The sequence below is a fragment of the Bacillus sp. UNC41MFS5 genome, from assembly GCF_000686805.1.
Genome location: NZ_KK366017.1, coordinates 1038086 through 1095756 on the forward strand (window position 1 = coordinate 1038086; position 57671 = coordinate 1095756).

A 57671-nucleotide genomic window follows, 5' to 3' on the forward strand; every position below is an offset into this window, starting at 1 on the left:
GCTCCCTTGGTGGTCATGGCCAACTGTAATTTAGTAGGAAAATGGGCCACAAGTGAAAACTTCTATCAGCTCCAGGAAAAAGGGTTAATTATCTGGGGCGGATTAACAGCAGCGGCTTGGCAATACATCGGTTCTCAGGGTGTGATCCAAGGAACCTATGAAATCTTTCAAAGTATTGCACGGCTTCATTTCGGAGGAGATTTAAGCGGCCGGTTTATCTTAACCGCAGGATTGGGGGGAATGGGCGGTGCCCAGCCATTAGCAGGAAAAATGGCCAATGCTGCTATTCTATGTGTAGAAGTATCTGAGGAAAGAATTGATAGAAGAGTTGCTTCCGGTTATCTGGAAAGAAAAACGAAGAATTTAAATGAAGCATTAAACTGGATTCAACAAGCGGTTGAAAATAAGGAGAGCTTGTCTGTTGGTCTTCTGGGGAATGCGGCGGATGTTTATCCGGAGCTTTTAAGAAGAGACATCATACCTGATATTGTAACGGATCAAACGTCAGCGCATGACCTTTTATATGGATACGTTCCAAGTAACTACACTTCGGAACAATTAGCTAAAGCCAGAGAAACCCGTTCTGAAAAGCTTCAAGAGGATGCAGGGATCTCCATCGTAAAAGAAGTGAAAGCCATGCTTGGCTTTAAAGAAAAAGGGGCCATCGTATTTGATAATGGCAATAATATTCGAACCCAGGCAAAACAATTTGGAGTAGAAAATGCCTTTGATATTGATATTTTTACAGAAGCCTTTCTGCGTCCGCTTTTTGCGAGAGCAATCGGCCCTTTCCGTTGGATTGCCCTTAGCGGTGATGTAGAAGATATTCGAAAGATTGATCAATATTTAATAGAAGAATTTAGTGACAACGAAATTGTAACCAATTGGATAAGGCTAGCCAATCAGTATATTCCAGTGGAAGGTCTCCCAGCGAGGATTGGATGGTTAGGTCATGAGGATCGAACCAAACTGGCCCTTGCGGTTAATCGTTTAGTGAGAGAGGGGAAATTGTCTGGGCCTATTGCGTTCTCGCGGGATCATTTGGATGCAGGTGCTATGGCCCATCCTAATATCATGACAGAACGAATGAAGGATGGAAGTGATGCCATCTCTGACTGGCCATTACTAAATGCGATGTTGAATTGCTCATCCATGGCTGATTTAGTCGCGATACACTCGGGAGGAGGCGGTTATACAGGTTTTATGACTAGTGCAGGAGTAACGATTGTGGCGGATGGTTCGAAGGAGACGGATATTCGAATTCAGACACTTCTGCAAAATGATACTGGTTTAGGAGTTTTACGTTATGCGGATGCAGGTTATGAAGAATCATTTGATGAAATATCCAAAAAGGGTATCAATCGAGTGAATACAAATGAGGAGGAGAACATTCATGCGTGAATTAACGAAAGATGATGTGCTAGCAGCTGTTAAGGGAGGATCCGTATTTGCAAGCGGCGGCGGCGGTTGGGTGGATCATGGTTTAGAAATCGGAGGCGCAGCTTTAGCTGTTGGAAAACCAAAGCTGGTTTCAGTGGATGAGCTCCCGGATGATGCGATCATTTTGACTTGTACTGCGATAGGGGCACCAGCAGGAAGAGATTGGCAAATGTTAGGGAAAGATTATATAAAAGCGGTCCAACTGATTATTGAAAAATATAAAGGGAAAATTGTCGGTGTGATGACTCCACAAAACGGGATGTCAAGTACCATTAACGGATGGCTGCCAGCTGCTGCTCTTGGCCTAGTAGTGGTAGATGCTACCGGTGATATTAGAGCACATCCTACAGGAAAAATGGGTTCTTTAGGCCTTTCTTCTAATATTGAGTACGAAACCATACAGGCTGTGGCAGGCGGCAAACCAGAGATTGGCAGCTATTTGGAACTCGTAGTCAAAGGAACGGTAGCAAGGACATCCAATATCTTGCGTACGGCCTCCGATATGGCTGGCGGATTTATTGCCGCTGCAAGACATCCCCTTCCTGCTAAATATATAAAAGAACATGCAGCCATTGGAGGCATATCGATTGCCATTGATTTAGGCAGAGCCATTATTGAGGCAGAGCCTTTTGGACCGGCACATGTATTAGAGACCATTACTGAAAAAACAGGCGGTAGGATTATTGGTAAGGGAAAGGTAAGTAAAAAAGATGTCCATTATTCCGGTGCCTTTGATATTGGTACGATTGAGGTAGAAGGTGTAGATAATACCTTCATTCTCCATGTAATGAATGAATATATGGCCGTTGAGGATCGCAACGGAAAACGATATAGTACATTTCCTGATGTCATTACAACCTTTTCCATCGAAACAGGTCAGCCTGTCAGCGTTGGCAATTTAGAAGAAGGGGCAGAAATCGCTGTATTTGCGATTGATAAATCTAAGATTCCTCTAAGTTCTAGCGTGAAAGACCCATCAGTTTATCCAGAAGTAGAGGAAGTATTAGGCATCGAACTCTTTAAATATGCCTTCAAAGAAAAGAAAGAAATCAATGTGTGATTTAACCACTGCGGTCAAGGTCAGTACGGCTCAAAAGGATCAGAGCTCAGCATTGATACTGGATGGCCATCATCTTACAATTAAAGATTTTTTTTCTGTTGTATTTGAAAAAAGAAGAGTTGAAATAAAAGAGGAAGTAACACAAAGAATTCGTGAATCTAGGCAATTAATCTATGAACTTGCAAGCAGGGATGTCCCGATTTATGGATTTAATCGGGGGGTAGGCTGGAACAAGGATAAAGTCATTGGACCAGCCTCCTTTGAACAATATAATCGTAATCTACTTCTCTCTCATTCTGCTGGTGTAAAACCAATGGCAGAAGAGGTGGAAATCCGCGCGGTTATGCTTGCGAGGCTGAACAGTTTACTGTTAGGCTGCACGGGTGTTCAACCTGAGATTGTCTTGAGATATGTAGATTTTCTCAACTTAGGTATCCATCCGGTGCTGCCATTAAAAGGGTCGGTAGGTGCTGCAGACATTTCGACTATTTCCCATATTGGTCTCGCCATGATTGGTGAAGGGGAGGTCGAAGTGAATGGAGTACGCTTGCCAGCGGCCAATGCTCTTCAAAATGAAGGGTTAGCGCCGCTTAAACTCGGACCAAAGGATGGCCTCGCCATCGTAAGTTCCAATGCGTTATCAGCCGGGACAGGCGCTATTGCATTATTGGATTTTAAGAGAGTGATAGAATTGGCCGATATGGTTTATGCGTTATCGTTAGAGGCCATTCGGGGGAATATTAGTCCGCTCGATGAGGCGGTACATCGAGTACGTCCCTTTCCAGGACAATTAGGAAGTCTAAAAAATATCAGAAAGATACTTGAAGGCAGTGATTTGTGGACCAGCTATAATAAAGAATCGCTGCAAGATCCGCTAAGTTTTCGAGATGCTTGCCAAATTCATGGTGCGGCTCGGGATGCTTACCATTATTGTAAAGAGCAGCTGGAACTACATATAAATAGTTCCGATGACAATCCATGTGTGCTCGTAGAGGAAAAGCGAATTGTTTCTTGTGCCAATTTTGATCCTCTCTCCTGGGTTCTTGGTTTTGAAATGGCTGGAAATGCTTTACATCATATTTCAAAAAGTTCCTGTTACCGGACGATTAAATTAGGAAATCCTTCTTTTACTGGTCTGTCCCGTTTTTTAACACCCAATGCCCAGGAGTCGATTGGATTCTGTACCTTGCAGAAAACAATTACGGCCTTGGATGCGGAGATTCGTCATTTATCAAATCCCGCTTCAGCCGATTACTATTCACTTGCAGGGGATATAGAGGATCATGGAACCAATGCACCATTTGTTGTTTCAAAAACAAGAGACATCTTGGATAAACTCTTTGCTATCTTAGGAATTGAAGCCATTCATGCAGCTCAAGCCATCGATCTTCGCGGTTCCATACAGTTAGGAAAGGGCACAAAAGCAGCCTATCAGGCGATACGTTCAGTGGTTCCATTTTATTCAGAGGACCGAAATTTAACGGTCGATATTGAGAAAATTTACACGCTCTTTAAAAACGGGAAATTCCTAGAAAAATTAAAACGAAATAATGGGAGTGAGGCTAATGGTACATCATGACCCCCAATGGTCATTGAGAGATGGCCATCATGAAGGATGGCAAATCAGAGCTGAAAAGAGTCCAAAATGGATTCGAGTGAAATTTGGGAGTGAATTCATTGCTGACAGTAAACGTGTCGTTACTGTGACGGAAACGGGAAAACTGCCAGTCTATTATTTTCCCTTAGCAGATATTCGGCACAAGCAGTTGATAAAATCTGATAAACGAACGGTTGACCCAAACAAGGGAGAAGCCATTTATTGGCATATAAAAGCAGGCGATAAAGTGATTGAAAACGCCGCTTGGAGTTTTCCCAATCCTCCAGAGAAAAGCTCCGTGATTAGTGATCTTATATGCTTTGTATGGAATAAGGCAGACGCATGGTACGAAGAAGAGGAAGAAGTATTTGTCCATGCAAGGGATCCGTACTCAAGATTTGATGCCATTCCAAGTACCCGGCATGTCCAAGTCATAATCGACGGTGAGATTGTTGCGGACAGCAAGCGGCCTGTTATTCTATACGAGACAGGATTGACACCTAGGTATTATTTGCCGACAGAAGATATAAAACTGGATTTATTAATTCCGACCCAAACACAAACTCAGTGCCCATATAAGGGATTTGCAAAGTATTGGTCAGTTTTCATTAATGGAAAGGAATATAAGGATGTTGTCTGGAGCTATAATGAACCACTCCCAGAGGTGCATGAAATAAAAGGATTGCTAAGCTTTTATAATGAAGCAGTGGATACATTTTTAATTGACGGAGAAGAATGGTCCTTAAACACAAAAGATCGACTGCCTTATAAAAAAGTGGTGGAAAGTTCATTGAAGTGAATGGTTAATAAATAATTATGTATCGAAAAATTGTAGAAGATATTTTCGACAGTTTCTTACATGGAATCATACTAAAACTCAACCTGTTTTTTATACTTGAAAATCTCAGTTGATTTATAGGATTAATATGTTTTATAATATAAACAATTAAGTGGAAAATTAAGTAAAAGCTGACTGGTCTTCTGGAGGCTCTTTATTTAGGATGAATGATCATCCTAAATAGGGAGCCTCTATATTTTAAATGGTATCCATGGAAATAAATCAAAAAAAGGAGGCTCTGTTTAAAGTGAATTTAGTTATAACATGGGATAAAATAGTGAAAGGGGAATTTTCATGAACGCTGGAGAGGTAAAAATGTGGATAAATGATTATTTAGATTTGTACCTGTATGCAAAAAGTATGAATGATGTTTTGTGGCAACAAGAAATCATAGAAAAACTCCAACATTCCCAATATGATATCATAAAAGAGGCAACATCCATTGATGCTAAAAATCTTTTGGAAAAATATGAACAAAATTAATTAAGAAAATTATTATTAATTAGAAGTTATGGGTTATCATTTCCACTGGCAAGTTGTTGAATATAAATTAAACTTGGAAAAAATTTAATTCATCGAACCATATTGTTGTAAAAACTGCATTTGTGAATATCTAAGCCATAAGATCGTCTTTTGACTCCCTCATACTATAAATACCCCTTATAAGCTGCGTAAGTTGTAATCTATTTGTTATAAGTTTACCCATCCAACATTTAAACTAAATTTCCGGTTTTTGATTTCGTAATTGTGTTTATGAAGTCGCTGAATTTTTAAACGAAAAGGAACGATACCGCTATAGCTGCATCGTTCCTTTTTGAGATTTATCTTTGGAAGTTCAAACGGTGAGGATCACAAAGTTCTGTTTTGTAGTAATATTTAAGAAGACTGGTATGTTAAGAAAGATGAGGAAAAGAAGAGGTTGTCCGTGGAGACCCTTAAATAATTTAATTTTTATTTATAGAAAAGATATGACCTTCCGTATGTCGGATAGGTCTATACGCATATAACCAAACATCCAATATGTCTATCTTGCTTTTCTAAAGGTTCTATATTCCTCTTCAAGTTCACTTAAAGTCAACTCAAAAAGGTGTTTGTCATTAATTTTATAAGCCCGCAAGGATATCAACTTATCTATTAATAATTTTTTTTTCATCTCCACAGCCTCCCTAAGCATATTCTTCATTCCGAAACACCTCCGAATATCCTCTAGTTAATTTTTTAAAATTTTATATGATTAGTTAGGATTATAAAATCCTCATCTTCCTTTGGTAACTAGCAAATTTTTCAATAAACAAACAGCATTGTTTAGCAATAAATTCTTTTTCATTATCCATAGAAGCCACGTGATAAGAGTTATAAAGTGGAATGTTTTCTTTGAAGTCAGATTGAATCCGAGTCATGATATAATCTGTGTTTTCTGGGGGAACGACATGGTCTTCCACTGACTGAAAGGCCAACAAAGGACACTTAACATTCGGTAGTTTTTTGCGTGTTTCATCCATTAATGACAACAACTGTTGTATGGATTTGATAGGTGCTTTCTCATATGCAATCTCATATACGACTGCTGCCTTAATATCCGGAGATCCTTCATCAATAAAGCGAGGTTCCTGCTTCACTCTATACTCCTCCATTACAGGAATAGTGGTCATCGCAGCATTGATCAACACGGCCCCTTGGATGTCGGAATATTTACTAGCAAGATTTAGTGTTAGAGTACCACCCATGGATTGGCCTATAATGAAGATATCACTGCACTGTTGGCGTAGGAAATGATATCCATCTTCAAGACTTTGAATCCAATCTTGGAAGTTGCATCTTTCCATATCTTCATAATGAGTGCCATGTCCTTTTAATCTTGGTCCGTAGACCGTATAACCTTGAGAAGCAATATACTCTCCTAAAAAACGAATACTTTGGGGTGTCCCAACAAATCCGTGGGAAATCAAGATACCGATATCATTACCCTTAAAGAAAAATGGTTCTGCTCCTCGTAAAATGGGATATCTCTCTAACATTTAAAATCTCCTTTCCCTCTGTTTATTTAATTTTAATAAAAAAGGCACCTTTCTCAATAGAGTTAGGTGCCTTTGGTGGACCAATCAGCCATACGATTCATAAAGTTTAAATTAATCATAAACCAATTATTCCGATGAGTCAAGTTGGATATTTGTGATGTTTTGCAAAAAAATTTAAAAAATCAATTGACAACTGGTGCATAAGAATATAAAGTTTAATCATGGTTTTAAAACCAAGTAAACAAGTTGGTTAAGTTGGTAAATTTGTTTTTGTTGAATATATATAAACCTAGTATCTTATAAAAATACTTATTTCTAACTTGACTAATTGAAAATGTATAGATAAAATATGGGTAAATTTTCCAATAATTAAAATTTGGTAAAGAAAATACATAATATGCTGATCGGACTACCGAAGGCTCCTTTTCTCTAATTTATGAGATCAGGGGCCTTTTTTATTCCCTTAATTCCGATTAAATAAATAGGTTTAATGTATTTAATTTTTCAATTTTTCTTATCAGTCCACTGAAAGGAAGTGATTCGTGTGTGTGTTTAAAAAATATTTCAGAATCTACCAAAATAATAGAAAAAATGGAGGAGTCATACGTGATTAAAAAAAATAAAAATCAATGGTGGTTGGCATTCATCTTACTTTTGTCCTTTTTGGTAAGTGGATGCAGTTCTTCCACCTCAGGTGAAAGCAAAGAAACTGCTTCAAATAGTAAGGAATCAAAGGTCATTAATATTGGTTATCAAAAATTCGGTACCTTAAACATCTTAAAGGCAAAAGGAACCTTGGATAAAGATTTAAAATCTCTTGGATATACGGTGAAATGGACCGAGTTTCCTGGAGGCCCTCAGTTGCTTGAGGCATTAAATGTAGGTAGTTTAGATTTTGGTCATACAGGAGAAGCGCCGCCCATTTTTGCTCAAGCCGCAGGTGCCCCGCTCGTTTATTTTGCCAATGCAACCGCAAATCCAAAAGGAGAAGCGATTTTAGTACCTAAAAATTCATCAATTAAAACGTTGAAAGACTTAAAAGGAAAGAAAATCGCATTAAATAAAGGTTCAAATGTACATTTCCTCCTAGTCAAAGCATTAGAAAAAGCCGGTATTCCATACAGTGATATTCAAACCGTCTTCTTGGCTCCTGCAGATGCGCGGGCAGCTTTTGAAAAAGGAGATGTAGATGCCTGGGTGATTTGGGATCCCTTCTTAGCAGATGCCCAGCTGGCTACGGATGCAAGGATCTTATCAGATGGAACAGGGATAGTAAACAACCGCGAATTTTTCTTAGCCACCAATCAATTTGCAAAGGACAATCCTAAAGTATTAGACGTCATATATAAAGAACTGGAAAAGACAGATAAATGGGTTGAAGAGAATCCAAAAGAAGCAGCCAAATTCCTTGCACCTCAAATTGGAATGAGTGTAGATACATTAGAATTAACACTCAATCGAAGAACATTTGGATTAGAAAAAGTAAGTGACCAAACAGCAAAGGATCAACAACAAATCGCTGATGCATTTTACAAGCTTAAATTAATTCCAGAAGATATTGAGGTACAAGAAGCACTTTTAAAAACTAATAATTAGAAAAGGGGACTTAAAAAATGAACGTATTCTGGTTTATTCCAACACATGGTGATTCAAGATATTTAGGAGTTACAACAGGAGGCAGAGCTGTTACCTTGCCTTACTTAAAACAGGTGGCACAAGCAGTTGATGAGTTAGGTTTTACTGGGGCTTTACTTCCAACAGGAAGATCTTGCGAAGATTCATGGGTGGTAGCATCAAGTTTAATATCCGTTACCTCACGAATGAAATTTCTAGTCGCCGTGAGGCCCGGTCTAAGTTCTCCATCTCAAGCCGCAAGAATGGCTGCTACGTTTGATCGCTTATCAAATGGCCGGCTATTAATCAATGTGGTAACCGGCGGGGATCCTGTAGAACTTGCGGGAGATGGTCTTCATTTAAACCATACCGAACGTTATGAATTAACGGATGAATTTCTGACAATTTGGAGGGATTTATTAGAAAAAGGAGAGTCCAATTTTTCTGGAAACTACCTAAATATAGATAATGGAAAGCTGTTATATCCACCTGTTCAACAACCTTATCCGCCTCTCTATTTCGGAGGATCTTCTGAAATTGGGCAAGAAATAGCTGTTAAGCATGTCGATTACTACTTAACATGGGGAGAACCGCCTGCGAAAGTGGCAGAAAAAATAAACGAGGTAAAAAAATTAGCGGAAAAGCAAGGAAGGACCGTTCGTTTTGGTATCCGATTGCATGTCATTGTGAGAGAAACAGAGCAGGAAGCCTGGGCGGCAGCGAATGATTTGATTAAATATGTAGATGATGATTTAATTGCTTCTTCGCAAAAGATCTTTTCACGGTTTGATTCGGTTGGACAGCAAAGAATGTCGGAATTACACAATGGAAGTAAGGACCATTTAGAAATAAGTCCGAATTTATGGGCAGGAGTTGGCCTTGTTCGAGGAGGGGCGGGGACAGCTTTAGTAGGAGATCCTGAAACGGTAGCACAAAGAATGAAGGAATATGCTGAACTTGGAATCGAAACCTTTATCCTATCAGGATACCCACACTTGGAAGAAGCGTACCGTGTATCTGAATTATTATTCCCGCATCTTCCATTAGAAAAGGCTGCTTCTCAATCGGGTTCAACGAATATCATCAGTCCATTTGGAGAAATTGTTGCAAACAACGAATTGCCGAAAGTCTTAAAGTGAAGGGGGAATGAACATGAATAAAAAACAGATTGTTCCGTGGATTGTCCCCATTTTATTACTTGCCTCCTGGCAGCTATCAAGCCAATTGGGGTTATTATCTTCACGTGTGCTGCCAAACCCTGTCGATGTATTCAAGTCAGCGGTTGAGCTAGCCCGTTCTGGTCAGCTTTTTGATTACATTGGTGCAAGTAGTAAAAGGGCGATCATCGGGTTTTTGATCGGTGGGGGAATCGGATTTGGTTTAGGTCTGTTGAACGGCCTGTCTAGAATTTCAGAAAGTCTGTTGGACAGTTCCTTACAAATGATTCGGAATATTCCGCATCTTGCGTTGATTCCCATTGTGATTTTATGGTTCGGAATCGAAGAAGAGGCAAAGCTTTTTCTAGTCGCACTAGGTACTTTTTTTCCAATTTACTTAAACACCTTTCACGGAATCCGTTCGATCGACAAAGCCCTTATCGAAATGGGAAATGTTTATGGTCTTAAAGGGTTTTCGTTATTCTGGAACATTATTTTGCCCGGTGCTCTTCCTTCTATCTTAGTTGGGGTTCGTTATGCAATCGGTATTACCTGGGTCACCCTTATTGTCGCTGAAACCATTGCATCGAATTCAGGTATAGGCTATATGGCCATGAACGCTAGAGAATTTATGAGGCTGGATATCGTCGTATTAAGTATTATTCTTTATGCACTTCTTGGAAAATTGTCTGACCTTTTAGCGAAAATAGCTGAGAAGAGATTTTTACAATGGAATCCGTCTTATCGAAAATAGGGAGGAGGGTAATTAATGACTGAAAAAAAAGAACGTCAAACAATAGTAGAAATTTTTAACCTACAAAAATCATACGGCAAACATAAAGTACTCCGAAACATTAATCTAAAGGTTCAAAAAGGAGAATTTATTGCGATTGTAGGAAAAAGCGGATGTGGTAAAAGTACATTATTACGCTTACTTGCTGGATTAGAGACGGCTAGTGATGGAGAGATCTATACTGATGGTGAACATTTAGAGGGTAGAAATCAATTAGCAAAAATCATGTTTCAGGATGGCAGACTCCTCCCGTGGAAAAGAGTGGTCCAAAACGTCGGTCTGGGATTAAAAACAGACTGGCGGCAGCGTGCCGAGAAGGTATTGGAACAAGTCGGATTAGCTGACCGCGGAAATGATTGGCCATCTGTATTATCAGGAGGACAACGCCAGAGAGTCGCACTTGCAAGAGCATTAGTTCATGAGCCAGAAATACTTTTATTAGATGAACCACTTGGGGCATTGGACGCACTGACACGGATCGAAATGCACCAGCTTATTGAAGATTTATGGCTTGATAAGAAGTTTACGGCCGTGTTGGTGACGCATGATGTAGAAGAAGCGGTAGCTCTCGCTAATAGAGTTATTTTAATTGAAGATGGGGAAATTGTAATGAACCATCCTATTAAACTACCCTATCCAAGACAGAGAGAACATCCATTATTTGCACCAACTGTGAGTCATATATTGAACCGAATATTGAAAAAGGATAGAATGTCAACTAGTGATTTAAGGCTTACGAAAATTGAGTAGCAGGTTTCATTTGATTTAAAAACCTAGTATTCAAATGGGAATTAAGGATTTTAATATTAGAGATGTGAGAGGATCACGAAATGGCAGTACTTGATAAAGAACAAATTGAAAATATTATAGTCATGCTAAAAAACTTAGAGTATGGTTCTTTGGTCATAACCATCCATGCTGGATACATTACACAAATGGATCGTACAGAAAAAAATAGATTTGCAACGCAAAAATCCGTCAATAAATAAAAAGTCATCTACAAATGAACATCAAATAAAACATTGAAGGATTTTCAGGAGGAGATAATAAATGTCAGAAGGAGTGAAGGGGTCTTTAAAACAAAATGAATACCTAAACTTACCTGATTTACAGTTTTTCAATTGGTGTAATCAACAATACAGAATAAACAGGGGCGTATATAACACCATCGATCAATGGTTTTATGCTTATGGATTCAAGGAAATTCTGCCACGTCGAATCTATCTTTTATCATTTTTAAGATTTGTTTTGGATAAAAAACTACAGTCTGACCAACAAAAATTTGTTCGGTTTGGAAATGGGGGACTGATCAAACAGATTTCAGAATTTTTAACGATAATAGATAAAGAAAGTGAAAAGCCTAGTTTATTTTTATATGAAACATATAAAAGTTTGTGAATATATAGAGTTTCCACTTAAGAAAGGAAGTTTAATTGATGAGTAAAATTACCATTATTTCTGGAAGTCCTTCTGAACAAACAAGATTAACCGGGGTGTTGGCTGAAGTTGTAAGGCATTTAGAAGGGGTGGATATCATTCCAGACATCATCCATGTTCGTACTCTTCCTGCCCAGGATTTAATTGAAGCGAAATTTAATAGTGAAGAAATTGTTAGAGCCAATAAAAAGGTCGAGGCTTCATCAATAATTGTCATTCTGACACCTGTTTATAAAGCTTCTTTTACTGGAGTTTTAAAAACCTATCTTGATCTCTTACCGCAAAATGGTCTTGAAGGTAAGACTGTTTTACCAATTGCTATTGGAGGAACCTTTGGACATCTATTAATGATTGATTATGCATTGAAGCCGGTGCTAGCTGCTCTGGGAGCAACTAATATTTTAAAGGGAGCTTTTATTTTGGATAGTCAAATAAAAAAAATAGAAAATAATCAATATAAAATTGATGATGAAGCTAAAAATCGATTAGAAGCTTCCTTGAATATCTTAAAAAACTCAATATCTCCGGATAAGGATTTAACCAGTTCAATAGTTTAGAAAAGTTTATGAACAAATGTACGTAAGCTAGCGGGGCGGGTTTGAAAAGGATACAGTTTCCATATACTGTATCCTTTTTATTATAATTAAACATCTCATAGCATTGTTCTTTTGCATCCACTCATTATATTAAAAAAATTTCATTTACCAACCAGATCACAACTAGTTTATAATTAAAGGATGTCCAAATGGGATAGTATGAGTCTATCCCTATGAAACTTAGAAGATTTAAGTAGGTGAATACCATCGACATCATTGAAACACGGGTGAGAGGTTTTATAGCTGATATTCAACACCCTAAACAAAAAAAGAAAATAAATATTAATGATTTAGAACTTCAGTTACGGAAGCTTATGGATGATTATTTTGAAATGGATGGCTATTCATTGTTTTATCGTGCCATTGATACATTGAAAGCAGAAGGACAACTAATTCCTATCCTAAATAATCAATTCAATGGAAGAACACCATCTCTATCATTATATTATTGGGTAAATATAAAAGTTCAGGAAAACCAATGGGATCGTCTCGAGATGATGAAATTAGGTGATCAGTTTGATTTTTCCTTTTATGAACGGCATCCCGAATGGCAAACGAAAGACGAATGGAATCGAATTCAAAATGTCTATACATTTCTAAAGTCCAGTCAAGAACGGGAAATCGTGTCAGTGGAAGAAAGAAGCCTAGAACTATTTGGTCATGAGAAATTCTTACTCGACAGTGATAGCTTTCCGGATGGAAAAGGATTTTTAGCTAGAATTGGCATAGGAGAAGACCAGCTTAAAATGGTGAACTACGGGGAGCCCTTTGTCTTTTGGATGAAACAAGGGAAAGAAATGAAAGATATTCAGAGAGTACTAATCGTCGAAAATCTATCTTTCTTTCATACTTCCATTAAGTTATTGGAAGCAAATCAACTCGACTATGAACCGGAACTAATTATTTATGGTGAAGGAACGAAAATTGAACGGAGTTTTTCCTTTTTCTTCCGAATGTTTCCACCTAAATCCTATCTTTTCTATTATGCTGGAGATCTCGATGCCGCGGGTTATGGAGTCCTCATTCGGCTTATCGAAAAATATCCAGATTGCTGTATCCAGCCTGCTTTAAAGATTTACCGAAAGATGCTCGAATGTCTAGAACAAAAGAATGACCAAAAACAAGGTCAAACACAAAACCTCAAATACCGTGATTTATTCTTTCAATGGTTTACGGAAGAAGAGCATGCGCTATTACAGCAGTTATGGCAAGAAAATAAGCGGATAGCGCAAGAAGTGTTAACAATCGAAACATGGAGGAGATGGATGTGAACGAATCATGGGAAGGATTCGCCCAGCGAATGCAACGATTAAATCCATTGTTTGAACTTGGCAGGGGGATGGAGGTAGGTGAGCTAAAGCCTCATATTCAAACCATTCTCATGCAAGTGCTACTCACCATTTTTTATCGAGAATTAAATGATGATGATCATCGAAGTAAATCCGATATCAAATACATGGTGGAAGATTCCATAAAGCAAATGAAGCTGTTAGCAGACGATAAGCAAATTGAACGAATTACAAGTGGGCTTTTATATCAGGGAAAGGAAGAGTATAGTAAACCGTTTGAAGCCCTATATTACGATGAAATCAAACAATCATGGGAAACACAGACCTACCGATATGTCACGATGGATGAATTATATACGAACTTAGAAATAGGCGGATCCATTGTTTATAAACTCACGGATGTCTCTCAGGAAATGATTTTTATGAGCAGGGAAATGGCTGAGGAATTCTCTATTACGATAGAACAACTCTATAGTATGCAGTTGATTAAAAACGGTAATTTTCGAAAAGCTACGCGAAACCTCGATCACCTCATTTCACGAGTAAACCGCTTAATGGCAAATGAATTCACCTTTCAAAAAGAAATGATAAACAATCCCAAAATCTTATTAATGGAAGAGGAATGGCAAAGGGCCGACAATCGGATTGAAATTGAGAAGCAATTTGAAGAAGAAAAAAATCACTTCCGTACCATTACTAATATGATAGAAAAGACTAAACGCAGGAATGAAGACGATGATTTTATGCAGAAAGAATTGATTCTTCTTCAAGAAAAAATAGGGCATACAAGACAATTGCATGATCGTTTTGCTAAGCTAGTCATTCAAAATATTTCCTATGAAATGAAATTAAAGGCGGAAAACCCTTCATTGTTTTGGGAAAACAGTCTGGTTTCATTTCGAGAGCATTTTTATGAAAATTGGTTCATGAAGGAAGGGGTCAAAAATTTCGAGATGATAGAAGGAGTCCTTTCTCCGATATTTTCACCGAAAAATGAATTTATTCTGCCGCTCGATTGGATTTGGGGCGAACAAGAATTTGATGAAAAACAACTAACAGATGCCGTAATCGAAGAAGATGCAGAAGAAAGCATTACTCGTTTGCGAGTGACGAACTGGGATTCAGTTATTAAGGCATGGAGTTATGTTTTTCAATTTTTACAAACAAACGGAGAGTTCTCGTTAGCAGATTTAGCCGAGATGCCAATGGAAGTACAGGATTTGTGGTTTGAAGAATCTGAAACGATTGATTTATGGATGATGTTCGATAAAAAACCGCTGAAGGTTCAAGTGCTGCATAGAAAGGAAGAAACCTTAACAGATGAGAGGGAAATTCTTCTTTATAAATTAATGAAGGAATATCCGCAATTTCAAGTCTTCGAAGGCTTAAAGATTTATACCATGTTTGACCATCGGGCGGAGCCATTCCTATGGTATCAAATGAAAATTACCCCTTTTAAAATATGTGTTCAGGAGGAGAAATGATGAATGCAGAAACGATCAAAAGAGCATCAGCTGTCTATTTTACTCTATTAAAAGATAAAGTCATCGACGAAAATAGCGAACACTTTCAGACGTATTTTGATCCGGAAGTGAGACAGACCGTTCTTTTATTAGCAGACGAATCAGGTACATATATCATTGAATCGCCTAAACGGATCCACTTAGTTGTTCAGCCAACCGGCTCTGTCTTTGCTACGAATTTTACTCATATGAAAGAAAAGCATCGGCAAGTTGAAACGAAAAAACACTTTCATCTGATTAGCGTGGTCATTATGTCTTTTTTAGCAGCCATAGACCGCAACCAGGCTGCTAAAATCCGCACAAAGCGGGAAGGGATTAGTTACTATGCATTAGAACGGCAAGTTAATGACTTAATGATGAAATGGGAGAGCATTCTTAAAGTTGAACCGACCTTCGGTGAAGAAGAACGGATTGATATGAAGGAAGTTGTGACCACATGGAAATACATGGAGGTTGACACAGATGATTATGGGAGTAAAAAAGGCAATCGAAGGACTCGAATCGGTTTAATTGCCAGCGCTATGCGCTTATTAGAGACGGAAGGGCTAATTGTCATTCTTGATCGGGACGACATAGCTAAGGTTATTCCAAAACAAGAGCTTTTTGAGCGAATTGAATACTTGTATCACGATTATGATCGGTATGAAGTTTTTAAAAAGTTAATGACAACAGAGGAGGATATGCATGCCGAAAATCCATCGAATTAGAATTGTCGGCCTCAAGTATGATGGCATGCAAAAGCAGTATAAAGATACCACGTTTAATTTTCATAATGATGAGACATCAACAAATGGACTCATTGCAATGATGAATGGGGGTGGGAAAGGTGTGTTCCTCCAGACCATATTCCAAATACTCAAACCTGGAACTTCGTGGGGAAAACAAAACAATCGTTATTATCAGCAATTTTTCTTTAACAATAAAGAGCAATTTATTCCCTATACCTTTCATGTTCTCATTCAGTGGGAATTAGATGGGGCGGACAGCCGGCATCTGGTAACGGGAGGAATGTTCTCAGCTGAGCAACGGATCTCGATGAATGAAGAAGGTGGACATGAAGGTAAACCTTTGGAACAGGAAGCAAAGATCCTTCCTATTTTTACCTTTTATACAAGAGAATTTGAGCGGAAAGAAGAGGCATCGCTTGAGCATATCCCTCTCTATGAAAATGGTGAGGTTGCTGAAACGGAAAGCTTGAAGGACTATCTAAAATGGAATGGATATGACGTTTACCGAGATCCGAAGAAGCACTATCGTATCCTTGATACATACGGGATTAATCGTAAAGACTGGGATATTATGAAGGACATTAACAAGGATGAAGGCGGCGTTGGAAAATATTTTGAGGGAGCTGAGGATGATCATTCTCTCTTTCAAAAACGAATCATTCCTACAGTGAGTCAAGTGATGCATCGAACAGAACATCAAAAAAATGATCTTGTGGAGATTTTCAAAAGTCAGGCAAGTATCGCTAAAGACCTGCCTGTACTCTTGAAGAGGGAGCAAGCCCATAAAGAGTTTTTAGAAGACATAGTTCCATTTGAAGAGCACTTAGCAAAAGGAGTAGAACATAAAGAAATTGTACATGCAAGTATACAAACAGGAAGACAACTGCTTGGTGCCTTAGAATACTTGAAGCAATCAGAAGAGGAAACACTGCATGAGTTAGAGAAAAACTTAGAAAAATTAGCTATTAGACAATCAGATTTACGCTTTCAAAAAGATAATTTAGAATTTGCGAAAGCTCACAGTGAGGTCATGGACTGGGAGAAGAAATTAGTGGTAGAAAGGGAGAAACATACTTCCTTACAAGCAATCGTTAAAGAGAAACAAGAACGAAAAGCTCAACTGGACTTTCAGCTGTTATTAAAAGAATGGAGTGAAAATGAACAAACTATACGCTCTCTATCGCAGCAAATCGCGACATTAGAGCAAAACAGCGGCTTAGAGCAAGTGAATCAAAGAATGGAAGAAATTAAACAAGAAGCTAGAAAGCAATGGGAGCAATCCTATCTATTGATTCAAGATGGTGTTAAACAATATGTGGGGTATCAAAAGTTCTTACATAAAAAAGCATCAGGGCTGTTGCAGCAGGATAAACAAAAGACAAAAGAAATAGCTCAGCTAAGTACGGAAATTGATTTTCTTTATGCGCAAATGCATAGGTTTGAGTCGAAGGAAGCGGCACTTATCAAAGAATTTGGCGATCGCATAACTTATGACTTAAAGGGCTTGGCCGAGAGTTTTTTGAAACAAATTGAAGATAAAAAGGCTGGATTAGTTGAGCTGCAGGCAAAAGATCAAGAATCTAGTGAAAAGCAAAATCAACTTGCTACTTCACATGGTACGCTTGTTCAATCGATTCAGCATTCAGATGAAAAATGTGAAAACTTAAACTTAGCAAATGAAGAGCAAAAACAAAAAGAGGCAAAACTATTAGATAAGCTTCTTGGTTTAATAGACGATGTCACAGCACCTTTTACTCCATCTCTCCTATCGAAGTATGCGATACAGATAGAAGAAATACTAGGCAATAACCGGCAACAAGCTGAACAAATAAAAAAGGAACTTTGGGAAACACAACTTGACCACTCCTTAAACGATGAGCCCTTCTGGATCGCAAATAAAGACGTGAAGGAATTAAAGGAATGGATTGATGAGAAGACTGGAATTGATGTATTTTATGGAACCCAATTTCTCCAATCATTAAGTCCAGCGGAAATGGCTCACTCACTTATGACGTATCCGCTCCTCCCATACGGGTTGGTCGTAAACGGGCAGCAATGGCAAAAAATTAATCAACAGGTTCTTTCAGGAAGGATGTTTAAAAGTCCTGTACCAATCTACTTGCGTGAGGAAATGAACAGCGAAGACCACCTGCCAACCTTTGTGATTATTAACGGAACAGAGAAAGAACTATTAAGTGATAAAAATCAATTCACCAGTTGGAAAATAACGATTGCTAAACAAATAGATGAAAAGAAAGATACTCTCCTTGAAATTGAAAAAACAGAAATCTCTTTACGACGTATTTTAAAAGAAATTGATCGATTTTTATCTAGTGAGCTTTCTAGTGATATCGAAAAAGCTCTCACTCAGGAACAAAACGCTCTACTTTCTAAAAAGACGCAATTGCAGGAAATTAAAACACAGGAAGAAAAAGAAAAAGAATTACAGCTTGGGTTAAAAGAGCAACTGGAAAAGACAAAAGGTAAAATCGAGAAACTTACTAGAAATGTTGAAAAATTAGAGGAGTTTGATCAAGAAAAAACTCTTCATCATGAAAATAAACGGGTAAAACTTGAGAAAGAAAAGCTAAAGGAAGCCTTAGGAGCTCAGCAACAAGAAATAGGGAAAGAGCACCAGAATACAGTTGAATTACAAAACCAGTGGAATCAAACGTATGTGGAATGGAAGCTTACAACCGAGCAAAATATAAGGGAAATCCGGTTCTTTATAGAAGAAGCAGCTTTTCCTGCTGATGAAAAAGCAGATCAATCTGAAGAGGTCCCGCATCTTTCAACGCATTTACTACAAGAGATTAACGGCAGTACAAAGGAGTTAAAACAGCTTCAAAAATCAAAAGAAGAACAGGCTAGAGAATTACTCGTTCTTCAAGCAAAAAGAGAAACCGAACAAAAGCAGCAAAAGAAATTAGAGAAAAAACTGACTACCCATGATCAGGACTGGAATAAAGCAGCAGAACCTGATGAACCTCTAAGTATATTAGAAACTATGCTGCAAACGGCACAGAAGGAATCGAAGACAGCAGAAAAAGAAGAACGGGAACAAGGAACTGCTGTAACGGTGGCGGAAACGTCTTTAAAGCATGCGGCTGAACAGCGTGATAAGTCAGGAAAGAAAGTTGAGAAACATGAAAAACAGCCTGAACAGTGGGAAGACCTTGACTTAGGAGTTAAGGAAGTTGAAATTAAGGACCAAACGAAATTAGCGAAAGAAGAAGTAAAGCAGGCTGAGAAACGCCAAAAAGAAACGGACTCCAAAATTACGGGTTATGAAGGCGATTTATTAACGTTATCCGTTATCTTAAAAGAGGAAGCTGCAGTATTTACGAATGATGATCTAGAAAAAATTAAGAGTCAAGGAAAAGCATGTATCCTATCCTGGTGTGAAGAACATCAGGCGATTCAGGAAGAGGGTCAGGAAAAGCATGCGAAAATCGATCAATCTTTACGCAATTTAAAACTTACGATTGAAGGAAAAGATTGGGAGATTCGTTTTAAAAATGAAGTGTTAACGACTCTAGACCATATGGATACAAGGCATTATACGCATATCCAGACCATCGTTAGAAACATGAAACGTTTTTCACAAAGTGGATTGGAACAATTAGAACGCGATAAAGAAAGAGCAGAAAAGGCTCAAAACTTCTGGGCTAGCCGTGCAAGCATGAAGGTGATGAGCATTGCAGAGGCCATTCGGTCCATGGTTTCGAAAATGAAGCTAAAAAATGAACGGGGATCCTTCCCGCTCGTCCAACTCAAAGAAGATATCTTACCTAAAAAGGCTGAAGATATCGAACCACTGCTAAAGCAGCACTTTGTAGCTGCCATTAACAAAATTACCAAACAATTTGATATGATTGATGACAATAATCGATTATTAGACGAGGAAATAAAACAACTCATAAGTGATGAGCAAATATTATTTGTATCACTCCGAAATCGATATCCTGAGCTGCTGGTCTATAATATGCGAACAGATAATGCCTTTATGTACGGGAAACCGCAAAAAGAACATTATTCAACCTGGCAGACGATTAATCAAGGTTCTAAGACGAAATCCGATGGCAGTGGCGGACAGAAGTTATCAGCCCGAATGGTGATGATGATGATGCTATTATCCGTTAAAAGCGAAACCGACCAAAGCTGGGTTCCTTTAGTCTGTGATAATCCGTTCGGCCAGGCTGCATCAGCTCATGTCCTTGACCCGATCTTCGCAGTGGCCGAAAAACTGAAGTTTCAATTTATCGTCGTCACTCCACCCGAACTGGTGAAAACGGAAATCAGCCAAAGATTTGATGCCTATTATAAATTAGACTTCATTCGTGAAAAAGGAAAAGAAATTGTTTCAGATACGATTGTTCCAGCATTTCGGATTTATCAGGGAGAGGCAGTTGCTCAGGTAAGGTAACACAATGATAGGATTGAGGATTAGGGGAAAAAAATCTCACTTTCTGTATAGAAGGTGAGATTTTTATGTGTACTAGGAAACGAGTGAAAAATATATATTAAGGATATTTAATAAATATTAATATACAATAATCAGCATTACCAGTGGGATTAAATAAGAAGACCACGGTGTAATACCGAGGTCATCAGTTAGCGGTATAGGCCCTTTTATTAGGCTGTGTCCATATCATGGGCAATTCTCATCAATCCTAGCGAGTAAATTAATTAACCTACTATCACTGAGATAAGAGTTTTAATTTAATAAAGCTCATTCTTAAGATTAAGAAAAAGAAGGGGCTTAATAATATATAACCTCGGAAAAAATTTTGCAGCCTTGGATTCTTTTATAATTTTCTTTAGCTTCTATTTCAGTGTCAAATTCAAACATAGTAATTTTATTTCCTTTGGAATTGGTATTGAATACAGTAATTATCCACATAAAATAACCTCCTCTCACTAATGTAATCCTTTTTTATAAAGAAATAACACCTAAAACAAGTGCGGCTATTACCATCACCGTAGTGGTTCCTAGAGCCCATTTAATTAAGAATCTCTGTAAATCACTAAATTCAATTCCTACCATACCTATTAATAAATGTGCGGCTGCTACCAAAGGACTTAGAACGTGGACAGGCTGTCCCAATATGGAGGCACGGCCGATTTCGGCAGCGCTTATGCCATAAGACTCGGCGGCTTGGGCAATAATTGGAAGTACCCCGAAATAAAAGGCATTATTTGACATGAAAAAAGTAAAAGGAGCGCTTAAAAAAGCCACGATTACTGGTAAATGCTGCCCCAATGCTTCAGGAATTAATGACACTAAAGTAGTAGCCATGGCATCAATCATTTTCGTGCCTGACATAATACCTGTAAAAATACCAGCTGCAATAACAATGGAGACGACCGCTACTGCGTTACTTGCGTGAGAAGAGATTCGTTCTTGTTGCTCTTTTATATTTGGATAATTAACTAATAAAGCAATAGCAAATGCAACCATAAATAAAATCATGAGTGGAATAACATCCATAATTAACAAAACTATGAGAAAGAGTGTTAAAGCAAAGTTAAACCATACTAGTTTTGGACGGCGATAGTTAAACTCCATTTTTGCATCCATTTCAGCCGTACTGGCCACTTCTCGAAATGCATCAATATCTATAACTCCAAGTCTCCTACGTTCCATTTTTCCAAAAATATAGGATATAACCAGAACCCATAAAAGCCCAAAACCCATGACAGGAATAAGTGGCAGAAACAACTCAGATGAGTCAAGCTTCAATGAAGTCATCGCCATTGCAGAAGCTCCTCCCCAAGGAGTCATATTCATTACTCCCATTGAGGACATGGCTACTCCTGCAAGAATTAGAGGATTCATTCTTAGACGTTTATAAAGTGGAAGCAAGGAAGAAACCGTAATCATATAGGTCGTGGTTCCATCACCATCTAAAGCAACCATCATCGATAGAACAGCTGTACCTACAACAATTTTTAAAGGATCACCTTTGACGATTTTTAAAATTTTGGTAATAAGGGGTTCGAATAAACCAGTATCAATCATAAGCCCAAAGTACAAAATGGCGAAAAAAATCATAATGGCGGTTGGGGCAATAGCTTTTACCCCCTCAAACATCATCGTGCCTAAATCATTCGCATAGCCCCCGATTAGACCAAAAAGGATGGGAATGAGCATGAGAGCGACAAGGGGGGTTAGCCGTTTTGACATAATTAGATACATAAAAATTGCAACCATAGAAAATCCCAAAAAAGATAGCATACTTTAAATCCTCCTTTGTTATTAATAGTGGGTTCAACTAATCTTAGACGAATTATTTTTTACTTAAGTTTTTTTATAGAGTAAAGCAAATTAATAACAAGACTAGATGAGTGTATCCACTGTGCACTAATTGATAGCGCTTTCTAAGAAAGATTAACATGATGATATTCATAGGAATATATAAAACAAATAATTTTAATTTTCTCCATAAATATCATTTTTTTCATTTTTTTCACGTAAAAATCAAAATCTCCACAAACTCACATAATAACTAACATTACAATTGATAGAATTGAAGCAAATATTAGAATAGTGTTATTATTGATATATAATATAAAAAATCACATCTTCTGAGATATTAGCGAGGGGAAACCAATTGGGTAAAAGGACTAAAAAACCAAGACTGCTAACACAAATGGTTGTATTTTTTTCCACTATTATTTTAATTACTATTGTTTCTGTAAGTGCTCTATTTTCCATGATGATTGAAGATATGATTAAAACTTCATTGGGTAACCAGGCTATGGCAGTAGCGAAGATGACTTCCCAAAAGGAACACATTATCAATGCATTTAAGGATCCCAATCCTTCTTTAATTATACAGCCCATTGCAGAAGAAATACGGAAATCAACTGGAGCCGGCTATGTAGTGATTGGCAATAAAGAAAATATTCGGTACTCTCACCAGATACCAAAATATATTGGAAAGCCGATGGGATCAAGCAACAAACAGGTATTTGAAAATAATGCCTCAATTATATATGAAGGAACTGGGATTTCAGGAAAGGCAATTAAGGCAAAAACCCCTATTTATAATAAAGAGGGAGAAATAATTGGTGTTTCGTCCGTTGGTTTCTTAACCTCTGAAGTAGAGGGAAAAGTACATAGCTACCGCCTTAAGTTACTTCAGTTTTCTATTTTTATTTTGTTATTTGGGATAACTGGGGCAGTTATTATTTCAAAGAGGGTAAAGAAACTAATTTTTAATCTTGAGCCAGAAGAAATATCCTTTTTGTTTAAAGAAAAAGAAGCTACCTTAGAATCTATTAGAGATGCCACTGTTGCTGTCAACATAGACGGTGAAGTAACATCCATCAATAAACGGGCAAGAGAGTTGTTGAAACACGATGAGATCGAGAAGGGTATGAGAATAAAGCATAGCCGACTATACGCTCTAATAGAATCCGTAATGGGCAGTCAACAAAATGTTATTAATCAAAAGGTGATTTTTGGTGACCAATTAAATTTGGTTGACGCATCACCGATTCTGGAAAAACAAAGAACACGAGGTGCTGTATTAACCATCCGGCCTGTTTCCGAAATAGAGGAAATTATAGATGAGATTTCAAAAGTACAAAACGTTTCTGACCATATCCGCGCCCAAAATCATGAATATTTAAATAGATTAAACACTATTTATGGATTGATTACCCTTGAACAGTATGACGAAGCAAGGGAACTGATTTCAGAAGAAGTCAAAGAACGTCAAGATATTGTGGTTTTTTTAACTTCCTCAGTTAAAGATCCTTTTATTGCGGCTTGTCTGCTTGGAAAAATTAATCGATCAAAGGAATTAAAAGTAGAACTTGAAATCGATAAAGACAGCAACCTGGAAGATATCCCCTCTACATTAAATACTAAATTATTTGTATCCATACTTGGTAATTTAATAGATAATGCCATGGAGGCAGCTGTTCGGGCTAATTCTAATGGCGCCTATGTAAAAGTTTCCTTCACAGATATTGGAAGCGATATCATTTTTGATATAGAAGACAACGGTAAAGGTATACCTGAAGAATGGCAGGAGATGATTTTTATTCAAGGATTTACAACAAAAGAAGGAGAAAATCATGGACTAGGACTAGCCATTGTTAAAAATGCCTTAAAAAAACTAGATGGGGAGATTTTTATTTCTACAAGTGATTCAGGCGGAGCTCAATTTACAATCGTTTTACCAAAAGGCAACTAAGAGAGGGGTATCAAGATGACCAAGGAACTAATCAAAGTAATGATTGTAGAAGATGATGAAACAGCGGCTAAAATTTATGAAAAATTTACGGATAAAGCAAAAGGATTTCAAGTAGTCGCTATTGCAAATACGGGGAAGCAGGCACTTGAGATGTTGAATGTATTTACTCCCGATCTTATTTTGCTCGATGTCTTTCTTCCTGATATAAATGGGAAAGATTTATTATGGGAGATTAGAAGAAAACTGAGAAGAATTGACGTAATTATGATAACAGCAGCCAATGATGTTGACACTGTAAGCGAAGCAATCAGGGGAGGAGCATTCAGTTACATCCTTAAACCCATTATGATAAACAAGTTCCTTGAAGTGCTGGAACAGTTCAAAGAGTCTAGAGAAAAATTAGTCAAATTAACAATTGTTGAACAAGAAGATGTTAACGATTTTTTTAGAGTTAAACAACCACGGGAAGCGGTTTTAGCCCAGGAGGAACTACCTGAAATATTGCCTAAGGGAATTGATAAACATACATTAAAAAAAGTCAGGAAACAAATAAAGGATATAAATGAAAACATAAATGCAGATGATTTTTCAAAAATAATAGGAGCCAGTCATTCTACTGGCAGGAGATATCTTGAGTATTTAGTTGCAATTAATGAGATGGAAGTAGAAGTTATTTACGGAACCATAGGACGCCCTGAAAGGAGATATCGGAAGAAGTAATCTGTGCGTTTTTTTAGAACCATTCGTTATTTTAGAAAGAATAAACCCGACTATGGTTGTGCACGCCTTAATCGGGTTATTTTTATTTTCATTTAATTTTATTGCAAATGTCTATCATTGATAATAATTTTTTGATGAATCACAAAAAATGGAATGAAATCTTTGGGAGAAGAACAACCAAAACTAGGTAGTGGTGCAAAAAATTAGGAGGTATTGATCGAGTGATTTATAATGGTAAATAATAATTTATAAAAATACACATCGAAAGTTGGAACTAAAAATGAGCGATAAAAGCATTATATTCTTTGATATAGATGGAACTTTACTTAACCATGATAAAGAATTACCGCTTTCAACGAAAGAATCCATTTTTAAATTAAAGGAACTTGGACATGAAGTAGCTATTGCAACAGGACGAGCTCCGTTTATGTTTGAGGATCTGCGAAAAGAATTAGGGATTACTACATTTGTAAGTTATAACGGACAATACGTCGTGTTAAGAGGTGAAGAGTTATATAGAAATCCTTTAAATCCCTCAGCTATTGAAAAGTTAACAGAGGCAGCTCTTCTTAACAATCATCCGGTAGTCTTTATGGATCACGAGGATATGAAAACGAATGTACCAGAGCATAGCTTCATTACGGAAAGTATTGCTACGTTAAAAATTAGTCGTTTTCCTTCGCATGATCCTCTTTATTACAAAGGACGTGAGCTGTTTCAGTCTCTTCTTTTTTGTCCAGAAGGGGAAGAGAAACAATATGAACAGGAGTTTCGTGATTTTGATTTTGTGAGATGGCATCCTGTTTCAGTCGATATAGTCCCTAATGGAGGTTCAAAAGCAAAAGGGATTGAAAAAGTAGTTGAAAAACTAGGTATTTCAAAAGAAAACCAATATGCCTTTGGTGATGGGCTTAATGATTTGGAAATGTTAACAACCATAAAAAATAGTGTAGCAATGGGAAATGCTGAAGAAAGTGTAAAGGCAGTCGCAAAATATGTGACAAAATCAGTTGACGACAATGGAATTACTCATGGTCTTCAATTGGTGGGGTTATTATAACTTCATACATAGAACCTATAATAAACCGAAAAAAATTGAAGTTTTTATTCAAAACTTCATATTTTTCGGTTTATTTTTTATCCTGCTAAACATTTTTTCTTGCTGAATATTCACCAAGCCATTCAGGGATTGTATTTCGTTGGTCAGATTTCCATTCTCGTTTAATTCTCTCCCGTCCGGGGAAATCATTTTCTTCAGAAGTGAATACAGCGATATCAGCAAATGCAGGCGGAAATGGACTTTTTCGAATGTGGTTTTTCACCCTGGCCATTACTTTTTCATAATCCATGTCAGAACAAAATTGGAACCATTGCTGGACCGTCTCGTACTTAAATACGCAGTTGGGATATACCGATTCTATAAGTATTAAAAGTTCAACTACCTCTTCCTTTGTCATTGTGATTCCTCCTCTAACACATTTTCCCTTCATGAATCTACCGTTCCATCCAGTCGGGCATGGTTGTTGCCGTTTATCTCCGCTACTAGTATTGTCTTGATGGTCTTACCTCAAAACAAATATCAACACAGAAATGGTTGAAACTAAAAATAAGTTGTGGTATTATAACAAAGTCAAATAAATGACTAAAAAACTAAAATGGTCAACCAGGAGAAAACATTCTTTTTTTTATCCTAAAATGACTAAATGGGGATTATAGTCATAACGGGCCGAGATGTGAAGTAGAATGAATGAGGTGAGTTACATGAGATTTTTCCCTTCTGTGAAAAGTGAATTTCTGCGGATTATTCGCACGCGTAAATTATTAATCGCCATTATCGGTGTGATGACGATTCCGGTTCTTTACAGTGGAACCTATTTATGGGCCTTTTGGGATCCATATTCTCATTTGGACAGAATGCCTGTGGCGATTGTCAATAATGACCAGGGTGCCGAGTACAATGGAGAGCAGATAACAGTTGGCAGGGATTTAGTTGAGAACTTGAAAGAGAAAAAAACTTTTAATTGGAATTTTGTCAGTACAAAAAAGGCTAAACAAGGGTTAAAGAATCAAGATTATTATTTGGAAATTGAAATTCCAAAAGATTTTTCAAAAAATGCAACGACGCTGCAAAGTGAAAATCCCAAAAAACTAAATCTGATCTATACCGTTAATGAAGGAAATAACTATTTATCATCCAAAATCGGCGATTCGGCTGTTGAAAAAATCAAAGAAGCCGTATCCGAATCCGTAACGAAAACATATGCGGAATCTATGTTTGACAGTTTAAAAGATGTCGCTAAAGGGTTGAACAAGGCAAGTGACGGTGCAGGGGAACTTTCAAACGGGATGGCAAAAGCCAAAGAAGGGGCCAGCAGTTTATCAGATGGAATTACATCTGCTAACAGCGGTGCAGAAAAATTAGCGAATGGTGCAAAAACAGTGGACGATGGCGCCAAGACGATCAAGCAAAACCTTGAGGTTTTAGCAGATAAATCTGTTGCTTTTTCAAATGGAGTTGTTTCAGCTTCATCGGGTTCAGAGCAGCTCCAAGGCGGATTGCAGCAATTCAGCACTGGCCTCACCCAAATGAAAGATGCCAATACAAAGCTGTTAGCAGGTGCGAAAAAAGCGGAGGATGGCACGAAGCAATTATCTGATGGTCTAACATCTGCAGCAGAAAATGTTCCTAGTCTGCAAAAAGGGTCAAAGCAAATCGTTAATGGTTCTGAGCAGCTCTCAGCTTCCTTAGATAGCTGGAAGACAGGAGCAGACCAAACAAAGTCAGGTGCAGATACGGTCAGTCAAGGACTTCAGCAGCTGCTCGATGAAGTAAGTAGCATGGAAGAAAATACGAATGATCCAACAGAAAAGGGAAAACTGAATGCTTTAAAGGATAGCCTGACCAAATTGTCAAGAGGCAGCCAGCAGGTGGCTTCTGGTGTAGGAGATTTGTCTAGCAGTGCTGAGCAGATAAAACAAGGCTCCGATTCATTAGCCGCAGGTGCTAATCAGTTGAATCAAGGTCAACAGAAATTGGCTGATGGTATTACCCAATTATCGGGCGGGGCTAATCAGGTATTAAACGGTCAAGAACAGTTAAAGCAAGGACTTACCCTGTTTGGTGCTAAGATTGATGAAGCACAAAAAGGATTCGGTCAAATTGAAAGTGGTTCAAGCAGCCTAACTGCTGGGTTAGGGAAATTATCATCCAGCTCCACTTTATTGAAAGAAGGGACAAATAAGTTAGCACAGGGCGCAAATAAATTAGCATCTGGCACCACATCGCTTTATCAGGGAGAAAAAGACTTAAATAACGGCATGTCCACCCTTGCGAGTGGTTCGAAGGAATTAAACAGCGGGATGACAAAACTTACGGATGGCTCGCAAGAATTAAGCAATCAATTGGCAGACGGAGCTAAAGATGCCAGTGATGTAAAAGCCAATAACAAAGTTTATGATATGTTTGCAAAACCAGTCAATCTTGAAGAAAACAAAATGAATCATGTCCCAAATTATGGTAGTGGATTAGCACCATATTTCTTATCACTTAGTCTTTTTGTAGGTGCACTTATGCTCTCCGTTATTTTTCCAATGTTTCAACCAGCAACGGAACCAAAGAGCGGTTTTAGTTGGTTTATCGGAAAAACTGGGGTAATTTTAGCTGTAGGAATTGGCCAGGCGCTATTAGTCGACGCGGTCATGTTGTTAGGTCTCGGGCTCGAGGTGAAGAGTGTTCCATATTTCATCATGTTAAGCATCTTTACGAGCTGGGCATTCTTAGCCATCATTCAATTCCTTGTTACAGTTCTTGATAATCCGGGACGTTTCTTAGCGGTTATTATCTTGATATTGCAGCTAACAGGCAGTGCAGGAACGTACCCGATTGAACTAGGTCCAACATTCCTGCAAAATATAATGAAATACTTACCAATGACCTATTCGATTTCTGGCTTCAGGTCGATTATCTCAACCGGTGATTTTGGTTATATGTGGAATAATATCGGGCACATTGCGATTTTCTTTGTTTTATTCCTGATTGCAACTTTGACATTTTTTATCGTTAAATTCAAAAGAAAGTCTCCATTACAGGTACAGTAATCTTTAATATAGGGAGGTAGGACCTTTTAAACTGGCACCCATGTAAAGGACACATGAAAAAAGAGTTATGAAGCTAATAGATGATTCCTATATTGAATAGGGGTCATCTTTTTTAAATTCCATTGATAACGGTAATTGTTATAGTAAACCATATAATGATTTATTTTCGCCTTTAGTTCTTCTAATGTTTTACAGGATTGATAGTCTACCTCATCTTTTAAATGGCCAAAAAACGACTCCATCGGGGCATTATCCCAACAGTTACCTCGCCTAGACATAGATTGACCTAGTTCATATTTTTTTAACAGCTTTTGATATCTTGGGCTTGTATAATGGCTTCCTTGATCTGAATGGATAAAGGCATCAGAATGTAAACTAATTTTCTTGTTATTCATTAATTTATGGATAGTTTTGGTTGCGATATCTAATGTGATTCGGTCTGAAACATTATAAGCTAATATCTCATTAGAGGAGGCATCTTTTATAGTTGACAAATAGGCCATATCCTTTCCGTTATATGGCAAATATGTAATATCGGTTAATAATACCTTTCCTGGGATTCCTTGCTTAAATTCTCTGTTTAACTTGTTTGAAATAACCTGATGCTCCTTCGTTGCCTTTGATATTTTTTTATATGGATTTGCCTTCCGATTGGGGCAAACAATCCCATACTTATTCATGATTCTTTGAATCTTTTTTCTGCTTAACTTAAGGTCATATTCATGTTTCAATATCATTTTGATGGAACGTGAACCTTTCTTATATCCCCGTCGGTTAAACGCCTTAAGAATAATTTCTTTCATCTTTAAATCCTCTAGTTCCCTCTCCCGTCGTCTATCGGCTGCTTTTAGGTAGCTGTAATATCCAGAACGAGAGACCTCTAAAAGTTCACAAAAATACTTTGTCATCTGCTTAACTTGATTTTGTTCTATAGTTTCATATATCAGTTGAAATATTTTACTCGTTTCCAGGTTTTGACCGGTGCTTAGCAGCCTCCTTTCTGTCATTTCTAGCTTTTTTAACAGCTCTACCTGTCCTTCCAGCAACTTAATTCTTGCTTCTTGCCTTTCTATAATTTCTGCTTGAGAAAGATCTCGATTCAATGGCCTACCGGAAGCTGCCTTTCTGCCATCTGAAAGTCCAATTAAACCATCTTTTTCATATGCTTTTTTCCACCTATATGTAGACCTTTCAATTCTCCTTTTACCTAAAATGTCTATGTCAAAGCCATTCTCCTCAAAGATCTGCCTTGGGAGTTTTCCTGCCAAATATTCATCCATAAATTTATTTTTAAAATCATCCGAATATGTAATAGCTAAACTACTTACTCGCTGTACATTTTGATTCTTTTGAAGTATTTTTATTTCTTTATCTGAAAATGTTATTTTGCTCATAGTGGTCCCCTAATCCCCATATCATTAAGATTCAAGTATATAAAAAAATACCTATAGATAATACACTCTTTTTCAAGTGTCTTATCTATAGGTACCATATTATTTTAAAGGCCTGCCTCTTTTTTTGCCATCTGGCAGATTGGAACAGATTAATTTCGAAACTCATTTAATCTTTCATACGTTTCAAGCAAGAAATCATAAAACAATGCTTCGGTTGGAAGCAGTTTACGTTGGGTAGGGTAGATGACACCGACTGTTCGTGTGAGGTTCGCATCGGATATTGGAATAACGACTGTGGACCGTGGTGTGTTATCTACCAATGTCATCTCAGGCATCAATGCTACACCTAAGCCTGCAGAGACTAACCCTTTTAATGCATCAATATCTTTTCCTTCAAAGGCGATTTGTGGAGAAAAACCTGCATCATTACATGCTTGAACCACTTGTTCACGAAATACAAACCCTTCAGGAAGGACACAAAATGAATCATTCCTTAAATCCCGCAGCCGAATTGTTTTCCAATCAGATAGTGGATGATGAAGGGGGATAAGGGCAACGATATTTTCTGTAAATAACGTAGCTCCTTTGATTTTTTTCTCTTTATCCTGATTGGGCATGGGTGCAATCATGGCCAAATTAAATTCTCCATTTACCACACCATCAATTAAATCATAATAAAGGGCATTGCTCATTTGAAATTTCGCGTCTGGGTACCGAGTACGAAAAGCGTAAATGATGGAAGGCAATGTATGGGCCGCCATGCTAATAGGGAATGCAATTCGTACAGTTCCTTTTTCAGGATTTAAATTTTCTTCTACTTCTCTCTTTGCATCCTCCATCAAATACCATACATGTTGCATCCGTTCATAAAAAATTCTGCCTAGAGGGGTTAACTTTACACTCCTTCCCTCACGTATAAAGAGTTTTACACCTAATTCGTCTTCTAAATTGAAGATTTGTCTGCTAACGGAAGATTGGGCAACATGCAAGGCATCTGCTGCTTCAGTTACATGCTCTCTTTTTGCCACTTCTAGAAAATATTGAATTTGCCTTGTCTCCATTTTTATTTCACTCCATTTTAATGCGTTAAACGCATTAATTTCATCGTAAATTAAGATTGAAACTATTAATTATTAAATTATAAAATGAAAATACACGTAAGAAAAGGGAATTTTCTTAACTTTATAATACATTAGGGGCTGACCGAGATGAAAATGCTGGACAGAGTAGAAGAGAATCAAATGCAGATCGTGAAAGATTACGTAAATCGTTTATTTAAAACGGTTCAAGTGCGAAATCCAAATGAAGGGGAATTCCAGCAGGCTGTTAAAGAAGTACTTGATTCTTTAGTACCTGTCCTTGTGAAAAATCCAATATATATTAAGCAAGCAGTTCTCGAAAGAATGATGGAACCAGAGCGATTAATTAGCTTTCGAGTGCCATGGGTAGATGATCTAGGGAATGTACAAGTGAATCGAGGGTATCGTGTTCAGTTTAGCAGTGCGATTGGACCTTATAAGGGAGGTCTCCGTTTTCACCCTTCTGTTAATGCAAGCATCATAAAATTTCTCGGGTTTGAGCAAATCTTCAAAAACTCATTAACAGGGCAGCCAATCGGCGGTGGAAAAGGCGGTTCTGACTTTGACCCGAAAGGGAAATCAGATTTTGAAATTATGCGTTTCTGCCAGAGTTTTATGACGGAGCTTAGCAGGCATATCGGGCCAGATGTTGATGTTCCTGCTGGAGATATCGGAGTAGGGGCGAGAGAAATCGGTTTTATGTTCGGGCAATATAAAAAGTTAAAAGGCGCATATGAAGCAGGGGTTTTAACTGGAAAAGGCATTGGTTATGGGGGAAGCATAGGCCGGAAAGAGGCAACAGGGTATGGATTAGTTTATTTTGTTGAAGAAATGCTTAAGGATAAAGGATTAAGCTTTGAAGGAAGTACAGTGGTAGTATCAGGTTCTGGAAATGTCTCCATTTATGCAATCGAAAAAGCATTGGAATTTGGTGCAAAAGTGGTAGCCTGCAGTGATTCGAGCGGTTACGTTTATGATCCAAACGGTATTAACCTAGAAACGGTCAAACGATTAAAAGAAATAGAGAATAAAAGAATTTTTGAATATGTTAAAGAACATCCAGATGCAATCTATCAAGAAGGGTGTTCAGGCATCTGGACGATTCCGTGTGATATTGCTTTACCTTGTGCAACACAAAATGAGTTAAGTAAGGATTCGGCAGAAGTTTTAGTTTCGAATGGGGTTAAGGCAGTGGGAGAAGGTGCCAATATGCCTTCAACTCTTGAAGCTATCGAGACGTTTATTGAACAACATGTTTTATTTGCTCCTGCCAAAGCAGCAAATGCAGGCGGAGTTGCAGTCTCTGCGTTAGAAATGGCCCAAAATAGTGCAAGGCTTGCTTGGACACAAGAAGAAGTGGACCTAAAATTACAAGGAATTATGAAAGATATATATAGTAAGAGTATGAAAGCATCAGTAGATTATGAAGCATCGGGGAATCTTGTTGTCGGTGCTAATATAGCTGGATTTGTAAAAGTAGCGGATGCGATGATTGCACAGGGAGTAATATAAGATATAGAATCTAGTAAAGATTTTATAGAAAAAAGATCCACTATATATATGGACAAAAAAGTCACCGATTGGTGGCTTTTTGTATTTTGTGGAAACCATTTTTTATAGAAAATACCACTAATGGACCTATCCAGAATGAGTAATTTTTCCTGCTAACTATCTGGTAAAATGTGAGAGGACAGGGGGGGATTTTTAAACCGAAGAGCAGGAGGACTGGGCAGCGGAACAAGAGAAAAAGAGACGTAAACAAGGTGTCCTCTTCATTATCATTCTAGCTGTTTTGCAGACCCTTTTGATTTGTATTTGGTTTCCTAGATGGAATATTAGTGGTGAATCATTTGCTGATGATTCCGGGGTTATTTTTGCTTTCCTTGGCACTGTTTTTATACAATTCTTCATTTACTGGTACATGCATAAAGTCAAATGGTATGAACCCATCATACATATGGCCATCCTATATATCGGTATTATCCTTGGCCGAACACTTTCACCTGATGACCGGTCAAACTTCCATACGGCTGTCGAAGAATATGCGGTGATGGTTATCGGTGGTTTTCTATTTTTCTTCTATGTCTATAAATTATATTCTTGGATACAAAAGATAAGAAAGAAAAGCAGGAGAAAGAAACACAAAGATGAAGTTAGTCTACTCAAATAAATTTAGATGTGATTTATTCAGTAAGTTCAATAATGGATATGTAATGATTAGAGGTTGAAAATCTGATCGATTTTTGCCCTTTTTTTGTGGCCAAAAAAAGAGGACAACCTGAGTAATAGGAAGTCCTCATTCATAATTAAACTTAGTCATTAATGCATTGGATTCATCGCTGAATGGTTGACGACAACTCGGCGGATGAAGAAGGCCATGGCGAGACCGACCAGCGTCACGATCATTGCAAACAAGAACACATGCTGTGAGCCCGCCGTCATAGCATTAGCCACCTCGGTCTGCTGAGTCGGTGCAGAGGAGTCATGCAAATAGTTCTCCATTCCAGTCGTAAGAATGATGATTGCGATAGCTGTACCAATCGCACCTGCGACCTGCTGCAACGTGTTCATGACTGCTGTTCCGTGTGGGTATAGCTCAGGTGGCAGCTGGTTCAGGCCGTTGGTCTGTGCTGGCATCCACACCATGGAAATGCCGATCATTAATCCGATATGAAGGACGACGATAAAAGCGACAGATGATGTGGTCGATATGCTGGAGAAAAACCATAACGTTACCGCAACGACAACAAGTCCGGGAATAACGAGCCACTTCGGTCCATACTTATCGAATAAACGTCCCATCCGCGGTGATAAGATGCCGTTTAGCGCGCTGCCCGGCAACAGCATGAGCCCAGCAGTAAACGCTGACAGTTTCATACCATTTTGAAGAAACATTGGCAGAATAATCATGCTCGACAAAATGATCATCATACATGAGAGCACCATTAGTAATCCTACATTGTACATTGGATACTTGAAGACGCGCAGGTCCATCATCGGGTCGCTCATAGTCATCTGCCGTAGTGTGAACAAAACGAGCGCGATTAACCCGATAGCAATCGAAGTAATCACGACTGTGCTGGTCCAACCCTCGGATCCTTCTCCTGCTTTGCTGAAACCAAAGACAACCCCTCCGAAGCCGATGGTTGATAATACCACGGACAATAAGTCAATCCGAGGCTTTGTTACATCGGTGACATTTTCCAAATATTTCAGCCCTACCAACAGCCCAATAACCAAAAACGGCAGCGAGAGCCAGAAGATGTAGTGCCATGTAAAATATTCGATTAGGAGACCTGCAACAGTTGGGCCAGTTGCCGGCGCGAACATGATGACAAGTCCGACGAAGCCCATCGCGGCTCCACGCTTCTCGGGTGGATACACGACGAGGATCGTATTGAACATGAGCGGAATCAAAAGACCCATGCCTGCCGCCTGTAGAACGCGAGCAACCATAAGCATTTCAAAGTTGAACGCGAGCGCCGCAATGACTGTGCCGACAATAGAGCTCGCAAGCGAACCGATAAACAATTGCCTCGTTGTAAACCATTGTAGCAGCAGCCCCGTCATCGGCATTAGAATGCCGAGAGTAAGCAAAAATCCCGTCGTCAACCACTGTGCGGTTGCAGCCGAAATTTGAAACACATCCATTAAATTACTAATCGCAATGTTAAGTGCCGTCTCGCTGAACATACCAACAAAACCGCAAATGAGCAGCGAAGCCATGATGGCACGCGTGTTATATTGCTTCATTAACCATACCCCTTCTCTCTCTTGAAAAATTTCTATATACGTTCCTCTATAATCGGTCCGTTATTTGATACAATACATGTCAAAAATCTCCTAGTCAATAAATGAGTTTGTTGAATTTTTGTAACAAAAGTTACCGAATCATTTTATTGGAAAATATACTGCAAGTAACGAAATTTTTTCATTACCCAATACAAAAGATAAAAAAATCTTGTGTTAAATTATTAATCTTATCTTAGAAAGTAAAACAAAATCTTAGAAAAACTAGAGAGAGAATTAGGTCTTTTAGGATAATTAATTAAAGGGAATCCAAAATTCTATCAAATATAACCTTGGACTGTTTACGGAGATTGAATACAAAGAAGATAAATCTATTAAAATCTAAAAAGAAAATTGAACTCACTGGTATAGGGTTTACATTTTTCATAGTATCAATTGAATGTCATTAATTTTTTGACCCTGCTTTGAGTGACAGAAAAGGAGATCTTCCATTCCTCGTACAGAAATTAATTGAAATGCACTAAAAGAGTCAAAAGGAAACAAAACCAAGGCTGCTAAAAAGCTCGGCATCGCTAGGTCAACTTTATATGAAAAGATGTATCAGTATCAATTACTTTAAGGTTCCATATATCATAGTGTTAGAATGTATCTCGTTCTATTTTAGCAGTTACAAGCAATGAGTCTCCCTTTTTCAAGGGAGACTTTTATTATCCATTAGCTTACATGAACTTTATTAGATTCATCTTTGGCATTGTTTTCATAGTGATAGGCATTTTTTATAGGTACCATTAATAGGGCGGCAGCTGCAATCAAACCAGGAATGGCAAAGGCGATAAAGTTTAATTGAATTGGTAAAGAAATTGATAGTAGGAATCCTCCTAAAAGGGGGCCGAGCATACCGCCGGTTCTGCCGACTCCTGAAGCCATCCCTAATGCTGTAGATCTGATAGATGGCGGATAGTACTGGGAAACATAGGCCTGAACAATATTTTGTGCACCAATGGTTGCAGCACCGGCAATGGCTACTAACAGATATATTACTAACGTATTTCCTCCCAATCCTAGAAGTGTCAAAGCCACGGCTCCTGAGGCATACATCGGAACAAGCATTTTTTTGGAACCGTATTTATCACAAAGTCGTCCAATTATAAGTGTCCCAATAATGGCTCCCCCTTGGAGGGCAATGAGAAAGCCTAAGCTTGAATTTAATCCATATCCTGCTTCCATCATCAATTTTGGAAGCCAAGTATTCAAACCATAAACCATCAATAGACAACTGAAAAACGCTGTCCAAAACATAACCGTACTGAAGGCCCTATTCTCCTTAAATAATCCTATTATAGGGACCTTTGTTCCTTGTGTTTTTAAGTCTATAACCTCATCATCTTGACTAAAATGCGATTCTGGGCTTACTTTAGCAAGGGTTGTAATCAATTTTTCTTTTTTCCCTGTACGGATAAGATAGCTGGCTGTTTCAGGCAGCTGTTTATACATGATAGGCAATAATAATAGAGGAAGGCCCGCAAACCAGAAGATTGATTCCCATCCGAATGTTGGCATTAAGAAGATCCCTATCAAAGGAGCAAGAATTCCACCAACAGAATAACCACATAATACGATACTTACAATCATACTTCTCATCGTTTTAGGAGCATAATCAGTTAATAGTGCGATAACATTCGGCATGATTCCTCCCAAACCTAAGCCAGCTAAGAAACGAAAGGTTGAGAAAGTAGTAGGGGTTTCGGCAAAGCCGCAAAGGAATGTAAATAAACTGAACAGTACTAATGTTATAGCAACCACGTTCTTTCTGCCAATTCGGTCAGCCAAAGTACCGAAAAAGATTGCCCCAAACATCATCCCAAATAACCCATAGGTCCCGATTGCTCCTGCTTCCACCGATGATAGATTCCATTTTTCTATCAAGGTGGGTAAAACCGTTCCATAGACAACCAGATCATAACCATCAAACAAGATTATGAAAAAACTCCATAATAGTAACCCTAAATGAAAGCGGTTAAATTTGCTGTTTGCAATAACTTCGGTAGAATTAATCGTTGTCATTTTCTTATCCCCTTCAAAAATAAAATTAGATGATAACGCTTACGAAAATAGGAGAGAGTTCGCCTTTGTTATCGGTTAACACTAATTGCGATTTACATATAGTGAAATCTGTTCTCTATTTAGAAATTATAAACACTAGTGATTTCAATTTCAATAAAAGAATTATATTTTTCGGAATATTTATACTAAACAAGGAACATAGAACCATCAAACACACAAAAAAAAGCGGGGATTTTCCCGCTTCTTTTTGTTGGGCGACAGCACGGTTGCCCTAGAACGAGCTTAGTTTGTTGTACTGATTTCGGACAATTGAACAGTAGTGTAGCGATTTCGGACAAAAATCTTGGGGAAATTAAATGATTATTTTTCTGAATGTTGTAAAGGATAGCGTTTTCGATATTGGCATGCTTCTTGCGAGATTAGTAATTAAAGGCGGAAGCGGTGGTTGGACCCGTGCAGTAGCAATTATCGATTAAAGCGACTAATTATTGCTATGGGAATTTTCATTTAATAAAAAATAGGTTCCCCATTGCTAGGACCAATAAAGAGGGGATGAAGAAGAATATCCTCAAGGAAACATCACCGGTAAAAGTGTTACGTGATATTTCGGAAGATTCTGGAATTACAACCTCTGTATAAAGATCACATATAGGACAATCAATATTTGTAGAGTGAGTTTTTATAAAACTTACTCTATTTTTATTGATATGCAAGAAAACTATTGTAAAATTAAGAAAAGTGAAATTTACTTGGAGAAATTCAATTGACTAACATGAAATCAGCAATAATTGTTGGTGGTGGAATTGGCGGGCTTGTGACTGCCCTTAAACTTCACCGCGTTGGCGTGTCAGTGCGTGTATTTGAAAGTGTTGAAACTATTAGAGCACTTGGAGTTGGGATTAATCTGTTGCCCCATGCTGTTAGAGTTCTCACAGAATTAGGATTAGCAAATGAACTCGAACAAACGGGTTTGCCTACGGCAGAACTCATTTATGTAAATAAATTTGGCAAAAAAATATGGCAGGAGCCAAGAGGAATGAACGCAGGATACCGCTGGCCACAGTACTCAATCCATCGCGGACGCTTACAAATGCTTCTCTTAAAGGCAGTAAAAGAACAATTGGGAGAAAACGCAGTGTTAACTGGTCATCATTTGATTTCTTTTCAAACGGTAGGTAACAAAGTCGAGGCCAACTTTGAAAATCGCAAAACTGGAGTGCACGAGGGCTCTTACACTGCAGATGTGTTGATTGCGGCAGACGGAATCCATTCTGCCGTTCGGAAATTCTATTATCCAAATGAAGGGCTCCCTAAATTCAGCGGGCGGATTTTATGGCGGGGCCTAACTGAATCTTCTTCATTCTTAACAGGGAAATCGATGATTATGGCTGGCTATCAGGATCAAAAGTTTGTTGCCTATCCAGTTTGCCCTGAAACTGCTGCAAATGGAAAATCCCTTGTAAACTGGATTGCTGAGTTAACTGTAAGTGATGAAATGCCGTCACGTGCAGATTGGAACCGTAAAATCGACAAGAATAAATTTGCTCCTGCCTTTAAATCGTGGGATTTTGATTGGCTTTATATTCCGAAGTTAATTGAGGAAACTGACGATGTTTTTGAATTTCCAATGGTCGATCGCGATCCGCTTCCGCAATGGACCTTTGGCCGGATAACATTACTTGGAGATGCAGCACATCCCATGTATCCGATTGGTTCAAATGGTGCTTCTCAAGCAATTCTTGATGCAGATGCTTTAGGGAAAGCAATCGTTGAACAACCTACTCTTGAACAGGCTTTAAAGGTATATGAAGCTGAAAGGTTAGAGGCAACAGCTAGCATCGTGTTGGCTAATCGAAAAAATGGTCCAGAGGTCGTTATGCAAATCGTGGAAGACCGTGCACCCAACGGCTTTGAAAAATTAGAGGAAGTAATCTCCCAAAAAGAATTAGAGATAATCTCTAATAAGTATAAACAAATCGCTGGATTCGATCGTGAAAAATTGAACCGATTAAAAGAGGTTCAATAATGGTAGAACATATTGTCTTAATAAAACTTTTACCAAAAGCAACGGTGGAACAAAAAGAGGAACTGATACGCCGGACTTTACTATTAAAAAATATAATACCCGGCATTTTGGATATCCAGCAAGGCATCAATTTTTCAGATAGAAACAAAGGATATGAAATAGGATTAACCGTTCGCTTCAAGGACAGGGCCTCGCTAGAAAACTATGGCCCTCATCCTGCCCATCAGGAGATTTTTACCTATTTGAAGGAAATAGGATTGGAAGACATTATCATAGTTGATTTTGATGTGAAATAATTTAATTATAGTGAAACGCTTTAGAAAATTGACCTGTCTCCTATTGGGGACAGGTTTTTATTTTCTTTTTACAACTTAAGAATCTGAATGTTCTTTCTTATATTGTAATGGTGTATACCCTGAGGATTATTTAGAAACTCTACTAAATTAATTTTACTTTTCGTCGTGGCGTTAGGAAAAGGTAAATAAGAACAGTCCCTAAAATGAAGGACTTCTAAGTACCCTTATCCTTGAAAAAAATGAATAATTAGTTATCGGCTAATAATTTTATTATAAATAAAGAATGAAAAAAGAAGGATTACAGCATTTTATACTGTAGCCTTATTTGCACTTAATATTGTACTATTATAAATTCCTTTTATTTCCTAAATTTATATATGTATGAATGAGTTTCAAGAAGATTTATTAAATACTAGTTTACCTGTTTGATGTTTTAGAAACTTATGTTTAGGAAATGAACCGTTGCGCATTTGTTACATGAATCTAATATTGTTTTAATTTATTGATATAATAACAAAAAAAATAAATTATTTTAATTTTAAAAAAATATTGAAAAGTTAAAATAAATATTTTATACTTGGGTCAAATATTAGCGAAACGTTTAGATGAAAGGGAGTTGTTAATGAAAAATCCAAAAATTGCTGTAATTGGGGCAGGCTTAATGGGGACTGGAATTACCCAAGTAATTCTGGAAGCTGGATTCCATGTTTCATTGGTAGATGTAAGCGCTGTCCAGTTGGAAAATAGTAAAGGCAAAATATACTCATTATTAAATCGAAAAGTGGAAAAGGGCGAAATTGATAAGGAATATGTAAATAGCTGCATTGAGAGATTTACTACTTGCATTAATTTTGAAAGCGTTACCGAAGCTGAATTTGTAATAGAAGCTGTTCCTGAAAGATTAGAGTTAAAAAAAGAGGTATTTAAAAAAATAGACGAAGTGATCAATCCGAATGCGGTTCTCATTTCAAATACTTCCGGATTATCGATTTCAGATATAGCTTCAGTGACCAAACGGCCAGAACAAGTAATAGGAATGCATTTTTTCTTCCCGGTTCCTAAAATGGGGCTAGTAGAAATAATCAGAGGAGTTCTTACTTCCGATTTTGTATATGAAAAAGTAAAAAAACTTTCAGAACAAATTGGTAAGACGGCAGTTGAAGCCCCGAATTATCCAGGCTTTATAGTCAATCGTGTTCTGGTCCCTATGATTAATGAGGCAATTTACTGCGTAATGGAAGGGGCTAAACCTGAAGATGTAGATGCTGCCATGAAACTTGGAGCAAATCATCCTATGGGACCCATTCAATTAGCAGACTTTGTGGGATTAGATACTTTACTAGCAACGATGCAGGGTTTATATGAAGGATTCCGTGATTCCAAATACCGTCCTTGCCCATTGCTGATTAACTTAGTGGAAGGCGGGCAGTTGGGTCGAAAGACAGGGAGGGGTTTTTATACATATTAATAAAATTTTTTGAAAGTACATCTAAACGTTTAGTTAAACGATTAGATGGGAGGGACATTAGATGGCGACTATGAAGGATATCTCTAAGAAAGCAAATGTTTCGATAGCTACAGTATCCGCTGTGGTCAATCAATCGACTTATGTAAGTCCTGAACTAACTGAGAGAGTAAACAGAGCAATTGAAGAATTGAATTACAGGCCAAATGCTATCGCGCGAAGCCTAAAAATGAAAAGTACAAATACGGTTGGGGTGATCCTTTCCGATATTCTGAATCCATATTACCCCGCTATCGTAAAGGGTATGGATGATGTGGCTATTAAGAATAACTTTAGTGTCATCCTTTGTAATACTTCAAATGATAAAAGCCGCTTCCTGTCCTATTTAGATTTAATGGTAGATAAACGGGTAGATGGCCTTATTTTAGCTAATATTTCAAATCAGGAGGAATTACAGGAGGTTGAGAAAAGAAATCTTAATTTCGTTTTAGTAAATCGGAGACCGCCTGGATATAACACAAGCTATGTAGGTGTGAATAATCATCTAGCTATAGAATTAGCAGTTAATCATCTCGCATCTCTTGGATATAAACGGATTGCTTTTATTGGTGGAAACTCTGATCTTTCAACTTCTAAGGAAAGATTACAGGGTTTTGTACAAGGTATGATGCAAAACGGTTTACAGGTGACTAATAATCTAATTTTTGAAGGGGAGTATACGCAAGAATCAGGATATGCAAGTGTCATAAAAATGTTGAAGCAATTGAAGGAGTTACCGGAGGCAATCTGTGCAGCAAGTGATTTAATTGCATTTGGGATTATTAAGGCATTAAGAGAAAAAGGCATCCGAGTTCCTGAAGATATCGCTGTAATTGGTAATGATAACAATAATTTTTCAGAAGACTTTCTTGTTCCGCTATCAACAGTTAACCATCCTACCTATGAAATGGGCAAACTAGGAATGGGACTTTTGTTGCAGAGAGTCAATGAAGGAGAAAATCATTTCCCAAAACAAGTTATATTAACTCCATCTCTTATTATAAGAGAAAGTTGTAATACTTTTTCGAAGAAGAATCATCAGACTATAAGTTAACCTTGTAAGAAAAACATAAAAATACACATGATTAAAGGAGGAGAAAAGAATGAAAGAAGTTGTAATCGTGGGCAGTGCTCGTACAGCAATCGGCACCATGGGGGGTGCTTTAAAAGATATCCATGCAGCAGACTTAGGGGCTATAGCGATAAAAGAAGCTTTGAAAAGATCAAATGTCAGTCCTGAGTTGGTTGAAGATGTAATTGTCGGCTGCGTAGGACAGGTAGCCGAAAGTGCCTTTATCGGAAGGATGTGTGCTTTACGAGCAGGAATTCCAGCACAAAGTAATGCGTATACAGTCAATCGACTATGTGGCTCAGGGCTGCAAGCCATTAATACGGCGGCTCAAGCAATTCGATCAGGAGAAAATGAAATTATCGTTGCTGCTGGAACAGAGAACATGAATCTTCTACCATATTATGTTCGCAAAGGAAGGTATGGGTACCGTTTTGGCCATGCACAATTGGAAGACGGACTGCTTACCGCATTAACGGATCCTTTTGGAAATTATCCGATGGGAGTTACAGCAGAAAAAGTCAGCGAACGATTTAAAATAACTCGTGAAGAGCAGGATCAATTTGCATTCGAGAGCCAGGAGAAAGCAGCAGCAGCAATTGAGTCTGGAAAATTTAAAGATGAAATTGTGCCGGTTGAAATACCCCAACGAAGAGGAGAACCAAAATTCTTCGATACTGATGAACATCCACGAAAGACTACCTATGAAAAATTGTCATCTCTAAAACCAGCTTTCCAGGAAAAAGGAACAGTTACAGCTGGGAATTCCTCAGGTATTAATGATGGAGCTGCTGCTGTCGTAATGATGAGCGCAGAAAAGGCGAAAGAACTCGGATTAACCCCCCTTGCATTTGTTAGGGAACAGGCAGTAGCCGGTGTTGAGCCAGAAATTATGGGATTTGCCCCAGCTCCAGCAGTTAAAAAAGTTCTCCAAAAATCAGGCTTAACCCTAGATGATATTGATTTATTAGAAATTAATGAAGCCTTTGCAGCTCAGGCAGTCGCGGTCATTAAAGACTTAGAGGTAGATCCTCTAAAAGTTAACGTCAATGGTGGAGCAATAGCTCTTGGCCATCCGATTGGTGCATCAGGATGTATTTTAACAGTTAAACTGCTAAATGAAATGAAGCGTAAAGGATCGAAATACGGGATCGTCACCATGTGTATAGGTGGAGGTCAGGGTATCGCAACTATTTTTGAAAGTTACTCAAAATAGATTAGTTGACCAAGTTACGACCATTTATCACTATTGCAAAGTTGAGTAAGTTTTTACTAGAAGGGAAAAGTTTTCTTAAGATTCTCTCCTAGTAAAACAGTCTCGATTTCTAAAATGAAAATTATCAAACTAGGAGGAGTGAAACATTTTGATCGATTTAACAGGGAAATCAGCGATTGTAACAGGATCAGGGAGAGGCATTGGAAAAGGTATTGCCACCAAATTAGCCGAATTGGGTGCATCTGTTACCATTTGCGATATCAGTGAAGAAATAGCTTCAGAAACTGCTAATGAACTTAGTGAAAAAGGGTTGGATGTCGATTTCTATACGCTTAATGTAGCTGATACCGAAGACGCCCGTGAATTTATTGCGAAGGTAATAGAAAAAAGAGGCAAACTCGACATCCTTGTGAACAACGCAGGAATCAACCGAGACGGAGTACTTCATAAAATGGAGAGGAAACAATGGGATGACGTTATTTCAGTAAATTTGACAGGGACCTTTAACATGATGCAGCCGGCCAGTATACATATGAGAGAGCAAAACTCCGGCCGGATTATCAACATTGCTTCTGCTAGCTGGCTAGGTAACTTTGGACAAGCGAATTATGCAGCTTCAAAAGCAGGTGTTGTTGGACTAACAAAGACAGCTGCCCGTGAGCTTGGTAAATATGATGTCACCGTCAATGCGATTTGCCCTGGATTCATTGATACGGATATGACCAGAGGTGTTCCAGAAAAGGTATGGGATATTATGGTTTCCAAAATCGCAATGGGACGTGCCGGAAAGCCTGAAGATGTTGCAAATACAATTGCCTTCCTTGCCTCAGATGCGGCTTCCTATATTACAGGAGAAGTGATCAATGTTGGAGGTGGTATGGTACTTTGACAAGAAAAGTTAAAGTTTCGTCGGCTGCTGAAGTCGCCCAAAGCATTAAAGACAACAGTGTAGTGTTAACTACAGGTTTTAGTTTGATTGGTGTAGCAGAGGAAATCTATCAAAAAATTGAAGAGAACTTTCTTGCGAACGGCTCTCCTAAGGATTTGACATTTGTTCATTCGGCAGGCCAGAGCGATACCATTAGAGGAATGGAGCATCTAGCCCATCCTGGCCTGCTTAAGAGAATCATCGGTTCTCATTGGGGGCTATCGCCAAGGTTAGAGGCCTTGATAACAAATAATGAAATAGAAGCATTTTGCTTGCCTATGGGGCAAATGATTTCCATGTATAAAGCGGCTGCATCCGGTAAGCCAGGTATTTTGTCACAAATTGGTCTTGGCACTTTTGTTGATCCTAGGATAGAAGGCGGAAAGATGAATCGAAAAGCCATCAACAGTCAGGAAAATTTGGTCCAATATTTCAAAATGGGAGATGAAGACTATCTTTTTTATCCTAGCATAGCCTTTGACTTGTATATTGGACGGGGAACTACGGCAGATGAGGCTGGCAATATTACAATGGAAGATGAGGCAGGCAAATTAGAAGTAATATCAGCGGTTCAGGCAGTAAGGGCGAGCGGAGGAAGAGTGATTTTTCAAGTTAAGAGAGTAGTAGAAAGAAATACTTTAAACCCTAAAGAGGTTATTATTCCTGGGATTTTCGTAGATGAAATCGTTGTTAGTGAAAATCCTTATGAAAATCATCGAATGACATCTTCTGCTTTTTATCACCCAGGCTACGTGGGAAGGCTGAAAGAACCATTAATACGGTCAAGTGAGATGTTAAGACTTCAGACAAAGAAATTGATTGGCAGAAGGGCTGTAATGGAACTGACTGAAGGAGATATTGTAAATCTAGGTGTCGGAATACCTGGTGATTCAGTTGGAGCAATTATAGAAGAAGAAGATATGGCCAAGCAGATTTCCTTATCCGTTGAACTTGGAACAATCGGCGGGATTACAGTCGGTGGAGGTGATTTTGGAATTACGAAAAACGCCGAAGCGATTATCGAAAATTCCCAGAAGTTCGATTATTATACCGGGTGCGGTGTTGATGTTACGTTTATGGGTGCTGCAGAAATAGATAGAGATGGAAATGTTAATGTGAGCAAGTTTGGACCTCGCAGTCCTGGTTGCGGAGGATTTATCGATATTACGCAGGCGGCAAAGAAATTAGTATTCTGTTTTACATTCACATCTGGTGGCCTTCAAATTGATGTGGAGAAAGGTGAGGTTCGAATCTCCAAAGAAGGAAGGCATAAGAAATTTGTAGATCATGTTGAACAGATAACTTTTAATGGGAAATATGCTGCAAACCGTAATCAGCAAGTCCTTTTCGTTACAGAAAGAGCGGTCTTTACCTTAAGTGAAAAAGGTCTGGTACTTACAGAGGTTGCACCAGGTATCGATCTTGAAAAAGATATTTTATCTCAAATGGAATTTATACCGACGATTTCTCCAGACCTTAGAATTATGGATCCGTCTCTCTATGTAAATGGGATTATTCACCTGTCTGATTTTATTAATAGAAATAAAAACACTTTAGAAAGTAAATAAAACATTTAGATAAGGGGAGATCATAGTCTTGAAAAAATTAATGAAAATATTTACTGCGATTACACTTTCAAGTGCATTAATTCTTGGTTTAGCTGGATGTGGAAGTAAAGAAACTGGTTCAAATAATGGCGATGGAAAAAACGGTAAAGAAGTGGTTGTTGGTGTTCTTTATCCTACTTCTGGAAGCTTGGCCCGCTTAGGAGGCGCAGCATTGAAAGCAGTCGAATTAGCAGTAGAGGATATTAATGCGGCGGGAGGAATCAAATCGCTCGGAGGAGCGAAAATCAAACTAGAGGCGGTCGATCCGGGTGAAAAGCCGGAATCTGCAAAATCTGCGACAGAGCGTCTCATTCAAAATAAAAAAGTATCCGCCATTACAGGGGATTATTCAAGCTCACTTTCCCTTGTCACTTCAGAGGTGGCAGAACGTGCTAAGATTCCATTTGTAACCGCTTCCGTTGCGGATAAATTAACTTCCCGTGGTATGAAATATCTGTTCCAGGTATCTCCTAAAGGCTCGATGTTCGGAGAAACTCAAGTGAAATTCGCAAAAGAATATCTTGTCGGCAAGCTTGGAAAAAAACCGAAGGTAGCCATCGTTTTTGAAGAAACAAGCTACGGAACATCAACATCTGAAGGATTGAAAAAGACAGCGGAAGACCTAGGATTAGAAGTGGCTTTGTTTGAACCATATCAGGCTAATTTTGCAGACGCTTCTCCTCTTGTGAACAAAATTAAATCTTCTGGAGCCGAAATATTGTTCCCAGTTTCTTATTTACAGGATGCTATTCTAATTCAGAAAACGATTAAACAGTTTGGGTTGGATATCACCACAGTTGGCGGTGGAGCAGGTTACTTAATGCCTGAGTTTTACAAGGAGCTGGGAGAAGACGGGGAAGGTGTAGTATCTGTTGCTTCCTGGAACCGTGATATAAACAAAAAAGGTGTAGAAGATATTGACAAACGTTATGCAGAAAAGAATGGAGAGTTTATAACGGAACACTCAGGGGAGGCATATTCCGCAATGTGGACAATTGCGCATGCTATTGAAAAAGCCGGATCAAGTGACCCAGAGAAAATTAAGGAAGCTCTATCTAAATTGAAATTAGAAGAAGGTGCTCAAGGAAATATCATGCCAGGCGGCAACATTCAACTTGATAAAACAGGATGGAATAAGAATGTTCATCCGGTTATTATCCAATGGCAAGATGCGAAACCGGTTACAATCTATCCAAAAGAAGATGCAAAGGTAGAATATAAAAACTAATCATGGGGAAGGAGTATGAAAATGAATATTCCTTCCTTTCTTCCTACTATTATTAATAAAATACGAGACATCGGCGGTGAAATAATGGATTTATTATTGCAGGTACTTATTAATGGGCTATTAATCGGTGGGATTTACGCACTGATCAGTATTGGTTTAACACTCCTATTTGGAGTTGTGGATATTGTAAATTTTGCACATGGTGAATTTGTTATGCTCGGTATGTATGCCTCTTATTGGACATGGGTATATACAGGTGCGGATCCAATATACACTTTAATCGTTTCTATTTCAGGCATGTTCATTGTTGGAGTAATTACCCAAAAATACTTATTTTCACACATTATGAAAGCTCCAGCTCTTACTCAGATTTTTTTAACGGTTGGACTTCAGCTTGTCTTACAAAATGGTGCACTAATGATATTTGGTTCAAGCACACGTTCCATAAATTTTAGTTGGAGAGAGGAAACATTGAAATTTGCTGGGGTAGTAGTTCCTGTCAACATGTTGGTTGCTTTCGGCCTTTCTCTTATATTAGCGGGCATTCTATTTGTTTTCTTATCGAAGACCGATATCGGCAAGGCGATGAAAGCTGCTAAATTGGATCGGGAAACGGCAATGCTAATGGGAATTAACACAAATAAGATTTTTTACATTGCAGCAGGAATTGCAGCTGCACTGACAGGAGCAGCAGGAACAGCTATAAGTACCTTTCAGTACATCCAGCCTTTGGCAGGAGCTCATTTTGGGCTAATGGCCTATATAGTAGTAATACTAGGAGGATTGGGTAATCTTAAAGGAGCTTTTATTGGGGGGTTGATTCTTGGTATTGCCGAATCTTTCGGAATTCAATATATTAGTGCAAATTCAGGACTTCTTGCGGCCTTCATACTATTTCTAGTCGTACTGTTTATTAAGCCATCCGGATTATTTACCACGAAGGGGGCTGCATAAAAATGGGAATTCAAGCGGAAAAGGTCGTTACGGAGAAAGACCAAATGAATAAGACGCATACTCTGGGAGATAAAACTATTAGTCATTCAAAAAAAAATACCTTATTTAGCCATATTTCACAGCCCAAAATTTATGTTCCCCTATTCGGACTGTTATTTGTATGTGTTGCCCCTCTGACTGTGAATGAGTATTACCAGAATATCTTAAATTCAATCCTGCTGTTTGCCATTGCAGGAGTATCCTGGAATATTTTTGGCGGATACGCACGCCAGGTATCTATCGGTCATGCCCTTTTCTTTGGAATCGGAGCCTACACTTCAACTATCTTGTTAACAAAGTATGGAATCAGCCCCTGGATTGGAATGTTTGTGGGTGGAATAATCTCTGTAGTAGTTGGCTACATAATGGGAATGGGACTAATGCGATTAAGGGGTCATTATTTTGCGATTGCCACCATCGTATTCTCACAGGTCGCCCTTCTGCTGGTAACAAAGTATCGTGGATTTACTGGCGGAGCGGAAGGCCTCTCGGTACCATTCGCAGAATCTTTTGGGATGCTTCAGTTCTCTAGTAAGCTGCCTTATTTCTATATTTTCCTGGCTTTCTTAGTGGTGATTCTCTTGTTAGTACGAAAAATTGAAAACTCACGTCTGGGTTATTACATGATTGCAATGGGCCAGGATGATCAAGCAGCAAAAGCAATAGGGATCAATATTCCAAGGGTAAAACATATCGCATTAGCCATAAGTGCGTTTACCATGTCAATGGTAGGAACCTTATATGCTCAGTATATGTATTTTATCGAACCAAAGGCTGTTTTTGATGTTCCTTTGTCTGTAGAATTTGCCATGGTTTCAATTATTGGCGGGCTTGGTACGGTAATGGGGCCTGTTATTGGAGCAATCGTTATGAAGCCATTCATTGAAGTTGCCATTTCCATAACAAGTTTTCTGGGATTGGGTTCACTTGAAGGGATTAACTACTTTTTATACGGGATCATCTTAATCGTTGTCGTTATACTTATTCCTAATGGTTTAATCAGACCTATCTCAAAGGCCTATAATAGATTGCTTTCTGTCCTTCCAGGCGGAAAATCAAAATGGAGGGATAATCATAGATGAGTGAACAAATCTTAGAAGTTAAAAATATATCAAAACGGTTTCACGGGTTGCTTGCTGTTAACGATTTAAGTTTCCATATATATAAAGGTGAAATTTTAGGAGTTATCGGGCCCAATGGTGCCGGTAAATCAACAACGTTCAATCTAATTACAGGGGTTTATAAACCGGATACTGGTGAAGTTATTATGAATGGAGAGAAAATAACCGGCCTTTCATCAGATGAGATTTGTAAAAAAGGACTTAGCAGAACTTTTCAGGTAACTCGTCCTTTCGGTGATATGACAGTGTTGCAAAATGTAATGGTGGGGGCTTTCCTTAAGACCTCTCACTTTAATGAGGCGAAGAGGAAAGCGTTGGAAATGATTGAGTTTGTTGGGCTTGGGGAGAAAGCACATTCAGTTGCGCGCACTCTCTCCATCATCGATCAAAGGAGATTGGAATTTGCAAGAAGCCTGGCAACACAACCAAAATTACTCTTATTGGATGAGTGTCTAGCAGGTCTAAATAATCGTGAAGTTGAAGAAGCAATTGAGCTAATTTGGAAGGTAAAGGCATCAGGGATAACTCTGGTAGTTATCGAGCACGTAATGAAGGTCATTAATGCCATATCGGATCGTGTGGTGGTACTCAATTTTGGCTCAAAATTGCTAGAAGGTCTTCCAAAGGATGTAATGAGCAATCCGACTGTTGTTGAAGCCTATCTGGGAAAGGGGTTTGTGCAACATGCTTAATGTAAACAACCTACATGTTTCATATGGTGCAATTAAGGCTCTGCGAGGGGTTTCAATCGAGGTTAACCGTGGAGAATGTGTCGCGATTGTTGGCAGTAATGGGGCTGGAAAAACCACATTATTAAAAACGATTTGCGGTTTATTAACTCCAAATCAAGGAACTGTTGAACTAGACGGGAAACCGCTTGTCGGGAAAAAAGCCTATGATATTGCCAATCTCGCAGTTGCTCATGTGCCAGAAGGTCGTCGTGTTTTTACGGAAATGAGTGTATTAGATAATTTAATACTTGGTTCATATGTGAAAGAAGCGAAGGCTCATCGAAATGAAAGCCTTGATTATGTTTTTAGCTTGTTTCCCCGCTTAGCTGAACGCAAAAATCAACTTGCAGGAACAATGTCTGGCGGTGAACAGCAAATGCTTGCAGTCGCTAGAGGCTTAATGTTAAAGCCGAAATTAATAATTCTTGATGAGCCTTCTTCGGGCTTATCCCCGCTTATTGTGGAGCAAATGTATGAAAAGCTGGCAGAAATCCATAAAACAACAGATATGGCAATGCTTGTTGTTGAACAAAATGTTCCAATTGCTCTTTCTATTGCAAATAGGGGCTATGTTTTGGAAAATGGTTCAATTCACGTAGCTGGAACAAGCAATCAATTAATGGTAGATCCTGAGGTGAAAGCAGCTTATCTAGGATTCCATTAAGACTTAGGAAAGGTTTTGGTAGAGTGAGAGGAATTTATTTTGATGCCTTTGAAGTTGGAACTGTCTATAAAACTCCAACTAGAACAATGACCGAAACGGATGTAGTAATGTTTTCAGCAATGTCAGGAGATATGAATGAACTCCATACAAGTGAAGAGTTCTCCAAGCAAAGTCCTTTCGGGAAACGACTTGCACAGGGATTACTCGGTTTATCTATCTCCCACGGCTTAATGTTTCGACTGGGTATCTTTGACGGAACAGGAATTGCATTATTAGGTGTGGATAAATGGCAGTTTACAGCGCCAGTTTTTCTGGGAGATACGATCCACGCAGAAGTAGAAGTCCAGGAAAAGATTGAAAGCAAGAGCAAATCAGATCGTGGAGTTATCCGCTTCTTTGTCAGATTGGTTAATCAAGAGGGTGTTGTTACTCAACAAGGGATTCAAACACTTATGATAAAAAGAAAATGAAAAATATGAGGTGAAAATATGGATAAAGTAATGAAAGCTAAAGAGGTGCTGCCCCATCTGAAAGAAGGCGCAGTTCTGTCCACTGTAGGTTTCACGTTAATGGGAGCCTGCGGCACCATCTTAAATGAAATCGAAAAGAGTTTCCTTGAGACAGGTTATCCAAAAAATTTAACGCTCCTGCATGGTGCCGGTCAAAGTGACAGGATTAATGGTATACAACGCTTGGCCCATCCTGGGTTAGTGAAAAGAATTATTGGTTCACACTGGGGACTCGCTCCTAAATGGGGAGAAATGATTCACAAAAATGAAGTGGAAGCTTTTTGTCTTCCACAGGGACAGCTTGTCCATTTATTTCGTGCAATGGCTTCCGGTAAGCCAGGGAATTTTTCCAAGGTTGGAGTAGGCACGTTTGTCGATCCACGAATTGAAGGAGGTAAAATGAACGGAAGTGCTCATGCATGTGACGATATTGTGGAAGTTCTTTCTCTGCATGGTGAGGAGTATTTGTTCTATAAGAGTAATCCCATAGATGTGGCGATAATCCGCGGTACGACTGCGGATGAAAGAGGAAATATCACAATGGAAGAAGAAGCCATTAAATTAGAAGCCATCTCCGTTGCGCAGGCAGCAAAAAACAATGGGGGGAAAGTGTTTGCACAGGTAAAGTACCTAGCCAAAAGCGGAAGCCTCCACCCAAAGGATATTGTCGTTCCAGGTATATATGTTGACGGCATTATTATTTCGGAAAACCAGGAGGAAGATCATCGTCAAACAGCTTCATATTTCTTTGATCCTATATATTCAGGTGATTTAAAAATTCCTGAAGCCTCCAGTGATCCTTATCCTTTTAATATCCGGAAAATAATCGGTCGCCGTGCTGTCATGGAGCTATTCCCTAATGCTGTTGTCAACCTAGGTACAGGTATACCAGGTGATGTTATTGGTCCGATTGCTAACGAGGAAGGAATAAACAAAGCGATAACCTTAACCATTGAATCAGGTGTCATTGGCGGTATCCCGGAAGGCGGAACAGACTTCGGAATCACAAAGAACGCAGAAGCTATTATCGAACATTGCTATCAGTTTGATTACTACAATGGAAGCGGTGTGGATGTTACTTTTATGGGACTGGCGGAAGTTGATGCGGCAGGGAATGTAAACGTAAGTAAATTTGGTACTAAGACTGTTGGTTGCGGCGGTTTTATTGACATCACACAGCCAGCCAAAAAAGTGGTGTTTTGCGCCACATTTACAGCAGGTGGGCTTAAGGTCGATATTGAAGGCGGAACCCTTCGTGTTGTCCAGGAAGGAAGAACAAAGAAATTTATTGATGAAGTTAATCAGATCACCTTCAGTGGCCAATATGCTCGAAACATCGGCCAGAGGGTCATATTCGTGACGGAAAGAGCAGTATTTGAATTAAAAAAAGATGGATTGGTGCTTACGGAAATTGCACCAGGTATCGATCTTGAAATAGATATTCTCTCCCAAATGGATTTTAAGCCTATCATCGCAGCGGACTTAAAAGTGATGGATAGCAGGATCTTTAAAGAAGAGGTAATGGGGTTCGAAAATGAATTTTTTGGATTAGAAAAATTCCTTCTCCAAACAAGTAACTCACAGCTTAAGGGAGGGATTAAAGTTGGTTAACAGCACAGTTTCTATGATTAAAAATGTGACTGAAATTATCTGGGGAATGGGGGCGGTCAGTAATGTGGCCGCCATTCTTGAAAAGAATAAAGCGAAGAAAATATTGGTGGTCACTGATGCTGGAATCGCAAAATCAGGTGTTTTAGATCAAGTCACTGCTCAACTTACAGGAGTGGAATATTCTTTATTTAGTGAGGTTGAGCCTAATCCTTCCGTACAAACAGTTTTTAAAGCATTAGGGAAATGTAAGGAGCTAGAGGCGGATCTTATTATTGGCGTGGGAGGAGGCAGCCCCATTGATGTAGCGAAAGCAGTTGCTGTTGTTAATGCCAATGGCGGTTCGATTGTGGATTATGAAGGAATCGATACATTTACTACTCCTGCTACGCCTTTATTGGCGATTCCAACCACATCTGGCACAGGCAGTGAAGTTACTTCCTTTACAGTTATCACGGATACAGAACGCAATTATAAATTAACGGTCGGAGGGACTCTAGTATCTGCAAGATGGGCTATTGTAGACCCTCAACTTACAATAACTTTACCACCTGGAATAACAGCATCTACTGGAATTGATGCACTCGTTCACGCGATTGAATCTTATACTTCAAGAGCTTCTTTCCATTATTCCGAGGTTCTTGCCCTAGATGCTGTTTCCTTGATCAGCGGCAGTCTACGCAAGGCTTATTATCAAGGCGATGATCTAAAAGCAAGAGAAAACATGCTTCTCGGAAGCTTAACGGCTGCCCTTGCTTTTAATAATACCCGTCTAGGCAATGCCCATGCTATTAGTCACCCGTTAAGTGCTTTTTTTGGGATCCCACATGGAATCGCAAACGGTATTCTACTTCCTGCGATTATGGAATTTAACTTGCTTTCCTGTCCTGATAAATTTGCACGCATAACAGAAGCGATGGAGCCAGAAGTGAAGGGAAGTATCATGGAAAAGGCTAATGCGTCGATTCAGTTGGTCAAAAGATTAGTCAAAGATATCAAAATTCCGATTTCTATTTCTGAACTTGGTATCAACAAAGATGATTATGAAGCGGCAATTCCTTTTATGGCAAGAGATGCGATGAAAAGTGGAAACGTCCTTGTTAATCCAAGAAAAACAAATTTAGAAGATATTAATAATTTGTATCATGCTATCTATTAAAATGTGAAAGATCAAATCTTACATTTTTGAAGTCTGGCATAAAGGGGATAAAATTATGGCTGTGTTTAAGAATCCTGAAGAAATTGCTCAAAGCATTCCTGATGGAAGCACCATTGCTCTTGCCGGATTTGGGGGAATGGGGCAATGTGACAATATATTAAAGGGGATCCGTGACTCTTTCTTACGATCGGGACATCCTCGTGACTTAACGGTTTTCCATGCAGCTGGTCAGTCGGATAAATCGAATGGCATCGAATATATAGCAGAGGAAGGCTTGATTAGTCGTGTCATAGGTGGTCATTGGGGATTAGCTCCTAAAATGAAACTTCTTATTGAGGAAAATAAAATCGAAGCCTACTGTTTTCCACAGGGACAGCTTACACATTTGTTCAGGGCAATGGCCAGCGGTCTGCCCGGACAACTTTCAAGAATTGGGCTCGGCACCTTTGTAGACCCGAGGAAAGAAGGCGGGAAGTTTAACGAGCGTACGATGGGAAAAGAAGATCTTGTGAAACTTGTTACGATTGAAGAGGAAGAGTTTTTACTCTATAAATCTATCCCTTTTGACTTTGTCTTTATCAGGGGAACAACAGTCGATGAGGAAGGTAACTTAACATCTGAGGAAGAAGCACTAAAGCTTGAGGTGCTTTCAGCTGCTCAAGCGGCAAGAGCACATGGCGGGGTAGTTGTGGCTCAGGTAAAATACTTAGCAAGGAAAGAAACGTTGCACCCAAAAGATGTTGTGGTACCCGGATATCTTATAGATTATGTGAATGTTGTTGACAAACCAGAAAATGATCACAGGCAGATCCCTAGTACAGCATATCATCCAGTTTTTAGTGGCAATACACGGGTCCCATCGCGAAGGCTGGAAAATCTTCCATTGAGTATACGGAAAATAATTGGAAGAAGAGCTGTCCAAGAAATGCCAGCATTTTCTGTAGCGAATATAGGAATTGGGATTCCAGGTGATGTTATTGGGCCGATTCTTCATGAAGAGCAACTTCAATCCGGTGTTGTGCTTACACTTGAGTCCGGAGTCATAGGCGGAATCCCCCTAGGAGCAAATCAATTTGGGATTGCTCAAAATGCCACGGCCATTATAGACCATGAATACTTGTTTGATTATTACCATGGAACAGGGGTAGATATCACTTTTATGGGTGCCGCAGAAGTGGATCGGCTGGGCAATGTGAATGTGAGCAAGTTCGGTAATCGAATAACAGGTTGTGGCGGCTTTATCGATATAACCCAACCTGCAAAAAAAGTCGTTTTCTGCACCACATTTACTGGAGGCGGTTTTCACGCTGAAATAATTGATGGCCGGCTAAACATTGTAAAAGAAGGGAATATAAAAAAATTCAAAGCTGAAGTAAACCAAATTACGTTTAGCGGTGAATATGCTTCAAAACTCCATAAAGAAATTATCTATGTTACCGAAAGAGCTGTATTTGAATTGACAACGGACGGACTTGTTTTAAAAGAAATTGCCCCAGGAATAGATTTAGAAAAGGATGTTTTAGCTCAAATGGAATTTATGCCAACCATCCACCAGAATCTAAAGGTGATGGACATGAAAATTTTCGGTAAAGAAAGAATGTCATTTAAAACTCGTTAATTTTGAAAACAAATGGTTTCAAATAAAATTAGGAGGAAACTAGCGTGGAGATAACAGTTAGTTTAATTGATTTAGACGAATTAAAAATGTTTGTGAATGGCGAATGGATATCGGGTAATGGAAAAACATTCGCTGTCACGAATCCGTCTACGGGCAAAGTTGTCGCCCTTGTTCCGAATGGCGGACGACAAGAGACGAAACTAGCTATAGCAGCCGCCGAAGATGCATTTAAATCTTGGTCAAAGTTAACAGCCAATGAACGTGCAAAATACTTATTAAAATTACGGGATCTAATGCATGAACATAAGGACCAGCTTGCAGAAATTATGAGTTTAGAAATGGGAAAACCATTCACTGAAGCACAGGGAGAAGTAGTATATGCTGCTAGTTTCTTAGAATGGTTTGCCGAGGAAGGCCGCAGGATTTATGGCGAAACCATTCCTGCATCTGCTGCTCATAAAAGATTAATGGTCATTCGTCAGCCAGTGGGCGTGGTTGCGGCTATTACGCCTTGGAATTTCCCATTGGCTATGATGACCAGGAAATTAGGACCTGCGATGGCAGCCGGTTGTACTGGAATTGTAAAGCCTGCAAAACAATCACCTATCAGTGCAATAGCATTCTGTAAATTGGTTGAATTAGCGGGTATACCCCGTGGAGTAGTCAATGTCGTAACAGGCGATGCCGAGCCTATTTCAGATGAGATATTCGAAAATCCAGTGGTACGAAAAATTTCTTTCACTGGATCTACTGACATAGGAAAATTACTTGTTTCTAAATCTGCGAACCAATTAAAGCGATTATCACTAGAGCTTGGTGGTCATGCGCCTTTCATTGTTTTTGAAGATGCTGATTTAGAGGCTGCTGCTGCAGGTGCAGTTGCTAGCAAATTTAGAAATACAGGACAGACGTGTGTTTGTGCGAATCGAATCTATGTTCAAAAGTCCGTAATTGATAGATTCTCTGAAATTTTCGTGGAGAAAGTTCAATCTCTAAAGGTCGGAAATAGCATTCAGCCGAATGTTCAAGTAGGACCGCTAGTAAGCCTTGCTGGTCTTGTAAAGGTAGAGGAACACGTGGAGGATGCCATAAGTAAAGGGGCAAGAATTCTTTGTGGTGGACAAAGGCTTGGAGGAGACTTGTCTGATGGTTTATTCTATGAACCTACCGTTATCTCTGAAGTTAATACAGACATGCTTATAACGAATGAGGAAACTTTCGGTCCTGTTGCTCCCATTATTCCATTTGAAACAGAGGAAGAAGTAATTCAGCATGCAAACAATACAGTTTATGGTTTAGCTGCCTATTTTTATACACAAAACATTGGTCGTGCAATCAGAGTTTCTGAGGCTTTAGAATTTGGCATCATCGGCATGAATGATGCCGTACCCGCAGTACCTCAAGCGCCGTTTGGAGGATTTAAAGAGAGTGGGATTGGCCGGGAAGGCGGACATCAGGGCTTGGACGAATACTTAGAAGACAAATTTATATCAATGAGTTTTTAGGAGAAAAAAATAGAGTAAAGGCATGGGAGCCTTTACTCTATTAGCTATCATATTAACTAAATTAACTCTAAATAAAAGAGGGATAATCGTGTATGATTTTACAATAGTAGGCGGTGGGATCGTTGGTTTATCCACGGGGATGGCTTTAAGTCGATATTATCCCAAGGCGAAAATTCTAATTTTAGAAAAAGAAAAAGTTTGGGCTAGTCATCAGACTGGACACAATAGTGGAGTTATTCACTCTGGAATCTATTATAAACCAGGCAGTTATAAAGCCAGATTTGCACGTGAAGGAAGTCAGGCTATGGTTAATTTTTGTAAAACTTATAATATTCAGCATGAAATTTGCGGCAAAGTCATTGTTGCGACAAAACCGGCAGAACTTCCTTTATTAGAAAATCTATTTCAACGTGGATTACAAAATGGCCTAAATATAAAAAAAATTGGGCCTAGTGAACTTAAAGAAATTGAACCACACGTCAACGGG

General features: G+C 38.7%; 48 protein-coding genes and 1 pseudogene (2 of these 49 running past the window's edge). 41 read left to right on the forward strand and 8 right to left on the reverse strand.

The genetic code is table 11. The features are described 5' to 3' along the window. From BR30_RS0121360 to BR30_RS0121385, 5 genes are all read left to right on the forward strand, one after another. Positions 1–1401, forward strand: partial view of a urocanate hydratase gene (locus tag BR30_RS0121360; protein WP_197032380.1) — the 3' portion only. 270 nt of this gene lie to the left of the window's left edge; only the last 1401 of its 1671 coding nucleotides appear in the window; the start codon falls outside the window, past its left edge; its stop codon occupies positions 1399–1401. After that, positions 1394–2500, forward strand: coding sequence for a DUF917 domain-containing protein (locus BR30_RS0121365; RefSeq protein ID WP_026566770.1), 1107 nt, complete (start codon positions 1394–1396; stop codon positions 2498–2500). Before BR30_RS0121360 ends, BR30_RS0121365 begins: the two co-directional genes overlap by 8 nt. Beyond that, positions 2466–4079 (forward strand): HAL/PAL/TAL family ammonia-lyase, encoded by a 1614-nt coding sequence (locus BR30_RS0121370; protein ID WP_231507761.1) that lies wholly within the window; start codon positions 2466–2468, stop codon positions 4077–4079. Before BR30_RS0121365 ends, BR30_RS0121370 begins: the two co-directional genes overlap by 35 nt. Continuing rightward, positions 4066–4896 carry a DUF427 domain-containing protein gene (locus tag BR30_RS34205; protein WP_051633715.1) on the forward strand — a complete coding sequence of 277 codons (831 nt, stop codon included), beginning with the start codon at positions 4066–4068 and terminating at the stop codon, positions 4894–4896. Before BR30_RS0121370 ends, BR30_RS34205 begins: the two co-directional genes overlap by 14 nt. A gap of 333 nt (positions 4897–5229) precedes the next feature. Further along, positions 5230–5418, forward strand: coding sequence for a hypothetical protein (locus tag BR30_RS0121385; RefSeq protein ID WP_026566772.1), 189 nt, complete (start codon positions 5230–5232; stop codon positions 5416–5418). Between the two features lie 541 nt (positions 5419–5959). Here BR30_RS0121385 and fbpA read toward each other — a convergent pair. Next, positions 5960–6088 carry a Fur-regulated basic protein FbpA gene (fbpA, locus tag BR30_RS36125; RefSeq protein WP_442852985.1) on the reverse strand — a complete coding sequence of 43 codons (129 nt, stop codon included), beginning with the start codon at positions 6086–6088 and terminating at the stop codon, positions 5960–5962. Positions 6089–6179: 91 nt separating this feature from the next. Continuing rightward, positions 6180–6953 (reverse strand): alpha/beta hydrolase, encoded by a 774-nt coding sequence (locus BR30_RS0121395; RefSeq protein WP_026566773.1) that lies wholly within the window; start codon positions 6951–6953, stop codon positions 6180–6182. 606 nt (positions 6954–7559) lie between these two features. Here BR30_RS0121395 and BR30_RS0121400 point away from each other — a divergent pair. From BR30_RS0121400 to BR30_RS0121450, 11 genes are all read left to right on the forward strand, one after another. After that, positions 7560–8549: a sulfonate ABC transporter substrate-binding protein gene (locus BR30_RS0121400; RefSeq protein ID WP_035445778.1), complete on the forward strand. Its 990-nt coding sequence runs from the start codon at positions 7560–7562 to the stop codon at positions 8547–8549. Between the two features lie 17 nt (positions 8550–8566). Then, the gene (gene ssuD, locus BR30_RS0121405) at positions 8567–9706 is read left to right on the forward strand and encodes an FMNH2-dependent alkanesulfonate monooxygenase (RefSeq protein ID WP_026566775.1); all 1140 of its coding nucleotides are present in this window, start codon (positions 8567–8569) and stop codon (positions 9704–9706) included. Positions 9707–9719: 13 nt separating this feature from the next. Continuing rightward, positions 9720–10478, forward strand: a complete 759-nt coding sequence (gene ssuC, locus BR30_RS0121410) for an aliphatic sulfonate ABC transporter permease SsuC (protein ID WP_026566776.1) — start codon at positions 9720–9722, stop codon at positions 10476–10478. Between the two features lie 15 nt (positions 10479–10493). Beyond that, a complete protein-coding gene (locus BR30_RS0121415; RefSeq protein WP_026566777.1) occupies positions 10494–11267 on the forward strand; it encodes an ATP-binding cassette domain-containing protein in 774 nt (257 codons plus the stop codon). Positions 11268–11347: 80 nt separating this feature from the next. Beyond that, a complete protein-coding gene (locus BR30_RS36130) occupies positions 11348–11506 on the forward strand; it encodes a YezD family protein (RefSeq protein WP_081825529.1) in 159 nt (52 codons plus the stop codon). 61 nt (positions 11507–11567) lie between these two features. Next, on the forward strand, positions 11568–11915 hold the full coding sequence (locus tag BR30_RS34210) for a hypothetical protein (RefSeq protein WP_051633716.1): 348 nt from the start codon (positions 11568–11570) through the stop codon (positions 11913–11915). Positions 11916–11953: 38 nt separating this feature from the next. Next, on the forward strand, positions 11954–12511 hold the full coding sequence (gene ssuE, locus BR30_RS34215) for an NADPH-dependent FMN reductase (protein WP_035445779.1): 558 nt from the start codon (positions 11954–11956) through the stop codon (positions 12509–12511). A gap of 236 nt (positions 12512–12747) precedes the next feature. Next, a complete protein-coding gene (locus tag BR30_RS0121435) occupies positions 12748–13821 on the forward strand; it encodes a Wadjet anti-phage system protein JetD domain-containing protein (protein ID WP_026566778.1) in 1074 nt (357 codons plus the stop codon). Then, complete coding sequence (locus tag BR30_RS0121440) at positions 13812–15323, forward strand: hypothetical protein (RefSeq protein WP_231507792.1); 1512 nt, start codon at positions 13812–13814, stop codon at positions 15321–15323. Before BR30_RS0121435 ends, BR30_RS0121440 begins: the two co-directional genes overlap by 10 nt. Further along, positions 15323–16069, forward strand: coding sequence for a DUF6063 family protein (locus BR30_RS0121445; protein ID WP_026566780.1), 747 nt, complete (start codon positions 15323–15325; stop codon positions 16067–16069). The genes BR30_RS0121440 and BR30_RS0121445 overlap by 1 nt, the downstream gene beginning before the upstream one ends. Continuing rightward, positions 16047–20516: a coiled-coil domain-containing protein gene (locus tag BR30_RS0121450; RefSeq protein ID WP_026566781.1), complete on the forward strand. Its 4470-nt coding sequence runs from the start codon at positions 16047–16049 to the stop codon at positions 20514–20516. Before BR30_RS0121445 ends, BR30_RS0121450 begins: the two co-directional genes overlap by 23 nt. A gap of 510 nt (positions 20517–21026) precedes the next feature. Here BR30_RS0121450 and BR30_RS0121460 read toward each other — a convergent pair. Beyond that, positions 21027–22328 (reverse strand): CitMHS family transporter, encoded by a 1302-nt coding sequence (locus BR30_RS0121460; protein WP_026566782.1) that lies wholly within the window; start codon positions 22326–22328, stop codon positions 21027–21029. 415 nt (positions 22329–22743) lie between these two features. Here BR30_RS0121460 and BR30_RS0121465 point away from each other — a divergent pair, with 415 nt between their 5' ends. The 3 genes from BR30_RS0121465 to BR30_RS0121475 all read left to right on the forward strand — a co-directional run bounded on the left by BR30_RS0121465 (position 22744) and on the right by BR30_RS0121475 (position 26077). Next, positions 22744–24297 (forward strand): ATP-binding protein, encoded by a 1554-nt coding sequence (locus BR30_RS0121465; RefSeq protein ID WP_081825558.1) that lies wholly within the window; start codon positions 22744–22746, stop codon positions 24295–24297. 15 nt (positions 24298–24312) lie between these two features. Then, positions 24313–25017: a response regulator gene (locus BR30_RS0121470; RefSeq protein ID WP_026566784.1), complete on the forward strand. Its 705-nt coding sequence runs from the start codon at positions 24313–24315 to the stop codon at positions 25015–25017. Between the two features lie 280 nt (positions 25018–25297). Next, complete coding sequence (locus BR30_RS0121475; protein WP_026566785.1) at positions 25298–26077, forward strand: Cof-type HAD-IIB family hydrolase; 780 nt, start codon at positions 25298–25300, stop codon at positions 26075–26077. 85 nt (positions 26078–26162) lie between these two features. Here BR30_RS0121475 and BR30_RS35385 read toward each other — a convergent pair whose 3' ends face one another. Continuing rightward, positions 26163–26474: a replicative helicase loader/inhibitor gene (locus tag BR30_RS35385; RefSeq protein ID WP_051633717.1), complete on the reverse strand. Its 312-nt coding sequence runs from the start codon at positions 26472–26474 to the stop codon at positions 26163–26165. 304 nt (positions 26475–26778) lie between these two features. On the opposite strand from BR30_RS35385, the gene BR30_RS0121485 reads away from it, so the two are divergent. After that, a complete protein-coding gene (locus tag BR30_RS0121485; RefSeq protein ID WP_026566786.1) occupies positions 26779–29115 on the forward strand; it encodes a YhgE/Pip domain-containing protein in 2337 nt (778 codons plus the stop codon). A gap of 65 nt (positions 29116–29180) precedes the next feature. Here BR30_RS0121485 and BR30_RS34225 read toward each other — a convergent pair whose 3' ends face one another. Together BR30_RS34225 and BR30_RS0121495 are read right to left on the reverse strand one after the other, a co-directional pair. Next, on the reverse strand, positions 29181–30509 hold the full coding sequence (locus BR30_RS34225; protein WP_035445780.1) for an IS3 family transposase: 1329 nt from the start codon (positions 30507–30509) through the stop codon (positions 29181–29183). Positions 30510–30658: 149 nt separating this feature from the next. Further along, positions 30659–31570 (reverse strand): glutamate biosynthesis transcriptional regulator GltC, encoded by a 912-nt coding sequence (locus tag BR30_RS0121495; RefSeq protein WP_026566788.1) that lies wholly within the window; start codon positions 31568–31570, stop codon positions 30659–30661. Between the two features lie 147 nt (positions 31571–31717). Here BR30_RS0121495 and gdhA point away from each other — a divergent pair, with 147 nt between their 5' ends. Further along, positions 31718–33100, forward strand: a complete 1383-nt coding sequence (gene gdhA, locus BR30_RS0121500; RefSeq protein WP_026566789.1) for an NADP-specific glutamate dehydrogenase — start codon at positions 31718–31720, stop codon at positions 33098–33100. Positions 33101–33509: 409 nt separating this feature from the next. Further along, positions 33510–33758, forward strand: a complete 249-nt coding sequence (locus BR30_RS0121505) for a hypothetical protein (protein WP_231507762.1) — start codon at positions 33510–33512, stop codon at positions 33756–33758. A 149-nt stretch (positions 33759–33907) separates the two neighbouring features. Here BR30_RS0121505 and BR30_RS0121510 read toward each other — a convergent pair whose 3' ends face one another. Next, complete coding sequence (locus BR30_RS0121510; protein ID WP_026566791.1) at positions 33908–35341, reverse strand: DHA2 family efflux MFS transporter permease subunit; 1434 nt, start codon at positions 35339–35341, stop codon at positions 33908–33910. Positions 35342–35864: 523 nt separating this feature from the next. Here BR30_RS0121510 and BR30_RS36135 point away from each other — a divergent pair. Beyond that, positions 35865–35957: pseudogene (locus BR30_RS36135) on the forward strand (helix-turn-helix domain-containing protein); the annotation flags it as partial. Positions 35958–36052: 95 nt separating this feature from the next. Here the strand turns inward: BR30_RS36135 and BR30_RS0121515 are convergent. Beyond that, positions 36053–37402, reverse strand: coding sequence for an MFS transporter (locus tag BR30_RS0121515; RefSeq protein WP_026566792.1), 1350 nt, complete (start codon positions 37400–37402; stop codon positions 36053–36055). Between the two features lie 772 nt (positions 37403–38174). Here BR30_RS0121515 and BR30_RS0121525 point away from each other — a divergent pair. The 18 genes from BR30_RS0121525 to lhgO all read left to right on the forward strand — a co-directional run. Beyond that, positions 38175–39428 carry a flavin-dependent oxidoreductase gene (locus BR30_RS0121525; RefSeq protein ID WP_026566793.1) on the forward strand — a complete coding sequence of 418 codons (1254 nt, stop codon included), beginning with the start codon at positions 38175–38177 and terminating at the stop codon, positions 39426–39428. After that, entirely contained in the window at positions 39428–39724 is a 297-nt protein-coding gene (locus tag BR30_RS0121530) for a Dabb family protein (protein WP_026566794.1), read from the forward strand. The genes BR30_RS0121525 and BR30_RS0121530 overlap by 1 nt, the downstream gene beginning before the upstream one ends. 622 nt (positions 39725–40346) lie before the next feature. Further along, positions 40347–41192 carry a 3-hydroxyacyl-CoA dehydrogenase family protein gene (locus tag BR30_RS0121535; protein ID WP_026566795.1) on the forward strand — a complete coding sequence of 282 codons (846 nt, stop codon included), beginning with the start codon at positions 40347–40349 and terminating at the stop codon, positions 41190–41192. Between the two features lie 61 nt (positions 41193–41253). Then, on the forward strand, positions 41254–42282 hold the full coding sequence (locus BR30_RS0121540) for a LacI family DNA-binding transcriptional regulator (protein WP_026566796.1): 1029 nt from the start codon (positions 41254–41256) through the stop codon (positions 42280–42282). Positions 42283–42331: 49 nt separating this feature from the next. Further along, positions 42332–43513 carry a thiolase family protein gene (locus BR30_RS0121545; protein ID WP_026566797.1) on the forward strand — a complete coding sequence of 394 codons (1182 nt, stop codon included), beginning with the start codon at positions 42332–42334 and terminating at the stop codon, positions 43511–43513. Positions 43514–43661: 148 nt separating this feature from the next. Beyond that, the gene (gene fabG, locus BR30_RS0121550) at positions 43662–44402 is read left to right on the forward strand and encodes a 3-oxoacyl-ACP reductase FabG (protein ID WP_155928756.1); all 741 of its coding nucleotides are present in this window, start codon (positions 43662–43664) and stop codon (positions 44400–44402) included. Continuing rightward, on the forward strand, positions 44399–46009 hold the full coding sequence (locus BR30_RS0121555; protein WP_026566799.1) for an acyl CoA:acetate/3-ketoacid CoA transferase: 1611 nt from the start codon (positions 44399–44401) through the stop codon (positions 46007–46009). Before fabG ends, BR30_RS0121555 begins: the two co-directional genes overlap by 4 nt. 28 nt (positions 46010–46037) lie before the next feature. Further along, positions 46038–47276, forward strand: coding sequence for an ABC transporter substrate-binding protein (locus tag BR30_RS34230; protein WP_051633718.1), 1239 nt, complete (start codon positions 46038–46040; stop codon positions 47274–47276). Between the two features lie 15 nt (positions 47277–47291). Then, positions 47292–48230 carry a branched-chain amino acid ABC transporter permease gene (locus BR30_RS0121565; RefSeq protein WP_081825531.1) on the forward strand — a complete coding sequence of 313 codons (939 nt, stop codon included), beginning with the start codon at positions 47292–47294 and terminating at the stop codon, positions 48228–48230. A 2-nt stretch (positions 48231–48232) separates the two neighbouring features. After that, the gene (locus BR30_RS0121570; RefSeq protein ID WP_051633719.1) at positions 48233–49351 is read left to right on the forward strand and encodes a branched-chain amino acid ABC transporter permease; all 1119 of its coding nucleotides are present in this window, start codon (positions 48233–48235) and stop codon (positions 49349–49351) included. After that, a complete protein-coding gene (locus BR30_RS0121575; protein WP_026566802.1) occupies positions 49348–50082 on the forward strand; it encodes an ABC transporter ATP-binding protein in 735 nt (244 codons plus the stop codon). The genes BR30_RS0121570 and BR30_RS0121575 overlap by 4 nt, the downstream gene beginning before the upstream one ends. Then, positions 50075–50785 (forward strand): ABC transporter ATP-binding protein, encoded by a 711-nt coding sequence (locus BR30_RS0121580; protein ID WP_026566803.1) that lies wholly within the window; start codon positions 50075–50077, stop codon positions 50783–50785. The genes BR30_RS0121575 and BR30_RS0121580 overlap by 8 nt, the downstream gene beginning before the upstream one ends. 23 nt (positions 50786–50808) lie before the next feature. Next, complete coding sequence (locus tag BR30_RS0121585) at positions 50809–51255, forward strand: MaoC/PaaZ C-terminal domain-containing protein (RefSeq protein WP_026566804.1); 447 nt, start codon at positions 50809–50811, stop codon at positions 51253–51255. A gap of 18 nt (positions 51256–51273) precedes the next feature. Beyond that, positions 51274–52905: an acyl CoA:acetate/3-ketoacid CoA transferase gene (locus BR30_RS34235; protein ID WP_051633720.1), complete on the forward strand. Its 1632-nt coding sequence runs from the start codon at positions 51274–51276 to the stop codon at positions 52903–52905. After that, positions 52898–54061, forward strand: coding sequence for an iron-containing alcohol dehydrogenase (locus BR30_RS0121595; RefSeq protein WP_026566805.1), 1164 nt, complete (start codon positions 52898–52900; stop codon positions 54059–54061). Before BR30_RS34235 ends, BR30_RS0121595 begins: the two co-directional genes overlap by 8 nt. 55 nt (positions 54062–54116) lie before the next feature. After that, positions 54117–55679 (forward strand): acyl CoA:acetate/3-ketoacid CoA transferase, encoded by a 1563-nt coding sequence (locus tag BR30_RS0121600; RefSeq protein ID WP_035445781.1) that lies wholly within the window; start codon positions 54117–54119, stop codon positions 55677–55679. 86 nt (positions 55680–55765) lie between these two features. Further along, complete coding sequence (locus BR30_RS0121605) at positions 55766–57184, forward strand: NAD-dependent succinate-semialdehyde dehydrogenase (RefSeq protein ID WP_026566807.1); 1419 nt, start codon at positions 55766–55768, stop codon at positions 57182–57184. An 88-nt stretch (positions 57185–57272) separates the two neighbouring features. After that, positions 57273–57671, forward strand: partial view of an L-2-hydroxyglutarate oxidase gene (gene lhgO, locus BR30_RS34240; RefSeq protein WP_035445782.1) — the 5' end (the start) only. Its footprint extends 840 nt past the window's final position; only the first 399 of its 1239 coding nucleotides appear in the window; it begins with the start codon at positions 57273–57275; its stop codon lies beyond the right edge, outside the window.

What these genes read in the sequence shown, in the direction of transcription:
- BR30_RS0121450 (WP_026566781.1), top strand. Translation starts at nt 16,047, where the DNA reads ATGCCGAAAATCCATCGAATTAGAATTGTCGGCCTCAAGTATGATGGC.
- BR30_RS0121445 (WP_026566780.1), top strand. Translation starts at nt 15,323, where the DNA reads ATGAATGCAGAAACGATCAAAAGAGCATCAGCTGTCTATTTTACTCTA.
- BR30_RS0121530 (WP_026566794.1), top strand. Translation starts at nt 39,428, where the DNA reads ATGGTAGAACATATTGTCTTAATAAAACTTTTACCAAAAGCAACGGTG.
- BR30_RS0121465 (WP_081825558.1), top strand. Translation starts at nt 22,744, where the DNA reads ATGGTTGTATTTTTTTCCACTATTATTTTAATTACTATTGTTTCTGTA.
- BR30_RS35385 (WP_051633717.1), bottom strand. Translation starts at nt 26,474, where the DNA reads ATGACAAAGGAAGAGGTAGTTGAACTTTTAATACTTATAGAATCGGTA.
- BR30_RS0121440 (WP_231507792.1), top strand. Translation starts at nt 13,812, where the DNA reads ATGGATGTGAACGAATCATGGGAAGGATTCGCCCAGCGAATGCAACGA.
- BR30_RS34210 (WP_051633716.1), top strand. Translation starts at nt 11,568, where the DNA reads ATGTCAGAAGGAGTGAAGGGGTCTTTAAAACAAAATGAATACCTAAAC.
- ssuC (WP_026566776.1), top strand. Translation starts at nt 9,720, where the DNA reads ATGAATAAAAAACAGATTGTTCCGTGGATTGTCCCCATTTTATTACTT.
- BR30_RS0121460 (WP_026566782.1), bottom strand. Translation starts at nt 22,328, where the DNA reads ATGCTATCTTTTTTGGGATTTTCTATGGTTGCAATTTTTATGTATCTA.
- BR30_RS34205 (WP_051633715.1), top strand. Translation starts at nt 4,066, where the DNA reads ATGGTACATCATGACCCCCAATGGTCATTGAGAGATGGCCATCATGAA.
- BR30_RS0121495 (WP_026566788.1), bottom strand. Translation starts at nt 31,570, where the DNA reads ATGGAGACAAGGCAAATTCAATATTTTCTAGAAGTGGCAAAAAGAGAG.
- BR30_RS0121545 (WP_026566797.1), top strand. Translation starts at nt 42,332, where the DNA reads ATGAAAGAAGTTGTAATCGTGGGCAGTGCTCGTACAGCAATCGGCACC.
- gdhA (WP_026566789.1), top strand. Translation starts at nt 31,718, where the DNA reads ATGAAAATGCTGGACAGAGTAGAAGAGAATCAAATGCAGATCGTGAAA.
- BR30_RS0121570 (WP_051633719.1), top strand. Translation starts at nt 48,233, where the DNA reads ATGGGAATTCAAGCGGAAAAGGTCGTTACGGAGAAAGACCAAATGAAT.
- BR30_RS0121575 (WP_026566802.1), top strand. Translation starts at nt 49,348, where the DNA reads ATGAGTGAACAAATCTTAGAAGTTAAAAATATATCAAAACGGTTTCAC.
- BR30_RS0121510 (WP_026566791.1), bottom strand. Translation starts at nt 35,341, where the DNA reads ATGAAGCAATATAACACGCGTGCCATCATGGCTTCGCTGCTCATTTGC.
- BR30_RS0121605 (WP_026566807.1), top strand. Translation starts at nt 55,766, where the DNA reads ATGTTTGTGAATGGCGAATGGATATCGGGTAATGGAAAAACATTCGCT.
- BR30_RS0121515 (WP_026566792.1), bottom strand. Translation starts at nt 37,402, where the DNA reads ATGACAACGATTAATTCTACCGAAGTTATTGCAAACAGCAAATTTAAC.
- BR30_RS0121600 (WP_035445781.1), top strand. Translation starts at nt 54,117, where the DNA reads ATGGCTGTGTTTAAGAATCCTGAAGAAATTGCTCAAAGCATTCCTGAT.
- ssuD (WP_026566775.1), top strand. Translation starts at nt 8,567, where the DNA reads ATGAACGTATTCTGGTTTATTCCAACACATGGTGATTCAAGATATTTA.
- BR30_RS0121540 (WP_026566796.1), top strand. Translation starts at nt 41,254, where the DNA reads ATGGCGACTATGAAGGATATCTCTAAGAAAGCAAATGTTTCGATAGCT.
- BR30_RS0121365 (WP_026566770.1), top strand. Translation starts at nt 1,394, where the DNA reads ATGCGTGAATTAACGAAAGATGATGTGCTAGCAGCTGTTAAGGGAGGA.
- fbpA (WP_442852985.1), bottom strand. Translation starts at nt 6,088, where the DNA reads ATGAAAAAAAAATTATTAATAGATAAGTTGATATCCTTGCGGGCTTAT.
- BR30_RS0121370 (WP_231507761.1), top strand. Translation starts at nt 2,466, where the DNA reads ATGCCTTCAAAGAAAAGAAAGAAATCAATGTGTGATTTAACCACTGCG.
- BR30_RS0121415 (WP_026566777.1), top strand. Translation starts at nt 10,494, where the DNA reads ATGACTGAAAAAAAAGAACGTCAAACAATAGTAGAAATTTTTAACCTA.
- BR30_RS34225 (WP_035445780.1), bottom strand. Translation starts at nt 30,509, where the DNA reads ATGAGCAAAATAACATTTTCAGATAAAGAAATAAAAATACTTCAAAAG.
- BR30_RS0121485 (WP_026566786.1), top strand. Translation starts at nt 26,779, where the DNA reads ATGAGATTTTTCCCTTCTGTGAAAAGTGAATTTCTGCGGATTATTCGC.
- BR30_RS34235 (WP_051633720.1), top strand. Translation starts at nt 51,274, where the DNA reads ATGGATAAAGTAATGAAAGCTAAAGAGGTGCTGCCCCATCTGAAAGAA.
- BR30_RS0121580 (WP_026566803.1), top strand. Translation starts at nt 50,075, where the DNA reads ATGCTTAATGTAAACAACCTACATGTTTCATATGGTGCAATTAAGGCT.
- BR30_RS0121470 (WP_026566784.1), top strand. Translation starts at nt 24,313, where the DNA reads ATGACCAAGGAACTAATCAAAGTAATGATTGTAGAAGATGATGAAACA.
- BR30_RS0121505 (WP_231507762.1), top strand. Translation starts at nt 33,510, where the DNA reads ATGCATAAAGTCAAATGGTATGAACCCATCATACATATGGCCATCCTA.
- ssuE (WP_035445779.1), top strand. Translation starts at nt 11,954, where the DNA reads ATGAGTAAAATTACCATTATTTCTGGAAGTCCTTCTGAACAAACAAGA.
- BR30_RS0121395 (WP_026566773.1), bottom strand. Translation starts at nt 6,953, where the DNA reads ATGTTAGAGAGATATCCCATTTTACGAGGAGCAGAACCATTTTTCTTT.
- BR30_RS0121525 (WP_026566793.1), top strand. Translation starts at nt 38,175, where the DNA reads ATGAAATCAGCAATAATTGTTGGTGGTGGAATTGGCGGGCTTGTGACT.
- BR30_RS0121565 (WP_081825531.1), top strand. Translation starts at nt 47,292, where the DNA reads ATGAAAATGAATATTCCTTCCTTTCTTCCTACTATTATTAATAAAATA.
- BR30_RS36130 (WP_081825529.1), top strand. Translation starts at nt 11,348, where the DNA reads ATGGCAGTACTTGATAAAGAACAAATTGAAAATATTATAGTCATGCTA.
- BR30_RS0121385 (WP_026566772.1), top strand. Translation starts at nt 5,230, where the DNA reads ATGAACGCTGGAGAGGTAAAAATGTGGATAAATGATTATTTAGATTTG.
- BR30_RS0121535 (WP_026566795.1), top strand. Translation starts at nt 40,347, where the DNA reads ATGAAAAATCCAAAAATTGCTGTAATTGGGGCAGGCTTAATGGGGACT.
- BR30_RS0121475 (WP_026566785.1), top strand. Translation starts at nt 25,298, where the DNA reads ATGAGCGATAAAAGCATTATATTCTTTGATATAGATGGAACTTTACTT.